At 72.4% G+C, this 56,266-nt stretch carries 53 protein-coding genes and 5 pseudogenes (1 of these 58 cut by a window edge); 33 read left to right on the top strand and 25 right to left on the bottom strand.

Translation table 11 applies throughout. The features are described 5' to 3' along the window. A protein-coding gene (locus tag IF20_RS23310) for an ROK family protein (protein WP_110944484.1) crosses the window boundary here: on the bottom strand, nt 1-334 show its 5' end (the start). 899 nt of this gene lie to the left of the window's left edge; only the first 334 of its 1,233 coding nucleotides appear in the window; it begins with the start codon at nt 332-334; its stop codon lies beyond the left edge, outside the window. Nucleotides 335-656: 322 nt separating this feature from the next. Between IF20_RS23310 and IF20_RS23305 the strand changes: the two genes are divergently transcribed. Continuing rightward, entirely contained in the window at nt 657-1,088 is a 432-nt protein-coding gene (locus IF20_RS23305; protein WP_234426785.1) for an SCO4225 family membrane protein, read from the top strand. Further along, nucleotides 1,075-1,896 (top strand): maleylpyruvate isomerase family mycothiol-dependent enzyme, encoded by an 822-nt coding sequence (locus IF20_RS23300; RefSeq protein WP_052867228.1) that lies wholly within the window; start codon nt 1,075-1,077, stop codon nt 1,894-1,896. Before IF20_RS23305 ends, IF20_RS23300 begins: the two co-directional genes overlap by 14 nt. Before the next feature lie 128 nt (nt 1,897-2,024). Here IF20_RS23300 and IF20_RS23295 read toward each other — a convergent pair whose 3' ends face one another. After that, nucleotides 2,025-2,885, bottom strand: coding sequence for an SMP-30/gluconolactonase/LRE family protein (locus tag IF20_RS23295; RefSeq protein WP_052867227.1), 861 nt, complete (start codon nt 2,883-2,885; stop codon nt 2,025-2,027). 169 nt (nt 2,886-3,054) lie between these two features. On the opposite strand from IF20_RS23295, the gene IF20_RS23290 reads away from it, so the two are divergent. Then, entirely contained in the window at nt 3,055-3,321 is a 267-nt protein-coding gene (locus IF20_RS23290) for a DUF6332 family protein (RefSeq protein WP_052867226.1), read from the top strand. Here IF20_RS23290 and IF20_RS23285 read toward each other — a convergent pair. The 3 genes and pseudogenes from IF20_RS23285 to IF20_RS23275 form a co-directional block, all read right to left on the bottom strand. Then, on the bottom strand, nt 3,282-3,947 hold the full coding sequence (locus tag IF20_RS23285) for a response regulator (RefSeq protein WP_052867225.1): 666 nt from the start codon (nt 3,945-3,947) through the stop codon (nt 3,282-3,284). The two genes, IF20_RS23290 and IF20_RS23285, sit on opposite strands and share 40 nt — an antisense overlap. Next, nucleotides 3,944-5,319, bottom strand: a pseudogene (locus tag IF20_RS23280) (sensor histidine kinase). The gene IF20_RS23285 and the pseudogene IF20_RS23280 overlap by 4 nt, the downstream one beginning before the upstream one ends. A 194-nt stretch (nt 5,320-5,513) precedes the next feature. Next, a complete protein-coding gene (locus IF20_RS23275) occupies nt 5,514-6,287 on the bottom strand; it encodes a TetR/AcrR family transcriptional regulator (RefSeq protein ID WP_052867224.1) in 774 nt (257 codons plus the stop codon). Nucleotides 6,288-6,479: 192 nt separating this feature from the next. Here IF20_RS23275 and IF20_RS23270 point away from each other — a divergent pair, with 192 nt between their 5' ends. Then, a complete protein-coding gene (locus tag IF20_RS23270) occupies nt 6,480-7,034 on the top strand; it encodes a nitroreductase family deazaflavin-dependent oxidoreductase (protein WP_110944465.1) in 555 nt (184 codons plus the stop codon). A gap of 364 nt (nt 7,035-7,398) precedes the next feature. Here the strand turns inward: IF20_RS23270 and IF20_RS23265 are convergent, their stop codons facing one another. Beyond that, on the bottom strand, nt 7,399-8,601 hold the full coding sequence (locus IF20_RS23265; RefSeq protein ID WP_052867223.1) for a geranylgeranyl reductase family protein: 1,203 nt from the start codon (nt 8,599-8,601) through the stop codon (nt 7,399-7,401). Between the two features lie 454 nt (nt 8,602-9,055). Between IF20_RS23265 and IF20_RS23260 the strand changes: the two genes are divergently transcribed. Then, nucleotides 9,056-10,423, top strand: a complete 1,368-nt coding sequence (locus IF20_RS23260) for a dipeptidase (protein WP_052867222.1) — start codon at nt 9,056-9,058, stop codon at nt 10,421-10,423. Between the two features lie 119 nt (nt 10,424-10,542). On the opposite strand, the gene IF20_RS23255 is transcribed toward IF20_RS23260, so the two are convergent. Together IF20_RS23255 and IF20_RS23250 are read right to left on the bottom strand one after the other, a co-directional pair. After that, nucleotides 10,543-11,820, bottom strand: a complete 1,278-nt coding sequence (locus tag IF20_RS23255) for an NUDIX hydrolase (protein WP_052867221.1) — start codon at nt 11,818-11,820, stop codon at nt 10,543-10,545. Between the two features lie 251 nt (nt 11,821-12,071). Further along, the gene (locus IF20_RS23250) at nt 12,072-12,365 is read right to left on the bottom strand and encodes a hypothetical protein (RefSeq protein ID WP_199896714.1); all 294 of its coding nucleotides are present in this window, start codon (nt 12,363-12,365) and stop codon (nt 12,072-12,074) included. Between the two features lie 323 nt (nt 12,366-12,688). Here IF20_RS23250 and IF20_RS23245 point away from each other — a divergent pair, with 323 nt between their 5' ends. Beyond that, complete coding sequence (locus IF20_RS23245; RefSeq protein WP_110944483.1) at nt 12,689-14,686, top strand: NPCBM/NEW2 domain-containing protein; 1,998 nt, start codon at nt 12,689-12,691, stop codon at nt 14,684-14,686. 82 nt (nt 14,687-14,768) lie between these two features. Here the strand turns inward: IF20_RS23245 and IF20_RS23240 are convergent, their stop codons facing one another. Both IF20_RS23240 and IF20_RS23235 read right to left on the bottom strand, forming a co-directional pair. Next, entirely contained in the window at nt 14,769-16,223 is a 1,455-nt protein-coding gene (locus IF20_RS23240; RefSeq protein WP_052867218.1) for a serine/threonine-protein kinase, read from the bottom strand. A gap of 236 nt (nt 16,224-16,459) precedes the next feature. Then, the gene (locus tag IF20_RS23235; RefSeq protein ID WP_052867217.1) at nt 16,460-17,416 is read right to left on the bottom strand and encodes an ROK family protein; all 957 of its coding nucleotides are present in this window, start codon (nt 17,414-17,416) and stop codon (nt 16,460-16,462) included. A gap of 160 nt (nt 17,417-17,576) precedes the next feature. Here IF20_RS23235 and IF20_RS23230 point away from each other — a divergent pair, with 160 nt between their 5' ends. From IF20_RS23230 to IF20_RS23215, 4 genes are all read left to right on the top strand, one after another. After that, on the top strand, nt 17,577-18,608 hold the full coding sequence (locus IF20_RS23230; protein WP_052867216.1) for a LacI family DNA-binding transcriptional regulator: 1,032 nt from the start codon (nt 17,577-17,579) through the stop codon (nt 18,606-18,608). Between the two features lie 159 nt (nt 18,609-18,767). Next, nucleotides 18,768-20,180, top strand: a complete 1,413-nt coding sequence (locus IF20_RS23225; RefSeq protein WP_052867215.1) for an MBL fold metallo-hydrolase — start codon at nt 18,768-18,770, stop codon at nt 20,178-20,180. Next, nucleotides 20,177-20,932, top strand: coding sequence for a sulfite exporter TauE/SafE family protein (locus tag IF20_RS23220; RefSeq protein WP_052867214.1), 756 nt, complete (start codon nt 20,177-20,179; stop codon nt 20,930-20,932). The genes IF20_RS23225 and IF20_RS23220 overlap by 4 nt, the downstream gene beginning before the upstream one ends. A gap of 133 nt (nt 20,933-21,065) precedes the next feature. Beyond that, a complete protein-coding gene (locus IF20_RS23215; protein ID WP_052867213.1) occupies nt 21,066-21,635 on the top strand; it encodes a rhodanese-like domain-containing protein in 570 nt (189 codons plus the stop codon). Between the two features lie 21 nt (nt 21,636-21,656). On the opposite strand, the gene IF20_RS23210 is transcribed toward IF20_RS23215, so the two are convergent. From IF20_RS23210 to IF20_RS23190, 6 genes are all read right to left on the bottom strand, one after another. Next, entirely contained in the window at nt 21,657-22,940 is a 1,284-nt protein-coding gene (locus tag IF20_RS23210) for a DUF6986 family protein (RefSeq protein ID WP_052867212.1), read from the bottom strand. Nucleotides 22,941-23,161: 221 nt separating this feature from the next. Continuing rightward, nucleotides 23,162-24,136 carry an electron transfer flavoprotein subunit alpha/FixB family protein gene (locus IF20_RS23205; protein WP_052867211.1) on the bottom strand — a complete coding sequence of 325 codons (975 nt, stop codon included), beginning with the start codon at nt 24,134-24,136 and terminating at the stop codon, nt 23,162-23,164. 72 nt (nt 24,137-24,208) lie between these two features. Continuing rightward, nucleotides 24,209-25,003: an electron transfer flavoprotein subunit beta/FixA family protein gene (locus IF20_RS23200; RefSeq protein ID WP_052867210.1), complete on the bottom strand. Its 795-nt coding sequence runs from the start codon at nt 25,001-25,003 to the stop codon at nt 24,209-24,211. A gap of 211 nt (nt 25,004-25,214) precedes the next feature. Further along, nucleotides 25,215-25,724: a flavin reductase family protein gene (locus IF20_RS23195; RefSeq protein WP_052867209.1), complete on the bottom strand. Its 510-nt coding sequence runs from the start codon at nt 25,722-25,724 to the stop codon at nt 25,215-25,217. 53 nt (nt 25,725-25,777) lie between these two features. After that, entirely contained in the window at nt 25,778-25,858 is an 81-nt protein-coding gene (locus IF20_RS40930; protein ID WP_361562527.1) for a putative leader peptide, read from the bottom strand. A gap of 99 nt (nt 25,859-25,957) precedes the next feature. Further along, nucleotides 25,958-26,377, bottom strand: a complete 420-nt coding sequence (locus tag IF20_RS23190) for a thioredoxin family protein (protein ID WP_110944464.1) — start codon at nt 26,375-26,377, stop codon at nt 25,958-25,960. 238 nt (nt 26,378-26,615) lie between these two features. Here IF20_RS23190 and IF20_RS23185 point away from each other — a divergent pair, with 238 nt between their 5' ends. Beyond that, nucleotides 26,616-27,329 carry a lysophospholipid acyltransferase family protein gene (locus tag IF20_RS23185; RefSeq protein WP_052867207.1) on the top strand — a complete coding sequence of 238 codons (714 nt, stop codon included), beginning with the start codon at nt 26,616-26,618 and terminating at the stop codon, nt 27,327-27,329. Nucleotides 27,330-27,353: 24 nt separating this feature from the next. Here IF20_RS23185 and IF20_RS23180 read toward each other — a convergent pair whose 3' ends face one another. From IF20_RS23180 to IF20_RS23165, 4 genes are all read right to left on the bottom strand, one after another. Then, entirely contained in the window at nt 27,354-28,049 is a 696-nt protein-coding gene (locus IF20_RS23180; protein WP_052867206.1) for a B3/B4 domain-containing protein, read from the bottom strand. A 97-nt stretch (nt 28,050-28,146) separates the two neighbouring features. Continuing rightward, on the bottom strand, nt 28,147-29,232 hold the full coding sequence (locus tag IF20_RS23175; protein WP_052867393.1) for a threonine aldolase family protein: 1,086 nt from the start codon (nt 29,230-29,232) through the stop codon (nt 28,147-28,149). Between the two features lie 80 nt (nt 29,233-29,312). Then, nucleotides 29,313-30,077 carry an SDR family NAD(P)-dependent oxidoreductase gene (locus IF20_RS23170; RefSeq protein WP_052867392.1) on the bottom strand — a complete coding sequence of 255 codons (765 nt, stop codon included), beginning with the start codon at nt 30,075-30,077 and terminating at the stop codon, nt 29,313-29,315. 29 nt (nt 30,078-30,106) lie between these two features. Further along, a complete protein-coding gene (locus tag IF20_RS23165; protein WP_052867205.1) occupies nt 30,107-31,504 on the bottom strand; it encodes a DUF6421 family protein in 1,398 nt (465 codons plus the stop codon). A gap of 404 nt (nt 31,505-31,908) precedes the next feature. Between IF20_RS23165 and IF20_RS23160 the strand changes: the two genes are divergently transcribed. From IF20_RS23160 to IF20_RS23155, 3 genes are all read left to right on the top strand, one after another. After that, nucleotides 31,909-32,529 carry a PadR family transcriptional regulator gene (locus IF20_RS23160; protein ID WP_110944463.1) on the top strand — a complete coding sequence of 207 codons (621 nt, stop codon included), beginning with the start codon at nt 31,909-31,911 and terminating at the stop codon, nt 32,527-32,529. Between the two features lie 77 nt (nt 32,530-32,606). After that, entirely contained in the window at nt 32,607-32,732 is a 126-nt protein-coding gene (locus IF20_RS40565; protein ID WP_267881142.1) for a hypothetical protein, read from the top strand. Between the two features lie 85 nt (nt 32,733-32,817). Beyond that, nucleotides 32,818-33,501, top strand: coding sequence for a glycerophosphodiester phosphodiesterase (locus IF20_RS23155; protein ID WP_110944462.1), 684 nt, complete (start codon nt 32,818-32,820; stop codon nt 33,499-33,501). Between the two features lie 119 nt (nt 33,502-33,620). Here IF20_RS23155 and IF20_RS23150 read toward each other — a convergent pair whose 3' ends face one another. Beyond that, entirely contained in the window at nt 33,621-34,163 is a 543-nt protein-coding gene (locus IF20_RS23150) for a GNAT family N-acetyltransferase (protein WP_052867203.1), read from the bottom strand. Between the two features lie 170 nt (nt 34,164-34,333). On the opposite strand from IF20_RS23150, the gene IF20_RS23145 reads away from it, so the two are divergent. The 8 genes from IF20_RS23145 (at nt 34,334) to IF20_RS23110 (ending at nt 42,898) form a co-directional block, all read left to right on the top strand. Beyond that, nucleotides 34,334-34,726 carry a VOC family protein gene (locus IF20_RS23145; protein ID WP_052867202.1) on the top strand — a complete coding sequence of 131 codons (393 nt, stop codon included), beginning with the start codon at nt 34,334-34,336 and terminating at the stop codon, nt 34,724-34,726. A 314-nt stretch (nt 34,727-35,040) separates the two neighbouring features. Beyond that, nucleotides 35,041-35,604 (top strand): DUF5134 domain-containing protein, encoded by a 564-nt coding sequence (locus IF20_RS23140; RefSeq protein ID WP_052867201.1) that lies wholly within the window; start codon nt 35,041-35,043, stop codon nt 35,602-35,604. Nucleotides 35,605-35,808: 204 nt separating this feature from the next. Continuing rightward, a complete protein-coding gene (locus IF20_RS23135) occupies nt 35,809-36,744 on the top strand; it encodes a M56 family metallopeptidase (protein WP_052867391.1) in 936 nt (311 codons plus the stop codon). Nucleotides 36,745-36,874: 130 nt separating this feature from the next. Then, a complete protein-coding gene (locus tag IF20_RS23130) occupies nt 36,875-37,603 on the top strand; it encodes a phosphatase PAP2 family protein (RefSeq protein WP_052867200.1) in 729 nt (242 codons plus the stop codon). 56 nt (nt 37,604-37,659) lie between these two features. Further along, nucleotides 37,660-38,355, top strand: a complete 696-nt coding sequence (locus tag IF20_RS23125) for an HAD family hydrolase (RefSeq protein ID WP_052867199.1) — start codon at nt 37,660-37,662, stop codon at nt 38,353-38,355. Between the two features lie 303 nt (nt 38,356-38,658). Beyond that, a complete protein-coding gene (locus IF20_RS23120) occupies nt 38,659-40,212 on the top strand; it encodes a flavin-containing monooxygenase (protein ID WP_052867198.1) in 1,554 nt (517 codons plus the stop codon). Between the two features lie 42 nt (nt 40,213-40,254). Beyond that, nucleotides 40,255-41,223, top strand: a complete 969-nt coding sequence (locus IF20_RS23115) for an AurF N-oxygenase family protein (RefSeq protein WP_052867197.1) — start codon at nt 40,255-40,257, stop codon at nt 41,221-41,223. Nucleotides 41,224-41,278: 55 nt separating this feature from the next. Beyond that, nucleotides 41,279-42,898 carry an FAD-dependent oxidoreductase gene (locus IF20_RS23110; RefSeq protein WP_052867196.1) on the top strand — a complete coding sequence of 540 codons (1,620 nt, stop codon included), beginning with the start codon at nt 41,279-41,281 and terminating at the stop codon, nt 42,896-42,898. 29 nt (nt 42,899-42,927) lie between these two features. Here IF20_RS23110 and IF20_RS23105 read toward each other — a convergent pair whose 3' ends face one another. Further along, complete coding sequence (locus tag IF20_RS23105) at nt 42,928-43,617, bottom strand: TetR/AcrR family transcriptional regulator (RefSeq protein WP_052867195.1); 690 nt, start codon at nt 43,615-43,617, stop codon at nt 42,928-42,930. A gap of 515 nt (nt 43,618-44,132) precedes the next feature. Here IF20_RS23105 and IF20_RS23095 point away from each other — a divergent pair. Together IF20_RS23095 and IF20_RS23090 are read left to right on the top strand one after the other, a co-directional pair. Then, nucleotides 44,133-44,834 (top strand): hypothetical protein, encoded by a 702-nt coding sequence (locus tag IF20_RS23095; protein WP_199896712.1) that lies wholly within the window; start codon nt 44,133-44,135, stop codon nt 44,832-44,834. A 460-nt stretch (nt 44,835-45,294) separates the two neighbouring features. Further along, nucleotides 45,295-45,498 carry a hypothetical protein gene (locus IF20_RS23090; protein WP_052867192.1) on the top strand — a complete coding sequence of 68 codons (204 nt, stop codon included), beginning with the start codon at nt 45,295-45,297 and terminating at the stop codon, nt 45,496-45,498. A 132-nt stretch (nt 45,499-45,630) separates the two neighbouring features. Here the strand turns inward: IF20_RS23090 and IF20_RS23085 are convergent, their stop codons facing one another. Beyond that, complete coding sequence (locus IF20_RS23085; RefSeq protein ID WP_052867191.1) at nt 45,631-46,320, bottom strand: esterase/lipase family protein; 690 nt, start codon at nt 46,318-46,320, stop codon at nt 45,631-45,633. A 563-nt stretch (nt 46,321-46,883) separates the two neighbouring features. On the opposite strand from IF20_RS23085, the pseudogene IF20_RS40060 reads away from it, so the two are divergent. After that, a pseudogene (locus IF20_RS40060) lies at nt 46,884-47,018 on the top strand (IS5 family transposase); the annotation flags it as partial. 98 nt (nt 47,019-47,116) lie between these two features. Beyond that, a pseudogene (locus IF20_RS23080) lies at nt 47,117-47,645 on the top strand (IS630 family transposase); the annotation flags it as partial. A 26-nt stretch (nt 47,646-47,671) separates the two neighbouring features. Here IF20_RS23080 and IF20_RS39310 read toward each other — a convergent pair. After that, a pseudogene (locus IF20_RS39310) lies at nt 47,672-47,875 on the bottom strand (inositol monophosphatase family protein); the annotation flags it as partial. A 643-nt stretch (nt 47,876-48,518) separates the two neighbouring features. Between IF20_RS39310 and IF20_RS23070 the strand changes: the two are divergent. From IF20_RS23070 to IF20_RS23040, 7 genes are all read left to right on the top strand, one after another. Further along, a complete protein-coding gene (locus tag IF20_RS23070; RefSeq protein WP_052867189.1) occupies nt 48,519-49,535 on the top strand; it encodes an NAD(P)H-dependent flavin oxidoreductase in 1,017 nt (338 codons plus the stop codon). 628 nt (nt 49,536-50,163) lie between these two features. Beyond that, nucleotides 50,164-50,334, top strand: coding sequence for a hypothetical protein (locus IF20_RS39305; protein WP_199896711.1), 171 nt, complete (start codon nt 50,164-50,166; stop codon nt 50,332-50,334). 114 nt (nt 50,335-50,448) lie between these two features. Next, the gene (locus IF20_RS23060; RefSeq protein ID WP_052867187.1) at nt 50,449-50,826 is read left to right on the top strand and encodes a hypothetical protein; all 378 of its coding nucleotides are present in this window, start codon (nt 50,449-50,451) and stop codon (nt 50,824-50,826) included. A gap of 342 nt (nt 50,827-51,168) precedes the next feature. Further along, a complete protein-coding gene (gene arfA / locus IF20_RS23055; protein ID WP_052867186.1) occupies nt 51,169-52,728 on the top strand; it encodes an arabinosylfuranosidase ArfA in 1,560 nt (519 codons plus the stop codon). A gap of 54 nt (nt 52,729-52,782) precedes the next feature. Further along, on the top strand, nt 52,783-54,144 hold the full coding sequence (locus IF20_RS23050) for an extracellular solute-binding protein (RefSeq protein WP_052867185.1): 1,362 nt from the start codon (nt 52,783-52,785) through the stop codon (nt 54,142-54,144). Beyond that, nucleotides 54,141-55,112 (top strand): carbohydrate ABC transporter permease, encoded by a 972-nt coding sequence (locus IF20_RS23045; RefSeq protein WP_052867184.1) that lies wholly within the window; start codon nt 54,141-54,143, stop codon nt 55,110-55,112. Before IF20_RS23050 ends, IF20_RS23045 begins: the two co-directional genes overlap by 4 nt. Then, nucleotides 55,109-55,981 (top strand): carbohydrate ABC transporter permease, encoded by an 873-nt coding sequence (locus tag IF20_RS23040; protein ID WP_052867183.1) that lies wholly within the window; start codon nt 55,109-55,111, stop codon nt 55,979-55,981. Before IF20_RS23045 ends, IF20_RS23040 begins: the two co-directional genes overlap by 4 nt. A gap of 73 nt (nt 55,982-56,054) precedes the next feature. Here IF20_RS23040 and IF20_RS23035 read toward each other — a convergent pair. Then, nucleotides 56,055-56,264: pseudogene (locus IF20_RS23035) on the bottom strand (transposase); the annotation flags it as partial. Nucleotides 56,265-56,266 lie beyond the last annotated feature (2 nt).

Below are 56,266 nucleotides of genomic sequence, written 5' to 3'. Positions count from 1 at the left end.
TGGTGGCCACGATCCGGCCACCGAGCCCCACCAGTGCGACCCGGTAGCCGTCCGCGTGGATCTGGACGGCCAGCACGACGGGCCCCTGCTCCGCGATGAACAGCCGGTGCGAGGGGCGCCCCTGGGTGCCGGCGGCGGCGGTCGGGTGCGCGTCGACGGTGATGAAGCCGAGCGCTTCGAGTTCGGCGGCCACCGCACCGGCCGTCGCGCGCGTCACACCGAGTTCCGAGGTCAGGACGGCACGCGTGGGCGCGCGTCCGGTGTGTACGAGCTCCAGCGCGGGTCCGAGCGCGCCGCGGCCCCGCTCCAGCCTGGTCGTCCGAGTGTGGGTCACGCCGTCCATTCTGGCTTTGTATCCGACATGAACAAAACACGGCCCGCCGCCTCACGGAAACCGCCCCGTCGCGCACCGCACACCGAGACGCTACCTGCCCTCGCCCCGTACGGACGCACGCGTCCCTCGGTCCGTATGCGGGCTGTCGACCGGCCGGCGCGCACGCGGCCGGAACCGAGCACTGACATCCGCCGGCGCCGCCTCGATACTTGAGTACGGACACCGCCGCGTGAGTACGAGAGCGGATGTCCGTCCCGCCCGGAGCACGTACGACTGGACGCGTACCGCTGTATCCGCACTCGGCCCGCCCCTGGGGGGACACATGAACGCGACGCCCCGGCTCCGCGATCCCGAAACGCTCCGCCTGCACACGCACCCGAAACCCTGGTTGCGCGACGTGGGGCGGCTGACCTTCGGCAACCCCGTTTCGCGTGTCTATCTGGCGCTGTTCGCCGCGGCGGTGGTCTTCGCCGTCGTCGACTCGCTCTTCGTCGGCCGGCCGGACGCCTCCATGTCCGGCGTCTGGGCCGCGCTGCTCACTTCCCCGACCCTCTTCCCGCTGTGGTTCGCGGGGGACGCGCTGTGGCCCGACGCGGGCGCGCCCGCGTGGTACACGATCACGACCCTCGGCATCGCGGCACTGCTCAACGCGCTGCTGCTCGGCCTGGTCCACCGCGGTCTGCGTCGCCGGCCCGCCGCGACCGAGGCCGTTGTCAGTGGCGGCTGGCACACTCAGCGACATGGAGATCACTGACTTCGTCGAAATCCTCCGCGCGGAAGGCCAGTTGCTGGCCGATGCCGCGGACAAGGCAGGCCCGGACGCCTCCGTCCCGGCCTGCCCCGACTGGCAGGTACGCGACCTGCTCACGCACATCGGATGCGTCCACCGCTGGGCGGCGGGGTACGTCACGGGCGGCGCGCCGGAAGGCCGTATGCCGTGGCCCGAGGCGCCCGGCCTGGACGGCCCGGAGCTGGTGCAGTGGATGCGGGACGGCCATCGCGCGCTGGTCGAGGCGCTGGAGTCGGCGCCCGCCGACCTGGCCTGCTGGACCTTCCTGTCCGCCCCGTCGCCGCTCGCGTTCTGGGCGCGGCGGCAGGCGCACGAGACCGCGATGCACCGCATCGACGCCGAGGCGTCCCTGGGCTCGGGATTCTCCGCGCTGGACCCCGCGTTCGCCGCGGACGGCATCGACGAGCTGCTGACCGGCTTCCTCGCGCGCGACCACGGCCGCGCGCGCACGGCTCGCGCGAAGGAGTTGTATATACGCACCTCGGACGCGCCCGGCCCGGACGGCTCGGGCAACGCCGCCTGGCGCGTGCGGCTTTCGGACGCGCCGCCGCACGCGGAGCGGGTGACGGCGACCGGAGGGGACGCCGGCGCGGCGGAAGGGGCGAAGGAGACCGGTGGCCCGGCCCCGGACTGCGTACTGGAAGGCCCCGCTGCGGATCTCTACGCGATGCTGTGGAACCGCCTGCCGTGGGAGAGTTCGGCCGCCGTGACCGTGACGCCGGACGACGACGGCTCGTTCCCCCGGCTCTGGCAGGAGCTCTTCGCGATCTGACCGCCACCGCCGTCGATACGACCGCCACCGCCGTCGAGCGGACCGCGTTCGCCGTCGAACGGCTCCGTGCCGACGCCCCGCTCCACGCTGTCGAGCGGCTGCTCCGTGCTGTCGACCGGCTCCGGTCCTCAGCCCGCGAAGGCGGGCTGTTCCAGTCCCCGGCCGGCGCCGGGGACGACGAGCACCGAGCCCTCCAGCGGGTGCCGCGGGGTGCCCTCCTGCGCCGTGGTGATGAAGAGATCCGTCAGGTCGCTGCCGCCGAAAGCGCAGGCGGTGGGGCGGCCTACGGGAAGCTCGATCGTGCGGTCGAGAGCGCCGTCGGGCGTGTAGCGGCGCACCTGCCCGCCGTCCCACAGCGCCACCCAGACGGCGCCCTCCGCGTCCACGCACAGCCCGTCCGGGAAGCCCGCGCCCTCCTCGATCTCCACGAAGGCCCGCCGGGTGGGTACGACCTTCGCGGCCGTGCCGACCGCGTCCCCCGCGTCGAAGACGTCGATCCGCCGGGTCGGGGTGTCGATGTAGTACATCAGCCGGCCGTCCGGGCTCCAGCCGATGCCGTTGCTGACCGTGACGTCCGACAGCGCCGGCTCCGCGCTGCCGTCCGGCGCGATCCGCGCCAGCGTGCCGCCGCCCGCCGCCTCGTCGTACCGCATGGTCCCGGCCCACAGCGCCCCGTCGGGGGCCACGGCCGCGTCGTTGCCCCGCCGTCCCGGCACGACCTCGTGCGCCAGCCAGGAGAAGGCCCCGCCGGCGTCGTAAGCGCCCACCCCGTCCCGGAGATTGACGACCAGGCCACCGCCGGCGCGCGGCTTCGCGGCGCCGACGTGCTGTTCGGTGACCATCACGGTCCGGCGGCCGGTGGCGGGGTCGTAGGTGTGCACCCGGCAGGTGAGGATGTCGACCCAGATCAGCCGCGCCTCCGCGGCGTCCCACGTCGGTCCCTCCCCGAGCCGCGCACCCGACCGTACGGCAACGTCCCAATGCCTCATGACCGCTCGCCTTCCTCCGGCGCCGGTTCGTCCGGCGCGCGTACCCGCGGCACGAGGCGTGCGCCACTGCCGTGCATGCGCTGGTCCCGGCCGGTGACCGGCCGGGCACGCTCAGCCTATGAGCGGCCGGAGGGCAGCGGCAATCCCGATCGCATGACAGACTCCTACCGTGTCTCCGACCCGCTCACAGGCCCAACGGGACGCCGTCACGGTCGAGATCGCATTCGCCGTGGTGACCGGCGCGCTCCTGAGCGGCCTCGTCTTCCTGCTCTGCGCCGCGCCCGCCCTGTGGGGCCCGGTGCCCGCTTCATGGCACGGCTCCTGGGTCATGGTGGCCGCCGTACTGGCTGGTGCCGTCGGCGCCCTCCGGGTGGTACGCATCCTGTGGCGCCGGGGTCAGCCCAGCCATCCGGGGCGCACCAGCCCGCACTCGTAGGCCAGCACGACCAGTTGCGCCCGGTCGCGGGCGCCGAGCTTCACCATCGTGCGGCTGACGTGCGTCTTCGCCGTGAGCGGGCTGACGACGAGCCGGCGCGCGATCTCCTCGTTGGAGAGCCCGATGCCGACCAGCGCCATCACCTCCCGTTCCCGTTCCGTCAGCCGCTCCAGCCCCTCCGCAGCGGCCGGCTCCTTCGACCGGGCGGCGAACTCCGCGATCAGGCGCCGGGTCACCCCCGGGGACAGCAGCGCGTCACCGGCCACCACCGCGCGTACGGCGCGCAGCAGTTCGTCGGGCTCGGTGTCCTTGACGAGGAAGCCGGAGGCCCCCGAGCGGATCGCCTCGAAAACGTACTCGTCCAGCTCGAAGGTGGTCAGCATGACCACCTTCACCGCAGCCAGCCGTTCGTCCCCGGTGATCCGCCGGGTGGCGGCGAGCCCGTCCACGACCGGCATCCGGATGTCCATGAGCACGACGTCCGGCCGCAGTTCCCGCACGGCCGCCAGCGCCTCGGCACCGTCGGCGGCCTCGCCTACCACCTCGATGTCGGGCTGCGCGGCCAGCAGCGCCCGGAAGCCGGCCCGTACGAGCACCTGGTCGTCGGCGAGCAGTACCCGGATCACGCGCTCTCCTCCTCGTTCCCGGCGGCCGTCCGGCCGCCGCCCGCACCGTCGTCGCCCCGCAGGGGGAGGGTGGCACGCACGGTGAATCCACCGTCGTCGCGCGGCCCCGCCCGGACCTCGCCACCGAGCGCGGCGGCCCGCTCCCGCATGCCGACCAGGCCGTTCCCGCCCACGGTCGGGCCCTTCGCGCCCCCGGCCGGGCCCTTCCCGCCGCGGGCCGGGCCGCTCCCGGTGGCCGGGCCGTCGTCGTCGACACGGAGGCGCAGGGCGTCGGACGTACGCGCCACATGGACACGTGCCGTACGCGCACCGGAGTGCCGCACGATGTTCGTCAGCGCCTCCTGGAGATACGGAATGCGGCGAGGTCGGCGCCCGGCGGCAGCCCGGACACCCGGCCCTCGGTCGTCACCGCCACATCCAGCCCGGCGCTCCGCGCCTGCTCGGTCAGTTCGGACAGCCGGGCGAGTCCGGGCGCCGGTGACCTGGGCGCCCGCCCCGGCGCCCGCAGCGTGTCGAGCACCTGTCGCACCTCGCCGAGCGCCTCCTTGCTGGCCCCCTTGATCGTCGTCAAGGCCGTACGTGCCTGCTCGGGGTCGTCGTCGAGCAGGGCGAGCCCGACGCCGGCCTGGACGTTGATGACGGAGAGGCTGTGCGCGAGGACGTCGTGCAGCTCGCGCGCGATCCGCAGCCGCTCCTCGTCGGCCCGCCGCCGCTCCGCCGCGGCCCGCTCGGCCCGCGCGTGGGCGAGCTGTTCGCGGCGTACGCGGCCCAGTTCGGACGCGGCGACGATCGCCACCACCCAGGCGGTGACGATCAGCTCCTGCCCCCACGGCGCCGCGCCGTCGGTACCGGGCGGCAGCCACCGGTACAGCCAGTGCGCAATGACGAGGTGCCCGGCCCAGACCAGCCCCACGGCGCTCCACGCGGCGATGCGCCGCCCCGCCACGACGGCGGCGAAGCAGCCGACCGCCACGGGCAGGAAGACCGGACCGTACGGATAGCCGCCCCCGAGGTAGAGCACCGCCGCGACCGCCGTACCGAACGCGACGGCGCCCGGGAATCGGTGCCGTGCGAGCAACAGGAGGGAGCCCGCGAGCAACAGCACTACGGCTGTGCCGTCCAGCGCCGCCCGCTCCTGCTGACCGTGCGCGGCGAACCGCGTACCGACCTGCACGAAGACGGCGACGATCAGCGTCGAACGCCAGGGAAGCCGGCGGGGCGGCACACCGGAGACGGGGCGCCGGGGCGGCGTACCGGTAGCCGGATCCCGGAACTTCGAGACCGGCGGCGCGCCCTGGGGCCCGGGCGCGGGGAGGTGTCCGCGCACGAGAGCGAGGCAGTGCCGCACCCACGCCGGCCGTCCCTTGTCCATACGGCCACGCTAGCCCGCTGCCGCCTCCCACGACGTCCGCCGAACGCGGTGTGCGGCGGTACTCCCGTGGGAGTACGGCGCGCCTCGGGCCCCAACGTGTTGCGGGAGTCGGCGCGCGGTTGAACGTGTTGCGGGAGTCGGCGCGCGGTTCAGCGTGTTGCGGGAGTCGGCGCGCGGTTCAACGTGTTGACGGTTCAACGTGTCGTGGGTACGGGCAGTCCTACCGAGCGGGCGAGTTGCAGGGCGGACTGCTCGAAGAACTCCTCACGGGCGTCGATCACCCGGTTGAACTGCCCGAAGGTCTCGAAGCCCACCAGCCCGAACAGCTGCGCCCAAGCACTGACCAGCCGCGTCGTCACCGCGGCGGGCAGCTCGACGTCCAGTTCCGCGGCCAGCGCGAGCATGTTGCCGACCACGGCGTCCGGCAGCGGATCGGCCGGCTCGCGCAGCGTCCCCGCCGCGTACGCGTCCCGTACGACCTCGAGCAGCGCGCGGGCCACCCGGCCGGCGGGCTCGGCGGTGGCGTCGGGTGCGTGGTAGCCGGGCACGGGAGACCCGTAGAGCAGCGCGTACTCGTGCGGGTGCGCCAGCGCCCACTCCCGCACGGCGTGGCAGACGGCGCTCCACCGGGCGGCGGGCGGCGCGCCGGCGGCCGCGCTGCCACCACCTCCCCTTCCACCACTCCCCCTTTCCCTTCCCGTTCCGGCCTGTGTGTCCACTGCGGCGAGCGCGGTTTCCGCGGCCTGCCCCAAGGCGTTGTACGCATCGAGGATCAGGGCCGTGAGCAGGTCGTCGCGGCTGGGGAAGTAGCGGTAGAGGGCTGAGGAGACCATGCCGAGTTCGCGGGCCACGGCGCGCAACGACAGCTTCGCGGCGCCCTCGGCCGCGAGCTGCTGCCGGGCCTCGTCCTTGATCGCGGCGGTGATTTCCCCGCGTGCCCGCTCCCTGGCTCCCTTGATCGCAGTCATGCGGAACAGTGTGTCACGTTCCGGAGCGCCGCCCAACGACGAGAGCGCCGATCCATGATTGAGAGCACTGCTCTTGCTTTGGCGCACCGATGCTTGCACACTGCTCTTACGTGAAACGAGAGCACCGCTCTCGAAAAGCATCGCTGCTCCAGCCACCGCCCTCCCCGTTCCATCACGAGGAAAGGACGCTCCATGATCGACAACCAGTCGCCGCAGCCCGAATCCCACCAGCCCGCACAGGCCGATCAGGCCGGGCAAGCCGGGCAGGACGGGCAGGCCCATCAGTCCGGGCAGGCCCGCCAGTCTCAGCGGTATCTCAAGCCCGGTCGGTTCGGTGCTCGGCTCAATGCGTTGGTCGGCTGGTTGGCGCGGCGCGGTATCAGCCTGGCCGGCAGTGCGGATCTCGCCGTACGGGGCCGGAAGAGCGGCGAGTGGCGGCGGGTGCCGGTGAACCCGTTGACGTTCGAGGGTGCCCAGTACCTCGTCTCGGCGCGCGGGCACTCCGAGTGGGTACGCAACATGCGGGCGGCCGGCGGCGGGCAGTTGCGGGTGGGGCGCAGGACCCGCGCGTTCACGGCCGTGGAGGTACCACCGGCCGAGACGCCCGCGATCCTGCGGACGTATCTGGAGCGCTGGGGCTGGGAGGTGAAGCAGTACTTCGGCGAGGTGATGGCCCGTTCGACCGACGACGACCTGCTCGCAGCCGCCCCGAACCACCCGGTCTTCCGGATCGCCCTGGCCGAGTGAGCAGCTCGGCGGAACCGCTACCTCGGCCGAGCAGCCACCTCAGCCGACCCGACGACCGAACTGACAACCAACCCCTCAACCAACCCGACGACGAACCCGACACCGAACTCGACGACAAACCCGACGACCGGGCCACCAGCCACCAGCCGCCGACCACCGGCCACCGATCACCAGCCGCCGGCCACGCCCCCGCGGCGAAGCCCCACACGAGCCCGGACCGCACAGATCCACCACACACAGACCCAGGCCACACACGGACCCGGACCACACACGGACCCGGACCGCACACGGGCCCGACCCCGCGCGGGACCGCTGAGCCCGCCCCGTCCAGCCCCGTCCCGCCCAGCTCTGCCCCGCCCAGTTCCTACCGATCCAGCGCCGACAGGGCTCGGTGGGCCAGCGGGTGGGTGCGGACGATCTCGGCGAGGGTGGTGGTGCCTCGGGTGATCTTCGCGAAGGCGTTCCACGCCGGGCGGAAGCCGGTGATCGCGGCGTGCAGGACGCCCGGCCGACGCGAGAAGACGGCCAGCATCCGGCGGCCCACGCTCATCTCGACGCCCAGCCCGGCCTTGATCGCGAAGGCGTAGTTGAGCGCCTGGCGCCGCGCGTCGACCGCGTCGTGCGCCTCGGCGACCCGTACCGCCCACTCCCCCGCCAGCCGGCCCGACCGCAGCGCGAAGGAGATGCCCTCGCGGGTCCACGGCTCCAGCAGCCCGGCCGCGTCCCCGCAGACCAGCACCCGGCCCCGGGACAGCGGCGAGTCCTCGTCGCGGCACCGTGTCAGGTGCCCCGACGAGATGCTCGGCTCGAAGCCGGCGAGGCCGAGCCGCGCGATGAAGTCTTCCAAGTACCGCTTGGTGGCGGCGCCCTCGCCCCGCGCGGAGATGACGCCGACGGTCAGCGTGTCGCCCTTGGGGAAGACCCAGCCGTAGCTGCCCGGGATCGGTCCCCAGTCGATGAGCACCCGCCCCGCCCAGTCCTCGGCGACGGTCGGCGGCACCGGGATCTCCGCTTCCAGCCCCAGATCGACCTGGTCGAGCTTGACCCCGACGTGCGCGCCTATCCGGCTCGCGCTGCCGTCGGCGCCGACCACCGCCCGCGCGAGCACCGTCTCGCCGCCGCTCAGTACGACGGCGACCGTACGGCGGTCGGGGACGGCGTTCCCGTGCTGCTCGACGCGGCTGACCGTGACGCCCGTACGCAGCTCGGCGCCCGCCTTCTGTGCGGCCTCGACGAGCTGGGCGTCGAACTCGGGGCGGTTGATGAGACCGAAGAGCATCTGCCGGGAGCGCCGCGTGCGCGTCAGCCGGCCGTTCAGGGAGAACGTCACGGCGTGCACGCGGTCCCGCAGCGGCAGCTCGAAGCCGGGCGGGAGCGCGTCGCGCGAGGGGCCGATGATGCCTCCGCCGCAGGTCTTGTAGCGGGGAAGTTCGGCCTTCTCCAGGATGAGGACGCTGCGTCCCGTACAGGCCGCGGCGTAGGCCGCCGAGGCGCCCGCTGGCCCCGCGCCGACCACCACCACGTCCCACACCGTCCGGCCGTCCCGGTCTGCGCTCTCGCTGCTCACCTGTGCTGCTACTCCCGATCGATCCCTGGCACGGTTACCTGGCACTCACCCACGGCACGAGTCCGGCTCGGGCACGAGTCCGGCCCGGGCACGAGACCGGCCCGGCACGAGTCCGACCCGGCACGAGACCGGCCCCCGAACGAGCCCAGCCGGCCCGGTCCCGACGGGAGCCCGGCGGCCGCGCGTACCGCCCGCATCCTACGGCTCGCTGATCGCGGAGGTGCCTGTGGGAAGATCGGAGGCACCATCCCCTACGTACGGACGCGTAACGTACGGACACACGGACGCGTGCCATGACACATGCCCTGGCGCATTGCCGTGACGCACGCCGTACGACACTCACGGACGGCATCCGCGCCGCTCCGGACGCCTGGCTCCACCCTTCGACCACGGCCCGGGCGGGCCGCGCGGACACCGTCCACCAGGACAACGTCGCGCCCAGAAGGAGCGTTCCATGCCTGACAGCCCGCTCGCCACCACCGTCGCCGCACTGCAGTCCCGCGCCAGGGCCGAACTGACCGAGCTGGTGGCCTTCAGGTCGGTCGCCGACCCCGCGCAGTTCCCGAAGAGCGAGTGCGAGGCCGCGGCCCGGTGGATAGCGGACGCGCTGCGGGCGGAGGGCTTCGAGGACATCGCGATCCTGGAGACGCCGGACGGCACCGAGTCCGTCTACGGCTTCCTGCCCGGCCCGGCCGGCGCCCCCACCGTCCTGCTCTACGCGCACTACGACGTGCAGCCGCCGCTGGACGAGAGCGCCTGGCTCAGCCCGCCGTTCGAGCTGACCGAGCGCGACGGCCGGTGGTACGGGCGCGGCACCGCCGACTGCAAGGGCGGCCTGATCATGCACCTGACGGCGCTGCGCGCGCTCAAGGAGCACGGCGGGGTGCCGGTCAACGTCAAGGTGATCGCCGAGGGCTCGGAGGAGCAGGGCACCGGTGGCCTGGAGCGGTACGCCGAGGCCCACCCCGACCTGCTCACCGCCGACGCCATCGTCATCGGCGACACCGGCAACTTCCGCGTCGGCCTGCCGACCGTCACCGCCTCGCTGCGCGGCATGGCGATGCTCCGCGTCCAGGTGGACACGCTGGCGGGCAACCTGCACTCGGGACAGTTCGGCGGTGCCGCGCCGGACGCGCTCGCCGCGCTGATCCGCATCCTGGACTCGCTGCGCGCCGAGGACGGCTCGACGACGATCGAGGGGCTGGCGGCGGAGGGCACCTGGGACGGCCTCCAGTACGACGAGGCGGAGTTCCGCGAGGACGCCAAGGTGCTGGACGGCGTGGAGCTGATCGGTTCCGGCACCGTCGCGGACCGCATCTGGGCCCGGCCCGCCGTCACCGTCATCGGCATCGACTGCCCGCCGGTCGTCGGCGCCACCCCGTCCGTACAGGCGAGCGCGCGGGCGAAGGTGAGCCTCCGGGTCCCCCCGGGCCAGGACGCCGCCGAGGCCGCCAAGCTGCTCACCGCGCACCTGGAGTCGGCCGCGCCGTGGGGCGCCCGGGTGACGGTCGAGCAGATCGGCCAGGGCCAGCCGTTCAGCGCGGACCTCGGCAGCCCGGCGTACGAGTCGATGGCTGCGGCGCTCCGTGAGGCGTACGACGGCACGGAGATGCAGTCCGCCGGCATGGGCGGCTCGATCCCGCTGTGCAACACGCTCGGCGGGCTCTACCCGGAGGCGGAGATCCTGCTGATCGGCCTCAGCGAGCCGGAGGCGCAGATCCACGCGGTGAACGAGAGCGTGTCCCCGGAGGAGCTGGAGCGGCTGTCGCTCGCGGAGGCGCTGTTCCTCCAGAAGTACGCGGGAAGCAAGGCGGAGGCGTAACGGCGCGTAGGCCGGGAGCGTAGGGGGGCGCGGGGACGTAGGGGGCGGAGGCGGAGTGCAGCGGTTTCACCCCGCCTCCGCCCCCACCCCCGGCCCCGTCCGGCCGTCCCCTCTGCCCCTCACCCCACCGGAACGCCTGCCTCCAGGTTGAGCGTCCGGTTCTGTGCGCGGGCGCGCAAGGCCCACCGGAGGCGGTTCCAGCGCACCGGTGGCAGCATCGACTCGGCCTCCTCCTCCGTGACGAAGCGCCAGGCGCGGAGCTCCGACCCCGGCAGCTGCAGGTCCCGTATCTGCTCGTCGGGCAAACGACCGCCGTCGAACAGCAGCCGCAGGCCGCCGAACCCGGGCGGCACCGGTGCCTCCCAGTCCAGCACCAGCAGACGCGGCATGGTGGGGAGCAGGATGCCCAGTTCCTCGGTCACCTCCCGTACGCCGGCCCGGGCCGGCGGCTCGCCCGGTTCCACCACGCCGCCGGGAAACTCCCAGCCGGGTTTGTACGTCGGGTCCACCAGCAGGACCCGGTCCTCCTCGTCGAAGAGCAGTACGCCGGCGGCCAGGGTCTCCGCGGTCGGCTCCGGCGTCTGCACGATGTCGCAGGCGCCGCTGCCGTTCCGCACGGCCTCGGCGATGCGCTCGGCCGTCTGCCGCGGCCCGATCGCGGAGGTGTCGATGACGTGCGCGTCCGTACGGAGCCAGGCCAGCGCCTCCCGGTACGGCGCCAGGTGCGCCAGGCTCCACGTCCGCGTACGAGCGGCCGCGGCCCTCCCGGTATCGGACCCGGTATCGGACCCGGGATCGGCCACCGCTCCGGAACCCGCTCCCGGAGGCCCGAAAGCGGAGGAATCCTCCCGCCCGCTCGGCCCGCTCCGCCCGCTCGACCCGTCCGGAGTGACCGGAGCGACCGGTCCGCTCGCCACGACCGCCCCGTTCACCGCGGTCCCTTCCCGGTCTTCCCGGTCTTCCCGCTCTGCCCCCTCTTCCTGCCGGTCCCGCGTTTCCCGGTCTTCCCACTCCTCCCGCTCCTCCCGGAGGGCGATCCGGTCCCGAAGGATCGTTTCCTCCGCATGCAGCAGGACATGGCGTACCGGTATGCGACGAGCGGCCAGGCCGCCGAAGATCTCGTCGCGGTACTCCTGGCGGAGCAGGGTCATCGGCGTGATCAGCGGACCCGGTACCTCCGTGAGCAGCGCGGCGGCCGCGTCGACGACGAGTCTGCGCCAGGACGACAGGTCCTGGAGGTCGTCGACGTCGTCCAGCCGCTTGGCCGGCAGCATCTCCTTCAGCCCACGGCCGACCAGCTCGGGATCGAAGAGCGTGCTCCCGGGGAGCAGGTCCAAGAGTTCCTGTGCCGCGGTGGTCTTGCCCGCACCGAACGCGCCGTTCAGCCAGACGATCACGGTTCCCCCTCATCCCTAGACCCCTGTGAGTTGCCCGCAACACCCTGCCACGGAAACGCGCCACATACGGGCGCTCCCGCCCGCTCGCCTCCGCCCGCCGTCAACCCCTCGCGCCCGCGCCCACCGCCTGGTACCGGCTTTCCGCCGCCGTTCAGCACCTCACCTCGGGCGTACGGCGGTCAGGAAAGCCGGGCGGTGCGGCGCTCGTCGGCCGTAGCTCGCACCGGGGCACTGTTCGGCCCTGTTGCTGGTCAGGCGCGTGGGGCGGGTGAGGTCATGCGTTCCACGGCGGGGGACATTCCGGTGGGCTTGAAGATGCCTTTGTAAGCGCTGATGGCGGATACGGAGGCGATGAGGATGCTGGTGACGATGTCTTTTCCCGCGAAGTCGCCCGCGAAGTAGGCCGTGCCGAGGCCGACGAGGACCGAGACGGCCACTTGTACGGAGGCGCGGATGGCGCTGGACCAGTGGGGTCGGTTGACGACGGAGATCAGGAGGGGGGAGAGGAACCCGACGATCAGGGCCCACATTTGCGCGTTCGTCATGGGGGCAGCGTCGGGGCGGGTGAGGGAAGCAGCAAGAGGGGTGGAGGAAAGCAACAGAAACGAACGTGGAGGTGAACCCGGTGCGAGGCGTGTGGCGTGGGTGCGCGTCGGCGCGGAACGATTGCGCACCTCTTCCAACAGAGTTCAACACGCCCTATCGTGAGCGGCCGTCAATGACCGGTACATGACTCCCAGCACCCCTCAAGGGGACGGAGGCGCGTCTCATGCAGCGACGTGATGTCTTGCGCGGTGGGCGGTTCGGACGGCGGCACAGGGGACGTCTGGCAGGAGTGGCGGCGGGGGTGGTGGCCGCCGGACTGGTGATGACAGGAGGACCAGGACCGTCGACGCCGGCCGCGGCGGCAGCGAGAGCGACGGCCACCACAACGACGGCAACAGCGGCGGGAGCGACGGCAGCGGCAGGACGAGACGGCCGGGGGCTCGTCGATACTCCGCCCATGGGGTTCAACAACTGGAACTCCACCCACTGCCGGGCCGAATTCAACGAGGAGATGGTGCGGGGGATCGCCGATCTGTTCGTCGAGAAGGGGCTGAAAGAGGCCGGGTACGAGTACGTCAATCTCGATGACTGCTGGGCGTTGCCGGAGCGGGACACGAACGGAAAGCTGGCGCCGGATCCGAAGCGGTTTCCGCACGGGATCAAGGCGTTGGCCGATTACGTCCACGCCAAAGGGCTGAAGCTCGGGATCTATACGAGCGCGGGCACCAAAACCTGCAGTGACATCGGCTTTCCCGGTGCGCTGGGGCACGAGGAGTCCGATGCACGGCAATTCGCCGACTGGGGCGTGGACTACCTGAAGTACGACAACTGCAACAACCAAGGGGTGGACGCGAAGAAGCGGTACCGGGCGATGCGGGACGCGCTCACGGCGACCGGGCGGCCCATCGTCTACAGCATCTGCGAATGGGGCGAGAACAAGCCGTGGGAATGGGCGGCGGACGTTGGGCAATTGTGGCGCACGACGGGTGACATCAGCGACAACTGGTCCAGCATGCTCTCGATCATGAAGAAGAACCTGCCGCTGGCGCCCTACGCGGGACCGGGGCACTGGAACGACCCGGACATGCTGGAGGTCGGCAACGGCGGCATGACCGCCACCGAGTACCGCACCCACTTCTCGATGTGGTCGATGATGGCCGCGCCCCTGCTGATCGGCAGCGACCTGCGCAAGGCCACGCCGGAGACGCTGGACATCCTCGGCAACCGCGAGGTCATCGCGCTCGACCAGGACCGGCTGGGCAAGCAGGGCACGGTGCTGGCCTCGGAGGACGGGCGCTGGACGGTGGTCAAGGAACTGGCCGGCGGCGACCGGGCGGTGGCCCTGTTCAACGAGACCGGCGCGCCGCAGCGCATCAGTACGACGGCGAAGGCGGTCGGGCTGCCCGCGGCGGAGGGGTACCGGATGCGGGACCTGTGGCAGCACAGGGACGCCCACACCGCGGGCACGATCGCGGCGACCGTCCCGGCGCACGGCACGGCGCTCTTCCGGGTGTCGGCGGACGACGGGTGGGCCCACTACCCGCCTGCCGTCGAGGCCGGCTGGGCGGGGACACCGCTGGCCGAGGCCGGCCGGCCCACCGAACTGACCACGACCGTCGGCAATCTGGGCCGCACTCCCGCCCGTGACGTCCGGGCCGCCCTCCGCGTTCCGGAGGGCTGGCGGGTCGAGGCCACCTCCCCCAGCCGGGCCGCGGCGTTGGCCACCGGCAAGCGGCTGACCACCTCGTGGCGGCTCACCCCGCCGGCCGACGCCGAGCCCGGCGGATACGACCTGCGCCTGACCGCCACCTATCGCGCGCCGGGCGGCGCACGCACGACGGCGGAGGCTACGGGCACCGCCCAGGTCGTCGTCGCACCGCCCGGCGGCGCCTCGTACGCGAGCGATCTGCCGTGGATGGACGCGACCAACGGCTGGGGGCCGGTCGAGAAGGACACCAGCGTCGGCGAGAGCGCCGCGGGCGACGGGCGGCCGCTCACCCTCGGAGGCCGGGCGTACGCGAAGGGGCTCGGGACGCATGCGGCGAGTGCGGTGACGTTCTACGCCGGGGAGCGCTGCACCGCGTTCAGCGCCCAGGTGGGCGTGGACGACGAGGCCGGGGAGAGGGGCTCGGTGGGCTTCGAGGTGTGGGCGGACGGGCGACGCGTGGCCGGTACGGGGACGCTGACGGGCGGCGACGCGCCGCAGGCCGTCACCGCGGACATCGGCGGCGCGCGCACGGTACGGCTCGTGGTGACCGATGCCGGGGACGGGGTCGATCACGACCACGCGGACTGGGCCGACGCGGCGTTCAGCTGCTGACGCCGGACGGGCACAGCCCTACCGACAGCACGCAGGCAGGCACGCCCCGCCCGTCAGCACGTCCGCGGACCCGGTACGCCCGTCAGCACGTCCGCAGGCCCGGTACGGGCTGGTCGTTGGCGCCGCCCTTGAGGTAGACGACGCTGACGTAGACGCCCTTGTTGCCGCTGTCGTCGTCCGTCTTGGCCCACCAGACGTTGGTCCACCGGCCGTACGTCTCGCGGCGGTCCAGGTCGGCCTGGCAGTAGAAGTAGTTGGTGCCGGCCTTGAGGGTGCCGACCCGCTCGTAGTTCGCGGTGTAGGAGTCGGCGGCGCGCCACACCTCGCAGTGGTACCTGCCGCCGCCCGAGGAGGTGCAGGAGGGCTCGGCGGAGGGGCCTGAGGGGGTGGCGGAGGCGGACGGGGGCGCCGCCGAGGCGTCCGGCGGCTGCGCCGAGGAGGCGGGCGCGTCCGCCGCCGGCGTCCGGTGGTCCCGGTCCCCCGGCGCGAGCAGCGCGTACGCCGCTCCGCCGGCGGCCAGTACCGCCGCGGCCGCGGCAGCGGCGAGCCATGCGCGCCGCCCCCTGCGGCCGTCGGCCGGACCGGGTGCGGGAACAGGGGGCGGTGGCGGACCGAAGCCCGGCGGCGGGGGGTTGCCGGCCGCAAGGAAATCGCGCTCCGTGGGGGAGCGGAGCACCACCGTGCCTTCGGGGGCGCGTCCCTCGGCGACCGCCCGGAGCATGTCGCGCGCCTGCGCGGCCGAGGGGCGGGCGGCCGGGTCCTTGGCCATCAGGGCCAGGAGCACCGGCGTGAGGGGGCCGGCGCGGCGCGGTTCCGGGAGCGGTTCGGAGACGATCGCGGTGAGCGTGGACCACACCGACGTACGGCGGAAGGGAGCGGCGCCCTCCACCGCGGCGTACAGGGTCATCCCGAGGGACCAGATGTCGGAGGCGGGGCCAGGCGCCCGGCCCTGGGCGCGTTCGGGCGGCAGGTAGTCGAGCGAGCCGACGAGTTCACCACTTCGAGTGAGGTGGGTACGGGCGCCGTCGTCCGGCGCCTGGATGCTGGCGATGCCGAAGTCGGTGATCACGACGCGGCCGTCGTGGTCGAGCAGGACGTTGCCGGGCTTGACGTCGCGGTGCAGGACGCCGGCCCGGTGGGCCGCGTCGAGGGCGTCCATGACCCGCGCGCCGAGGGCGGCGGTCTCCCTCGGGTCCAGCGGGCCGCGGTGCTCCATCTCGTCGTCCAGGGACGTGCCCTCGACGAGCTCCATGACGATGACGGGCCGGCCGGCCTCGTCGATCACGTCGTGGACGGTGACCACGCCGGCGTGCCGGATCCGGGCGGCGGCGCGCGCCTCGCGCCGCATCCGCGTGCGCAGGTCGGCCAGTTCGGCGGCGGAGGCGTCCGTGAAGGCGCGCAGCACCTTGACGGCGACCTCGCGGCCCAGCACTTCGTCGACGGCGCGGCAGACCACGCCCATGCCGCCGCGGCCGAGCGTGCCGGTGACGCGGTACCGGCCGCCCAGCAGCCGCCCGGTCAGATCGGTGCCGGACACCCCGCCGCGGCGGTGCTCGGCGGCTTCCTCGTCCCGTCCCGTGGGCGCCCCGCCCGCGGGCTCGTGCGCTCCCGGTGACCCGTACTCCCCCGTAGACACGTCGTCCGTTCCCCTCGTCCGTCCCGCGCGAGCGTGGTGACGGGAGACAGACTAGGGGTGGAGCGGCACCGGAGGGAGCACGCCGTTCAGGCCCCGGAGCCGCGCTGACGGGGTGTGCGGAGCCCCTCCCGGGTCCTTCAGGCGGTGGTGCCCGCCAGCACGTCCTCCCGGTACTGCTGCGCCGCGGCGGCCGCGCCCACCACGCCCGCGTCGGTGCCCATCTGGGCCGGTACGACGGTGATGTCGCGGGCGAAGGAGAGGGTGGCGTACTCGCGCAGGGCGCGGCGGAGCGGGGCGAAGAGGATGTCGCCGGCGTTCGCCACTCCCCCGCCGATCACCGCGATCTCGATCTCGACCAGGGTGGCGGTGGCGGCGATGCCGGCGGCCAGGGCCTGCGCCGCGCGTGCGAAGGAGCGGAGCGCGACGGCGTCCCCGGCGCGGGCCGCGGCGGCCACCGCGGCGGCGGTGGCGTCCCCGTCCGGGCCCGGCCGCCAGCCCTCGGCGAGCGCGCGGCGGGCGATGTTGGGGCCGCTGGCGATGCGTTCGACGCAGCCGCGTCCGCCGCAGGGACAGGGGTCCCCGTCGAGGTCGACGCTGATGTGACCGATGTGGCCCGCATTGCCGGTGGGGCCCGGGTGCGGGCGGCCGTTCAGGACGAGGCCGCCGCCGACGCCGGTGGAGACCACCATGCACAGGGCGTTGCGGTGGCCGCGGGCCGCGCCCTGCCAGTGTTCGGCTGCGGTCATCGCCACACCGTCGCCGACCAGTACGACCGGGAGGCCGCCGGTCCGCTCGCGTACGCCGGCGACCAGCGGGAAGTCGCGCCAGCCGGGGATGTTGACGGGGCTCACGGTGCCTGCCTGGGCATCCACGGGGCCCGCGCTGCCGATGCCGACGACGGACGTGCGGGACCACTCGGGCGCCGCGGTCAGCTCGTCGAGGACCGCGGCCACCGCGCGCATCACGGCCGCGCCGTCCTCCTGCGCGGGCGTGGGACGGGTGGCGCGGACGAGCAGCCGGCCCCGGTCGTCCACCAGCGCCCCGGCGATCTTCGTACCGCCGATGTCCAGGGCTGCGTTGAGGTCGGTCTGCATCGGCGTGGAATCTCCTGGTCGGCGGGGTGTCCGGGGCGGGCTGCCCCGGCGGGCAGGAGGCCAGTGTCGTCACTCTTGACAACGTTGTCCAGACGGCGTTGTGCAGACGTTATGCTCTTGGCCACACCGCCGCACCCGACAGGACGAGGATCTCCGCACCGTGACCGACACCGCCCGGAGCACCACCCGCTACGGCACCCGGCCCACGATGAAGGACGTCGCGGCCCGCGCCGGCGTCGGCCTCAAGACGGTCTCCCGTGTGGTCAACGGCGAGCCGGGCGTCACCCCGGACACCGAGCGGCGCGTGCAGGAGGCCATCACCGCGCTGGGCTTCCGCCGCAACGACTCGGCGCGCGTGCTGCGCAAGGGCCGTACGGCCAGCATCGGGCTGGTACTGGAGGACCTCGCCGACCCCTTCTACGGCCCGCTGAACCGCGCCGTGGAGGAAGTGGCGCGGGACCACGGGGCGCTGCTGATCAACGGCTCCAGCGCCGAGGACCCGGAGCGCGAGCAGGAGCTGGTGCTGGCGCTGTGCGCCCGCCGGGTGGACGGGCTGGTGATCATTCCGGCCGGCGACGACCACCGCTACCTCCAGCCGGAGATAGCGGCCGGGGTCGCCACGGTCTTCGTGGACCGGCCGGCCGGGGAGATCGACGCGGACGTGGTGCTCTCCGACAGCTTCGGGGGCGCGCGGGACGCGGTGGCCCATCTGATCGCGCACGGCCACCGCCGGATCGGCTTCATCGGCGACCAGCCGCGCATCCACACCGCCATAGAGCGGCTGCGCGGCTACCGTACGGCGATGGCGGAGGCGGGTCTGCCGGTCGACGAGTCGTGGGTGGCGCTGGGCCCGACCGCGCCGGAGCGGGTGCGGACCGCCGCCGAGGCGATGCTCTCCGCGCCGGAGCCGGTCACCGCGCTCTTCTCGGGCAACAACCGCGTCACGGTCACCGTTGTCCGCGTACTGGCGGGCCACCCGCGCCCGGTGGCCCTCGTCGGCTTCGACGACTTCGAGCTGGCCGACCTGATCACGCCCGGCATCACCGTCGTCGCGCAGGACGCCGCCCTCCTGGGCCGCACCGCCGCGACCCTGCTCTTCCGCCGCCTGGAGGGCACCGACGAGCCGCCCCAGCAGCGCGTCATCCCGACCCGGCTGATCCCTCGCGGCTCGGGCGAACTGCCGCCCGCCTGACCCCGCTCCCCTCCCCCGCAGGCCTTCCGGCCGCCCCCTCCACACAGCAGAAGATTGCCCGTTGAAATACCCCCGGGGGTACCTTTGTTATGGTGGTACCAATACCCCCGGGGGTACAGAACATGGGGTACCGGTTCATCGAAGGGAAGGGGCGCTGTCGTGTTCTTCGTCGACACCCTTGAGTTCGAAGGTCTGGGCAACCGCAGTTACCTGGCCGGCGGCCGGACGGCCGCGGTCGCGATCGACCCGCCGCGCGACGTCGACCGGGTCGTGACCGCCGCCGCGCGGCGCGGCGTGCGGATCGCGTACGTGGTGGAGACCCACGTGCACAACGACTACGTCACCGGCGGGCTGGAACTGGCCCGGATATCCGGCGCCCGCTACCTGGTCCCGGCCGACGCGGCGGTCTCGTTCGCGCGCACGCCGGTCGCCGACGGCGACACGGTGACGGTCGACGAGGACCTGGTCCTGCGGGCCGTGGCGACCCCGGGGCACACCCCGCACCACACCTCGTACGTCCTGGCCGAGTCGGGCCGCGACGTCGCCGCCTTCACCGGCGGCTCGCTGCTGATCGGGACAGTCGGCCGGCCGGACCTCGTCGAGCCGCGGCTGACCGAGCGGCTGGCCCGCGCCCAGCACGCCTCGGCGCGCCGGCTCGCCGACGAGCTGGCCGACGAGGTGCCCGTACTGCCGACGCACGGCTTCGGCAGCTTCTGTTCGTCCGCGCAGGCCGAGGGCGACGCCACCACGATCGGCGCGGAGCGCCGTACCAACGCCGCGCTGACCAAGGACGTGGACGCCTTCGTCGCGGAGCTGCTGGCCGGCCTGGAGGACGTGCCGGCGTACTACGCGCACATGGCGCCGGCCAACGCGGCGGGGCCCGCCCCGGTGGACCTCACCCCGCCGCGGCCCGCCGACGCCGAGGAGCTCGCGCGGCGGCTGGCGGCCGGCGAGTGGGTGGTGGACCTGCGCAACCGGGTCGCGTTCGCCGCGGGCCACCTCGCCGGATCGTTCAACTTCGAGGGCGCGGGCAAGCTCGCGACGTACCTGGCCTGGCTGATCCCCTGGGGCAAGCCGGTCACGCTGCTGGCGGAGACGCCCGAGCAGGTCGCCGACGCGCAGCGGGAGCTGGTCCGGGTGGGCATCGACCGCCCCGCGGCCGCGGCGACCGGGACACCGGAGCAGTGGGTGCGTGCCGGCGAGGAGCTGCGCTCCTTCCCGCGCGCCACCTTCGCCGACCTCGCGGCCGTCCCCGAGAAGGAGCGGCAGGACCTGGTCGTCCTGGACGTACGCCGGGGCTCCGAGCGCGCCGGGGCGTACATCAAGGGCTCCGTGCACGTGCCGATACACGAGCTGCACGGCCGCGTCGGGGAGGTGCCGCCGGGCGTGGTGTGGGTGCACTGCGCGGGCGGGATGCGGGCGGCGATCGCGGCGTCCCTGCTGGACGCGGCCGGGCGGCAGGTCGTCGCCGTCGACGACGGTTTCGACGCCGCCGCGCCGGCCGGCCTTCCCCTGGTCCGTCCGGAGCCGGCCGACCGGGATCGGCAGGACGGCGATGACCCCGCCCGATGAGCGCACTGATACTCGCCCTGGTCGCCGGGGCCGTGGTCGGCCTGGCGCTGGGCGCGCTGGGCGGCGGGGGCAGTGTGCTCGCCGTTCCGGCGCTGATCTACCTGCTCGGCTTCACGCCGGCCGCGGCGACCACCGCGAGCTTGCTGATCGTCACCGCCACCTCGCTCACCGCCCTGTACGCGCACGCCCGGGAGGGCCATGTCCGGTGGCGGGCCGGCGCGCTGTTCGCGGCCGCCGGACTGGTGCCGGCGGCGCTGGCGGGCGCGGTGGCGGACCGGCTGCCGCACTGGCTGCTGACGCTGGCCTTCGCCGCCGTTGCGGGGCTGGCGGCCGTCCGGATGCTGCGCGGCGCCCGGCCGGACACCGACGGGCGGCGGACGCCCTCGGTGCGGCCTGCGAAGGCGGCGGCCTGCGGCGCCGGGCTGGGCGCGCTGACCGGCCTGCTGGGCGTGGGCGGCGGCTTCCTGGCCGTGCCCGCGCTGGTCACCGTGCTGGCCTTCGAGATGCGCGCCGCCGTCGGCACCAGTCTGCTGGTCATCTCGGCCAACTCGCTGGCTTCACTGGCCACCCGGGGCGCGACCATGGGCGGCCTCGACTGGGGCGTCATCGCGCCCTTCACCGCCACCGCGGTCCTGGGCGCGTGGGACGGCAAGCGGCTGGCCGCCAAGGCCTCGGGGCCGCTGCTGCAACGCGCTTTCGCCCTCGCGCTCCTGGCCGTGGCGGCGTTCATGGCCGTGGACGCGGTGACCTGACCCGGGGGCGGTCGTCCGTACCGCCCCGATGCGTCATACGGGCGCGGCGCGGAACCCGCCGCGTGACGGGCCGGACGGGGAATCCCGCACGTCCCGTACCCGGCAAGTAACAGCACTACGAAAGGCACTTCTCATGAGCTCCACCCCCACCGCCCTCACCGTCGAGCAGGCCAGCGCGCGGCTCGACGAACTGACCGTCGTCGACGTGCGGACGCCCGGGGAGTACGCCGCCGGCCATCTGCCCGGCGCGTACAACGTCCCGCTGGACCGGCTCGACGAGGCCGTGCCCGCGCTGCGGAGCGCGGCGTCGCGGACCGGCCTGCTGATGGTGTGCGCCTCCGGCAACCGGTCGGCGCGGGCCTGCGCCGACCTCGCCGCACAGGACATACCGGCCGCCACCCTGACCGGCGGCACCGAGGACTGGCTGCGGCACGGCCTGGAGGTGCGGCACCCCGAGGGCGCGCGCACCGTCTGGGCCATGGAGCGCCAGGTCCGGCTGGCCGCCGGCGGCCTGGTGCTGGGCGGCCTGCTCGCCGGGCGACGGTGGCCCGCCGCCCGGCTGCTGTCGGCCGGTGTCGCCGGCGGGCTGGTCTTCTCGGCCCTCACCGACACCTGCGGCATGGCCCGGCTGCTGGCGAAGCTGCCGCACAACCGGGCGCCGCGGGCCGAACTCTCCGCCACCCTGGCCGAGCTGGGCGGCTGACGCCCCGTACGGGGGCCGGGGTCACCCGGCCTGCGCCGGCCGCCCCGCGAGTCCGTCCAGGTCCGCACGGGTGAGGCCGGTCAGCCGGGCGACCTCGGCGATGTCGACCGCGCCGCAGTCCAGGCCGCGCAGCAGGTAGCCGCTGAGCGCCTTGGCCGTGGCGGGCTCGTCCATCACGGCGCCGCCGGTCTTGGCGACGTACGCGGCGAGGCGCGCCGCGGCCTGCTCCAGGCCCTCGCGGTAGAAGGCGTAGACGGCGGCGTACCGGGTCGGCAGGTGCGCCGGGTGCATGTCCCAGCCCTGGTAGTAGGCGCGGGCCAGCGAGCGGCGGACCAGGCCGTGGTGGAGCCGCCAGGCGTCGTGGACCTGCGCGGTGCCGCCCACGGGCAGGACGTTCGTCGAACCGTCGGACAGCCGGACCCCCGTACCGGCCGCCGCGACCTGCATGACCGCCTTCGCGTGGTCGGCCACGGGGTGGTCCAGCGACTGGTACGCCGCGCTGACGCCGCAGGAGGCGCTGTAGTCGAAGGTGCCGTAGTGCAGCGAGGTGGCGCGGCCCTCGGCGGCCTCGATCATGCGGGCGACGGTGGCGCGGCCGTCGGCGCCCAGGATCGACTGGGTGGTCTCGATCTGGATCTCGAAGCCGATCCGGCCGGCCGCCAGGCCGTGCGTCTTCTCGAAGGACTCCAGGAGCCGCACCATGGCGGTGACCTGCTCGGCGTAGGTCACCTTGGGCAGGGTCAGCACGAGGCCGTCGGGGAGGCCGCCGGCCTTCATGAGGCCGGTGAGGAAGATGTCCAGGGTGCGGATGCCGCGGTCGCGTACGGCGGCCTCCATGCACTTCATGCGGATGCCCATGTACGGGGCTGCCGTGCCGTCCTGGTACGCGGCGGCGACGGTGGCGGCGGCGCGCGCCGCGGCCTCGTCCTCCTCGGCGTCCGCGCGTGCGCCGTAGCCGTCCTCGAAGTCGACGCGCAGGTCCTCGATGGGCTCGCGCTCCAGCTTGGCCCGTACGCGGTCGTACACGGGCCCGGCGAGCTCGTCGGAGATGCCGAGGACGGCGGCCAGCGCGGCGGCGTCCGGGGCGTGTTCGTCCAGCGCGGTGCGCGCGGCCTCGCCCCAGGAGCGGATGGTGTCGGCGGCGAAGACGTCGCCGGGGACGTAGACGGTGTGGACGGGCTGGCGGGTGCCGGGGTCGCCCGGGTAGCGCCGCGCGAGGTCCGCGTCGACCTCTGCCAGGGCGGCTCCGATCTCCTCGCGTACGGTGCTCGCAAGGCTCGTGGCCACGGGCTCCTGCTGCGGCATTCGACACCCTCCCGATAGGGGGACGTTTCCGTCCCGAGGTTCGCTAAAGAGTCGCGTAAGTTCCGCTTCACGGAAGCGAAACTCCGCATAGCGAAGCTATCTGTGCCGTCTGTCCAGGTCAACACCCATCTTGCGGTCGCGCACGGTCCGCACCCCTCTCACACACCGGGCCCCGTACGCGGCGTACGCGTACGGGGCCCGGTGACGTGCCGTGGGACGGGTCAGCCCTTGCGGGTCTTGACCTCGTCGGTCAGCGCGGGGACGACGTTGAACAGGTCACCGACGACGCCGTAGTCGACCAGCTCGAAGATCGGGGCCTCTTCGTCCTTGTTGATGGCCACGATGGTCTTCGAGGTCTGCATGCCGGCGCGGTGCTGGATCGCGCCGGAGATACCGGCCGCGATGTACAGCTGCGGCGAGACCGACTTACCGGTCTGGCCGACCTGGTTGGTGTGCGGGTACCAGCCCGCGTCCACCGCGGCGCGCGAGGCGCCCACGGCCGCGCCGAGGGAGTCGGCCAGCGCCTCGATGACGGGGAAGTTCTCCGCGCCGTTGACGCCACGGCCACCGGAGACCACGATCGCGGCCTCGGTCAGGTCCGGACGGCCGGTCGACTCACGCGGGGTGCGGGAGACGACCTTGGTGCCCTTGGAGGAGTCGGCCACCGTCACGGCCAGCTCCTCGACCGCACCGGCGGCCGCGGCGGGCTCGACCGGGGCGGAGTTGGGCTTGACGGTGATGACGGGGGTGCCCTTGGTGATGCGGGACTTGGTGGTGTACGAGGCGGCGAACACCGACTGGGTGGCCACCGGGCCCTCGTCGCCGGCCTCCAGGTCGACGGCGTCGGTGATGATGCCGGAGCCGATGCGGATGGCCAGGCGGGCGCCGATCTCCTTGCCCTCGGCGGAGGAGGGCAGCAGCACGGCGGCCAGGGAGCCTGCGGCGGACACCGACTCGACGGCGGCCTGCAGCGCGTCCACCTTCGGCGCGACCAGGTAGTCGGCGAACTCGGCGGCGTCGGCGGTCAGCACCTTGACCGCACCGTGCTCGGCGAGCGTGGCGGCGGTGTCGGCGGCACCGTTGCCGAGGGAGACGGCCACGGGGTCGCCGATGCGGCGGGCGAGGGTGAGCAGTTCGAGGGTCGGCTTGCGGACGGAGCCGTCCACGTGGTCGACGTAGACAAGGACTTCAGCCATGGGATTGCACTCCTGCGAAAAGAATGAGGCGGTTGAGGGCGACCGGCCGGGGCGACACCCGGCTCCAGGGCCTTAGATGAACTTCTGGCCCGCGAGGAACTCGGCGAGCTGCTTGGCGCCCTCGCCCTCGTCCTTGACGATCGTGCCGGCGGTGCGCGCCGGGCGCTCGGTGGCGTCCTCGACCTTGGTCCAGGCGCCCTCCAGGCCGACCTCGTCCGCGTCGATGTCCAGGTCGTCCAGCTCCAGCTCCTCGACCGGCTTCTTCTTCGCGGCCATGATGCCCTTGAAGGAGGGGTAACGCGCCTCGCCCGACTGGTCGGTCACCGACACGACGGCCGGGAGGGACGCCTCCAGCTGCTCGGTGGCGGTGTCGCCGTCCCGGCGGCCCTTGACGGTGCCGTTGGGGCCTCCCTCGACGGAGACCTCGGAGAGCTGGGTGACCTGCGGGACACCCAGGCGCTCGGCCAGCATCGCCGGCAGCACGCCCATGGTGCCGTCGGTGGAGGCCATGCCGCACACGACCAGGTCGTAGCCGGTCTTCTCGATGGCCTTGGCCAGCACCAGCGACGTGCCCACCGCGTCGGTGCCGTGCAGGTCCTCGTCCTCGACGTGCACGCCCTTGTCGGCACCCATCGACAGCGCCTTGCGGATCGCGTCGTTGGCGTCCTCGGGACCGACGGTGAGCACGGTGATCTCCGCGTCGTCGGCCGCTTCCTTGATCTGGAGAGCCTGCTCGACGGCGTACTCATCCAGCTCCGAGAGCAGACCGTCCACGTCGTCGCGGTCGACGGTCAGGTCCTCGGCGAAGTGCCGGTCGCCGGTGGCGTCGGGCACGTACTTCACACAGACAACGATCCTCAGGCTCACGCCGGCTCTCCTACCTGCTTCGTCGCTTCACAACTGCCTTGTGCTGGCAGCATAGGCGCCTGTTGGGGCGGCTCCCGGTCGGGTGCGCTTCCCCGCGCCGACCAAAATATTACTCGCCAGTACACCTATGCGTATCCCCGATATCAAGCTCGCTGAACTGTGACCTTGCCAACGGCCCCGACCTGGCGTGTCGGGGCCGCCGGACGGGGCGTCAATCGCGTAGGGCGGTGAACCGGCCCTGGTGGTACAGCAGGGGCCTGCCCTGGCCCGCCGGGTCCCCCACGACGACCTCGGCCAGCACGATCCGGTGGTCCCCCGCCGGCACCCGCGCCACGACCCGGCCGACCAGCCAGGCGAGCACGCCGTCGAGGACCGGCACGCCCTGGGGGCCGGTGCGCCAGGAGGTGGGCGCGGCGAAGCGGTCGGCGCCGCTGCGCGCGAAGGTGGCGGCCAGCTCGTGCTGGTCCTCGGTGAGTATGTGGACGCCGACGTACTCCGCCTCCGCGAGGACGGGCCAGCTGGAGCTGCCGGTACCCACCCCGAAGGAGATCAGGGGTGGTTCGGCGGCGACGGAGGTGAGGGAGGTGGCGGTGAAGCCGACGGGGGCGCTGCTCCCCTGTGCGGTGATGACGGCGACTCCCGCCGCGTGCTGCCGGAAGACCGAGCGCAGCAGTTCGGGAGAGGCCAGCTGAGGTGCGGCGAGGTCGGGCGAGACGGTCATGGACGTGTCCTTCTGCCGTGGCGTACGAGCCGGAGCGGTGCTGTCGTCGTTGCTCACTCGCCCGGACAGCACGCGCTCGCAGTGCGCAGGAGGTCCACGTGGGCGCGTCCGTACAGAAGGGGGTCTGGCCGCATGACGTCAGACTGACGATGCGTGCTCGATGCAGTCAAGTGCTCACCGGCAGGTGCGACAACAATCACGCAGCGTGCAAAGGTGCACGTCGTCGCGGGGCGTCAGGCGGCCACGGCGGCGCCCAGCGCCGCGATGACGTCCACCTTGCGCGGCTGCCCGGCGGCCCGCCGGACGACCGTGCCGGCCGCGTCCAGGACGAGCACGGTCGGGGTGCTCACGATGCGCAGCTCGCGCACGAGGTCCAGGTGGGCCTCGGCGTCGATCTCCACGTGGGCCACGCCGGGCACCATCGCGGCGACGTCCTCCAGGGTGCGGCGGGTGGCCCGGCACGGCTGGCAGAACGCGCTGGAGAACTGCACCAGCGTCGCCCGTTCCCCCAGCCCGGCGCCGATCCGCTCCGCGGTCAGCCGCTCCGGCCCCTGCTCCCCTGCTGCCTGCGCTGCCACCTTCGGCCTTCCGTCGCCACACCGGTGCGCGTCCGTCGCGCCCCTGTGCACCAGCGTAGGCAGACCGGCGGTCATTCCCGCCCGGCGCAGCGCGCTCCGAAGGCGCCGGGTGCCGTGGTGCGGGGCCTGCCGGGGTACGCGTGCGAGGGACTTCCGCTCCACGACGTGACGAGGATCTCCCGTCCCGAAGCGGCGCGGCGGTGGCCCCTGCGGGCTTCTTCGGGCACGATCTCCCGAAAGCCGCCAGGCTACGGCTGCGTAACTTCTCGCCGGGAGAACCCCTCCCCAGGCACACAGAAGGGGAACCCCCGACATGGCAGAGCTCGTCTATCCGCCCGTCATCGGCTTCGCCCGGACGGCGTTCAAGGCGCTCGACCTCAAGTTCGACATCGCGGGTACGGAGAACATCCCGCGGCGCGGTGGCGCGGTGCTCGTCAGCAACCACATCGGCTACCTGGACTTCATCTTCTGCGGCCTGGCGGCCCGGCCCGCCAAGCGGCTGGTGCGCTTCATGGCGAAGGACTCCGTCTTCCGGCACAAGGTGTCGGGCCCGCTGATGCGCGCCATGAAGCACATACCGGTCGACCGCTCCCAGGGCGTGCACGCCTACCGGCACGCGCTCAGCGCACTGCGCGGTGGCGAGATCATCGGAGTCTTCCCCGAGGCCACCATCTCGGAGTCCTTCACCCTGAAGACCTTCAAGTCCGGCGCGGCCCGGCTGGCCCAGGAGGCCGGCGTGCCGCTGCTTCCGATGGCGCTGTGGGGCACCCAGCGGCTGTGGACCAAGGGCCACAAGCGCGACCTGGGCCGGAACCACTTCCCGGTGACCATCCGGGTCGGTGAGCCGCTCGAAGCGCCCGCCGACGAGCAGCCCGAGAAGATCACCGACCGGCTGCGCACCCGGGTGCAGGACCTGCTGGAGGCCGCTCAGCGCGCCTACCCCGTACGCCCCAAGGGCCCGGACGACACCTGGTGGGTACCGGCCCACCTGGGCGGTACGGCGCCGGCGCCGGGCGCGGTGAGCTGACGCCCCCTTACGGGCCGGGCGGGTTCAGCGCCGGATCTCGCCGAGCTGGATGCGCGCTCCCGGGGAGAACTTCTCCAGTGTCTCGGCGAGTTCGGCGCCCGCCTCCTCCAGTGCGTCGAGGGACATCGGCGCCATGCGCTCCAGAAGGAACAGCGCGCTGGTGGAGTCCTCGGTGAGGCGGGTGCGGACGCCCTGCCGCCAGTTCCAGCGGCGGCAGGTGACGCCGGCGGCGTCCCGCCAGACGATCTCGCCCGGCTCGGGGTGCTCGACGACCCGTTCGCCGCCCGCGGCCGTCTCGAAGGGCTCGTCCCCGGTGGCGCGTACGAGGTGCATGTCGCCCTCGATGCGGTCCAGATCCTCGCCGCCCACCGGGATGACGTGCGCGACGCTGATCGCGTTGTAGACGTCCACGAGGCGGTTGACGCGCGGCAGGCCGCCGTCGGCGAGCGCGCGCCGGGCCAGCGCCTCGGCGGAGTTGCGGGTGCGCGAGGGCTTGGCGCCGAAGGCGGTGTACGCGGCGCGCCAGGCGGCGATGTGCGGCTCGTCCTGCGGGGGCATGCCGCCCAGCCGCACGGCGAGCCGGGCCGCGGCCTCGTCGAGGAGCGCCGAACTGGCCTCGTCGCTGGGCCCGTTGACCAGGTCGCGGGCCTCGACGACGAGGTGCGCGAAGCCGGGGGTCAGCGCCCGGACGTCGTCGGAGACGGTGACGGAGATGCTCATGCCAGGCATTCCAGCACGCACGGACGCGGTTCAGCAAACTGACCTTTACGGTGCAGTCCACTGAACCGCGCGTCGGGCGTTCCTCACGCCGTGCCGGTCACGGCTTGCCGATCTCCTCGCGAAGGGCGGCCACAAAGCCGTCCACGTCCTCCTCCGTGGTGTCGAAGGAGCACATCCACCGGACGTCGCCGGCCGCCTCGTCCCAGAAGTAGAAGCGGTAGCGCTTCATCAGGCGCTCGCTCACGTCGTGCGGGAGCCGCGCGAAGACGGCGTTGGCCTGCACCGGGTGGAGGATCTCCACGCCGTCGACCGAGCGCACCCCCTCGGCCAGCCGCTGCGCCATCGTGTTGGCGTGCCGGGCGTTGCGCAGCCACAGATCCTTGGCGAGCAGCGCCTCCAGCTGCACCGACACGAAGCGCATCTTGGAGGCCAGCTGCATCGACAGCTTGCGCAGGTGCTTCATGGCGCGCACGGCGTCGGGGTTGATGACGACCACGGCCTCGCCGAAGATCGCCCCGTTCTTCGTGCCGCCGAGCGAGAGGATGTCCACGCCCACGGCGTTGGTGAACGCCCGCATGGGAACGTCCAGCGACGCCGCGGCGTTGGCTATCCGGGAGCCGTCGAGATGGACGACCATGCCGCGCTCGTGGGCGTGCTCGCAGATGGCCCGGATCTCGTCGGGGGTGTAGAGCGTGCCCAGTTCGGTGTTCTGCGTGATCGAGACGGCCTGCGGCATGGCCCGGTGCTCGTCGTCCCAGCCGTACGCCTCGCGGTCGATCAGCTCGGGGGTGAGCTTGCCGTCCGGGGTGGGCACGGTCAGCAGCTTCAGGCCGCCGACCCGCTCCGGGGCGCCGCACTCGTCGACGTTGATGTGCGCCGACTCCGCGCAGATCACCGCGCCCCAGCGGTCGGTGATCGCCTGCAGGGCCACGACGTTGGCGCCGGTGCCGTTGAAGACCGGGAAGGCCTCGGCGGTCGGCCCGAAGTGGCTGCGGATGACGCGCTGGAGATTCTCGGTGTACTCGTCCCCGCCGTAGGCGATCTGGTGACCGCCGTTGGCGAGGGCGAGCGCTTCGAGGATCTCGGGGTGCGTGCCGGCGTAGTTGTCGCTGGCGAAGCCGCGTACCGAGGGGTCGTGGTGGCGCCGTGCGTCGGTCCTGCCGGCAGCCGCGGCGGGGCCCACGGCCCGGTCCACGGCTTCCCGCACGGCGGGGCCCACGGCCTGGCTCACGGCCTTGGCTACGGCCTCGGTCACTGCCTCGGTCACGGCTTGGGGGTCAGCCACAGGCGCTGTCCATTCACTTCCCGGGCGGGCCGGTCCCAGACGCCGACGACGGCTTCGGCCAGCTCCGTCACGTCCGTGAAGCCCGCGAACTTGGCGTTCGGTCGCTCGGCGCGCATCTGGTCGTTGACGAGCGCCTTGACCACCAGGATCGCAGCCGCGGCGGACGGCCCGCTCTCGCCCCCGGCCTTGCGAAAGCCATCGGCCAGTGCGAGCGTCCACGCCTCGGCGGCGGCCTTGGAGGCGGCGTAGGCCGCGTTCCCCGCCGTCGGCTTGCTCGCCCCCGCCGCGCTGATCAGCAGGAAACGGCCGTTCCCGCTGCGCCGCAGCGCGCCCTCGAAGGCGAGCGAGGTGTGCTGGACGGTGCGGATCAGCAGCTTCTCCAGCAGGTCCCAGTCACCGAGGTCGGTCTCGGCGAAGGAAGCGGAGCCGCGCCAGCCGCCCACGAGGTGCACCAGCCCGTCGATCCGGCCGAACTCCTTCTCCGTACGCCCCGCCCACTCCCGGGTGGCGTCCAGGTCCAGCAGGTCGACGGTGTCACCGGTGACGGTCGCGCCGCCGTGTGCGTACCGCGCCGCGTCCACCGCCTCGGCCAGCCGTGCGGCGTCCGCGTCCGCCGCGACGACCGTGGCGCCCGCCTCGGCCAGCCGCAGCAGCGCGGCCCGGCCCGCCGGTCCCGCCGCGCCGGCCACCGCGACGACCGCGCCGTCCAGTGCGCCCCGCCGACCGGTCGAAGTAGTAGTCATCTCCGCCTCCCGCTGCTTCTCGTCCGCGCTCACGCCGCCGCCCCTGCCGTGCTCCCGGCCGTGATGCCCTTCGTGGAGGCGATCACCTCGCGGAGCTTCTTGCGCAGGGCCTCATAGAACATGCTCAGCGGGAATTCGTCCGGAAGCACCTCGTCGACGAGTTTGCGCGGCGGCAGGCTCAGGTCCAGCGCGTCGGGGCCCTTGGCCCAGACCGAGCCGGGGTGCGGCGCGAGATAGCTGGAGACCAGGTCGTACGCGGCGAACCAGTGGACCAGCTTGGGCCGGTCGATGCCGTCCCGGTAGAGCTTCTCGATCTCGCCGCACAGCTCCTGCGTGACCTGCGGGATCCGCTCCCAGTCGATGTGCAGGGTGTTGTCCGTCCAGCGCACGGCGTCGTGCTGGTGCAGGTACGCGAAGAGCAGCTGGCCGCCGAGGCCATCGTAGTTCTTCACGCGGTCGCCGGTGACCGGGAAGCGGAACATCCGGTCGAAGATCACCGCGTACTGCACGTCCCTGGCCTGCGACAGGCCCTCCGCCTCCAGCTTCACGGCCTCCTTGAAGGCCGTGAGGTCGCAGCGCAGCTCCTCCAGGCCGTACATCCAGAACGGCTGCCGCTGCTTGATCATGAAGGGGTCGAAGGGCAGGTCACCGTGGCTGTGCGTACGGTCGTGCACCATGTCCCACAGGACGAACGCCTCCTGGCACCGCTCCTGGTCCGCCAGCATCGCGCGGACGTCGTCCGGGAGGTCGATGCCGAGGACGTCCACGGCGGCCTCGCTGACCCGGCGGAACCGGGCCGCCTCGCGGTCGCAGAAGATGCCGCCCCAGGTGAAGCGCTCGGGGGCCTCCCGCACGGCGATGGTCTCGGGGAAGAGCACCGCGGAGTTCGTGTCGTACCCGGCGGTGAAGTCCTCGAAGGCGATGCCGCAGAACAGCGGGTTGTCGTAGCGCGTGCGCTCCAGGTCCGCGAGCCACTCGGGCCAGACCATGCGCAGCACGACGGCCTCGAAGTTGCGGTCCGGGTTGCCGTTCTGGGTGTACATCGGGAAGACGACCAGGTGCTGCAGGCCGTCCGCGCGGCCGCGCGCCGGCTGGAAGGCGAGCAGCGAGTCCAGGAAGTCCGGCACGCCGAAGCCGCCGTCGGCCCAGCTGCGCAGGTCGGCGACCAGCGCGCGGTGGTACGCGGCGTCGTGCGGCAGCAGCGGGGACAGCGCCTCGATCGCGGCCACGGCGCGCTCCACCTCGCGGCGGACGTCCTCGGCGGCGGGCGCGCCCTCGGCGTGGAGGTCGATGGAGCCGTCGGCGGACTGCCAGGGCCGCAGGGCCTCGACCGCGTCCTTCAGGACCGGCCAGGCCGCGTGCTCGACGACGCGCTCAGCGGTCGTCGTACCCGCCTGGACACCCACAGGCGAAAGAATTTCCGTCATGACTGCCCTCCGGCAGGAGATCGTGTGGTGGGGACACCGTAACCAGGGAGGCTTTGGACTCTCAAGGGGGTTCGAAGGAAATCATCCTGCCTTACCCCCGTTGTCGGAGACGTTTTTCCTGCGAGTGGGCCGCGAGTCGGCGTTTTCTGTCATGCCCGGCCGTTCGAGTGACGGCCGTACGGGGACCGGGCAGGGCCCGGGCGAGGACCGGACGGAATCGGGCGGAACCGGTCGTCGTCCGCTCATCGCACGATCGGCGACCGCTCAGGACCGTACGGAAAGCCGCGATCTTCGGGCTCCGCGGCCGGGCCGCCCCAGCGCGCCTCCAAGATGGCCGGGCCAGTACGCCGTATCGCCACCAGGGGGCCACCACGTACCCGCGCCTTCCCGTCACCGCCTGGGCGGTGCTCGGACTGCTCTCCTTCCGTGACGGCCGCACCGGCTACGACCTCAAGAAGTGGGCCGACGCCTCGCTCCGCTTCTTCTACTGGTCGCCGGCCATCAGCCAGATCTACGCCGAACTGCGCCGCCTGGAGGAGCTGGGGCTGGTCACCTCCCGGCGGTCGGGCCCCGAGGAGCCGCGCGCCAAGCGGCGTTACACGATCACCGCGGACGGCCGGGACGCGCTCGCCGCCTGGGCGGAGGGCACGCACGACTGCGGACCGCCGGTCCTCAAGCACCCCCTGGTCCTCCGCGTCTGGCTGGGCCACCTCGCCGTGCCCGGGACGCTGCGCACCCTGGTGGAGCGGCACCGCGACCGCACCAGGGCAGCGCTGCGGGACGTACGGGAGGCACTGGCCGGCGTCGGAGCGGCGCCCGAGGGGGACTTCCCGCGGGTCGCGCTGGGCTGGAGCGAGCGGCAGCACCTGGCCGAGCTGGAGCTGGCCGAGGCCATGCTCGCCGACCTGGAACGGCTGCGGTGCGGGCCGCCGGACGGAAACCGGCGGGCGCTCGACGGCCGGGCCGGAGCCGGGCCACCGGCGCCCCGGCGTCAGCACCCACAGGACGCGCCCACGCACGGGTGACCGGATGCGCGGCCCGCGCGCCCCCCGGACCGGACGGCGACCGTCCGCACCGCCCGCCGACGAAGGAGACACCCTGCGTGAGTACCCGTGCCGTACTGGTCGCCGCCGTCCTGACCGGCCTCGTGCTCGGCGTCGCGAGTGCCCGTACGGGGCACGCCGCGACGACATCCGACGTTCTCTCAGGTGTCAGTGTGGCCCGTTAGGCTGGCCGCCGTTTCCGGCAGCCGTACCCCAGCCGGTTGCCGGTTACCGCCAGCCACAGCCGACAGCCACAGAAGCGAGGCAGCCTTGTCCTTTCTGACCATCGGACACCGCGGGGTCATGGGCGTGGAGCCGGAGAACACCCTGCGTTCCTTCCGCCGCGCCGAACACGAGGGGCTCGACGTCATCGAGCTGGACCTGCACCTCAGCAAGGACGGTGCGCTCGTCGTCATGCACGACGCGGAGGTGGACCGTACGACGGACGGGCACGGGCCGATCGCCGACCACACCCTCGCCGCTCTGCGGGAGATGGATGCGGGCGAGAAGGAGCGGATCCCCGTCTTCGAGGAGGTCGTCGAGGCGGTGCGGTCGCCGCTGCAGGCCGAGATCAAGGACGTGGCGGCCGCCCGGGCGCTGGCCGACGTGCTGCGCGAGCGGGACCTCGTCGACCGGGTCGACGTGATCTCCTTCCACGACGAGGCGCTGGCGGAGGTCAGCGCGCTGCTGCCGGGCGTCCGCACCGGCCTGGTGGCCAGCCGGTACGGCAAGGACGTGGTGGACCGGGCGCAGGCGGTGGGCGCGGGCTACCTTTCGCTGAACATCCGGCGGCTCACCTTGGAGCTGACCGAACGCGCCCACGCGGCGGGTCTGCGGGTGCTCGCCTGGACCGTGAACACCCACGACCAGCTGCGGATCGCCCGCGGGCTCGGCCTGGACGGCGTGGTCACCGACTTCCCCGAGATCCGCCGGGCGACGCGCTTCACGGCGTAGCCGCGCTGCACGACGGAGCCGCGCTGCACGGCGTAACCGCGCTGACGGAGCCGCGCTGCACGACGGAACGCGGCGCGGGCCCGGCCTCCCGCGGTGGCCGGGCCCGCGCCGACGCGCGTTCAGACCAGCTTCTTGACCAGCAGCTCGAACTCCAGGTCCGCGCGCTGCGGGATGCCGAACCGCTCGTCGCCGTACGGGAAGGGGGTCATCCGGCCGGTGCGGACGTAGCCGCGGCGTTCGTACCAGGCGATCAGCTCGGCGCGCTGCCGGATGACCGTCATGTGCATCTCGCGGGCGTCCCACTCCTCGCGTACGGTGCGCTCGGCCTCGGCGATGATCACCTTGCCCAGGCCGCCGCCCTGGCGGGTGGGGCGCACCGCGAACATGCCGAAGTAGGCGTGGTCCCCGCGGTGTTCGAGCTGGCAGCAGGCGACGAGCTCGCCGTCCTGTTCGGCGACCAGGAGCCGGCTGTCCTCGGCCTCGACCACCGCGGCGACGCCCTCGGGGTCGGTGCGCTGGCCCGACAGCAGGTCCGCCTCCGTGGTCCAGCCCGCGCGGCTGGCGTCCCCTCGGTACGCCGATTCGATCAGCTCGACGAGCGCCTGAACGTCGGACGCGGTGGCGGGGCGGAAGGTCAGCTCGGGCGCTGGCGTGGTGGCCATGGCGGACGGGGATCCTCTCGGGCGGGCGGGGCCGGTGGGTGTGTCGTGGGCGCGGACGGCCCGGCGGCGCGCCGTACAGGAGTGGCGCCCGGCCGGTGTCGAGGCTAACAAGGGGCCGGTGCCGCACGTCGCCGTGTCCCGGATGCCGGAAACCCCCTAAAGTCCGTGCCATGGTGCAGGTACTGAGCAGCAGAGTGCTGGTGCGGCCGGCCGACCCCGAGCGGTCGCGGGAGTTCTACGGCAAGGCGCTGGGCCTTCCCGTGTACCGGGAGTTCGGTACGGGGCCCGAGCGCGGGGTCGTGTACTTCCTCGGCGGCGGCTTCCTGGAGGTCTCGGGCCGGTCGGCGGAACCGCCCACTCCGACGCTCCAGCTCTGGCTCCAGGTCGCGGACGCGGCCGCGGCGCACGAGGAGCTGGCGGCGAACGGCGTGGAGATCCTGCGGCCGCCGGTCAAGGAGCCGTGGGGGCTGATCGAGATGTGGATCGCCGACCCCGACGGCCACCGGGTCGTCCTCACCGAGGTCCCGGCGGACCACCCGATGCGGTACCGGCCCGGAATCTGACGCCCACCGGCGGCCGGTGGGAGACCGGCATCCGGCGGTGGACCGGCATCCGGCGGGAAACCGGCATCCGGCCGGAAATCCGTACGCGGCCGGCAGCCGGCGGGAGACCGTCGACCCGCGCGGAACCGGTGGTCGACCGGGTACCGGCGACCTGTGCGGACCCGGCGGTCGGCGGCGATTCGTACACGCGCTCCCCAGTGCGCCTGTGCGCTCCCGTGAAGCGGGGCCACGGCGGGCATCCTGCGAGCGGAAGAGATCGTTCGCGCCCGGAGTCCGGCGCGTGCGGTCCGCAGTGCTCCAGGGGGAGGTGCGCCGTGCACGGACCGGCGATGACCGGCTGGCTGCTGGTCGCACTGTGCGCAGCGGCGGGTGCGTACTGCCTCGTCCGCTCGCGCGGAGGTACGGAGCGGGATCCGCGGCTGCGGGGACAGGCGCGCGGCGAGGCGCTGATGGCGCTGGGCATGGGGACGATGGCGCTGCCCGCCTCGGCCGTGCCGGTGCCGGGCTGGTCGGCGTGGGTGTGGGTAGCGGTCTTCGGCGCGGCGGGCCTGTGGGCGGCCCTCGCCCGCCACCAGCACCACGCAGTGGGTTCGTTCGCCATGGTCTACATGGCGCTGGTGATGACGGCCCTGCCGGCCGGTGCCGGGCACGGCGGCCACGGCGGGGCGGGCGGCGTGCCCGTGCTGACCGGCCTGCTGCTCGCCTACTACGCCGTGCACGCCGTCGCCTCCGGACTCCGTCTCATACCGGCCCCCGCCGTGCTGGCCGCGGGGAGCGCGCCGGGCGGCGCGGTGGCGGCCGTGCCGAGGCCCGAGCTGCTGAGCGCGTGCCGGACGGCCATGAGCATGGGCATGTTCACGATGCTGCTGACCGTGTGAGCAGCGGCGGCACCGGACGCGCCGGGGGCCGGGACGGCTCTGCGGAACCGTACGCGCCGGAAGCCGTGACGACTCCGCGGAACCGGCCGCGCCGGGGCCGTGGCGGCTCTCCTGAGCAACTCAGACCCCACCTGCCGGTGGTATGCGTCACTTCCTCGGCGAGACCGTACCTACCGGTAGCGGTCCGCTCATAAAGTGACCGCCATGATGGTCCCCTTCGCGCTGATCGTCCTCGGCGCGCTGGCGGCGGCAGTGGCGCCGCGCCTGATGGCCCGTGCGAGCTGGCCCGACCGCGAGCCGGTGCTCGCCCTCTGGGTCTGGCAGTGCGTGGTCGCCGGTGTGCTGCTGTGCTGTGTGCTGGCCATGTCGCTGAGCGCCGCGGCGGCCTGGGAGGCCGTCCGGGGCAACGTCTTCGCGCTCGCCCCGCACGGCGTCATCGAGGCGTACGCGCTCGGTGCGTACGGCTCCTGGGCCGCGCCGCTGGCCGTCCTCCTCGCCTGCGGCGGGGCGTGGACCGCCGTCGTACTGACCCGGGAGGTGCGGGCCGCGCGGGCGCGCCGCAAACGGCGCCGCGCCGATGTCGCGCTGCGCTCCCCGCTGCTGCCCGGCGAGGAGCGCACCGGCGATCCCCTCGTGGTGCTGGAGGGCGACCGCGCCGAAGCGTGGTGGCTGCCCGGATTGTCGCCCCAACTGGTGGTCACCACCGCCGCGTTGCGCCGGCTGAAGGGGCAGCAGCTGGACGCGGTGATCGCCCACGAGAAGGGTCACGCCCGCGCCCGCCACCACCTGCTGCTGCACTGCGCGGCGGCGCTGGCCGTCGGTTTCCCGCAGGTGCCGGTCTTCGCCGCGTTCCAGGACCAGGTGCACCGGCTCGTGGAACTGTCCGCCGACGACATCGCCTCCCGGCGCTTCGGCCGGCTGACGACGGCCCTCGCGCTGGTCGAACTGAACGAGGACCGCGGGGTCTTCGGCCCCCACCCGGCCCAGTGCGCTCAGGTACCGGCCCGCGTCGACCGGCTGCTCTCCCCGGCGCCCCGGCTCACCCCGGGCCGCCGCCTGGGCATGACCGCCATGGCCGCCCTGGTACCGGTCGTCCCGCTGCTGATCACCTTCGTGCCGGGGCTGAGCGCGCTCACGTGACGACGCGCCGGCCGGCGCCCGCGAGAGACACGCACACGCCGGCCGCACGTCCCGCACGAAACGCACCCCGGCGCGAAACGCGCACCGCGACGAGTGGCCCGTGGCAGGGTCCGTCGGCGAGGATCGGGGCATGGGATCTCCGTCGTCTTCCGGGATCGACAGCACGTCCGGGACGGGCGCCCCGGCCGGGCCGGCGGCCGGCAGCCGGGCGCTCCACGCCGCGGGGTGGCTCGCCGCGGCGGCCGTGGCGCTGGCCGTCCTCGTACTCGTCCACTGGGCGCCGCTGAGCCACGCGGACCGGACCGTCGCCGGCGAACTGCACCGGGTGGCGCGCACCTCGCCGGACCTGACCGCGGCGAACCGCGTCCTCAGCGACTGGGTGTGGGACCCGTGGACCATGCGCGTGGCGCTGACGCTGCTGGTGGGATGGCTGGTGTGGCGCGGGGTGCGGGTCCTCGCGGCCTGGGTCGCGGCCACGTCCGTCGCCGGGACACTGCTCCAGCAGGGCGTCAAGGCCGCGGTGGACCGACCGCGCCCGGTCTGGCCGGACCCGGTCGACTCGGCGCACTACGCCGCGTTCCCCTCGGGGCACGCGCTGACCGCCGTGGTCGCGGCCGGGCTGGTGCTGTGGGTGCTGCGCGAGCGCGGCGTCCCCGTGGCATGGCTGCGGGTGGTGGGCGCCGTCGGTGCGGTGTCCGTGCTCGGCGTCGGCCTCACGCGGCTCTACCTGGGCGTGCACTGGCTGTCCGACGTGCTGGCCGGTTGGCTGGTGGGGGCCGCGCTGGTGGCCGCGGCGGCGGGCCTCTACACGCGGCTCGCGTCGGCAGCCGCGGCGACCGAACCACCCGAGCAGGGCTGACCACCTCACCGCGGTCCTCCTTGGCCCGGGGCGTCACACGGGTCAGGATGGTGGCCATGGCGTACAAGGGTGTGCTCTTCGACTTCTCCGGGACGCTGCTGCGGATCGAGCCGGTCGCCTCGTGGCTGCGCGGGGCGCTGGACGAGACCGGCATCTCCATGGCGGAGGAGACCTTCACGCTTACGGTGCGGGAGTTGGACCGCGCCGGCGCGCTGCCCGGCGGTTCGACCCCGGAGCGGCTGCCCGACGGGCTGCGGGAGCTGTGGCGCAACCGGGACCGTACGGCGGAGCACCACCGCGAGCTGTACACCGCGCTCGCCCGCCAAGTGGCGCTGCCCGCCGAGGAGTTGTACGAGACGCTGTACGTCCGCCACAAGTCGCCGGCCGCCTGGGCGCCGTACCCGGACGCCGCCGGGGTGCTGCGCGCGCTGCGCGAGCGCGGCGTGGCGACCGGCGTGGTCAGCAACATCGGCTGGGACCTGCGTCCGGTGCTGCACGCGCACGGGCTGGACCCGCTGATCGATGCGTACGTCCTCTCCTACGAGCACGGCATCCAGAAGCCCGACCCGCAGATCTTCGAACTGGCCTGCCAGGAGCTGGGACTCGCCCCGCAGGACGTCCTGATGGTGGGCGACGACCGCACGGCGGACGGCGGCGCCCAGGCACTCGGCTGCGGCTACTTCCCCGTCGACCACCTCCCGGCCGCCGAACGCCCGGCCGGCCTGCGCCCGGTACTCGCCCTGGTCGACTGAGGCCGGCCGCCTGGACCCGCGCCCGCTCGTCATGCGGACCGGTTCGTCACCGGGGAAGTTTCACCGAGCCCGTGCGCTGGTCGGACACCTTGCCCCACTGAGTCACGCACCTTGCCTCATTGAAACGTGACCTACATCACGTTACCGGCGGTATCTGAAACAGCGTGTCGCAGGTAAATTGCGGGAACGCAACAGCTGTGGAACCACGCGTGAACACGTGAACAGTCGTCAGTGTCCCGAGCGGCGGCGGCCCCGCACCTGTCTCGACCAGGGCCCCGCGAGCGAGAGTTAGGACCTCCGCACATGGAGCAGCAGCACGTCGACGTCCTGGTCATCGGCGCCGGCATATCCGGTATCAGCGCCGCGTCCCACGTCCTGCGCGACGAGCCCGGCGCGTCGCTCGTCGTGCTCGAGCGTCGCGCCCGGGTCGGCGGCACCTGGGACCTCTTCCAGTACCCCGGGATCCGCTCCGACTCCGACATGCCCACCTTCGGCTTCGGCTTCCGCCCCTGGCGCGACGCGCGCATCCTCGCCGACGGCGCGCAGATCCGGCAGTACGTCGAGGACGCCGCGGCCGACCGCGGCGTGCTGGAACGCATCCGCTTCGGCCGCCGCGCGCTCAGCGCCGACTTCTCGCACGAGACCGGCCGATGGAACGTGGAGGTCGAGGACGAGGCCACCGGCGAGCGCGAGTCGTACAGTGCGGGCTATCTCACCGGCGCGACCGGCTACTACGACTACGACCGGCCCTACCGCCCGCGGTTCCCCGGCGAGGAGGACTTCCAGGGCACCCTGGTCCACCCGCAGCACTGGCCGAAGGACCTCGACCACAAGAACAAGCGCGTGGTCGTCATCGGCTCCGGCGCCACCGCCATCACGCTGCTGCCCGCGCTGGCCGACGAGGCCGCGCACGTCACCATGCTGCAGCGCTCGCCCACCTACGTCCTCACCCTGCCCAAGGTCGACCCGCTCACCTCCGTGCTGCAGAAGGTGCACGCCCCGGCCCGGCTCACGTACAAGGTCGTCCGGGCCCGCAACATCGCTCTGCAGCGCGGAAGCTACGCCTTCTGCCGCAGGTACCCGGGCCTGGCCCGCAAGGCGCTGCTCGGCCTCGTACGGGCGCAGGCCGGCAAGGGCGTCGACATGCGCCACTTCAGCCCGCACTACAAGCCCTGGGACCAGCGCCTTTGCGTGGTCCCCGGCGGCGACCTGTTCAAGGTGCTCAAGAGCGGCAAGGCGGCCGTCGCCACCGACCACATCGACACCTTCACCGCCGACGGCATCCGCCTGAAGTCCGGCGAGGAGCTGAAGGCCGACATCGTCGTCACCGCCACCGGCCTGAGCGTCCGCCTCATGGGCGGCATGGAGCTCTCCGTCGACGGCCGCCCCGTGGACGTCAAGAACCGCGTCCTCTACAAGGCCGTCATGCTCGAAGGTGTCCCCAATATGTCGCTCGTCATCGGCTACACCAACGCCTCCTGGACCCTCAAGGCGGACCTCGCGGCCGACTACACGGCCCGCCTGCTGGCCCATATGCGCCGCAACGGCCACGACATCGCCACCCCGGTGGCCTCCGACGGCGACCGCTCCGAGTTCTCCGTCATGGGCGAGGCGCTGACGTCCGGCTACATCGCCCGGGCCAACGAGGTCATGCCGCGCCAGGGCACCCGCGACCCGTGGCGGCTGTGGAACAACTACTACCGCGACCGCGCCATGCTCCAGGACGCCCCCATCAAGGACGGGCCGCTGCGCTTCGAGAAGGCGACCGGAACGGCCACCGGAACGACCGCGGCGAGCGGAACAGCCACCGGAGCGACCGCGGCGACCGGGACCCCGGAGACGACCCGCGCGGCCTGACGGCCGGACGTGCCCATCCCCTCCAGAAGATCGAGGACGAAGATGTCTGCGAACCTGACCCGGAAGGTGTACGACGAGCGCCTGCGGACCTTGTCCGAGGGCTCCGTCAACGTCAACTTCAACGCCTTCACCGACATCAAGTGGGACGACCCCGAGTTCGCCGTGGACACCGGCGACCCGCGCTGGGTGCTGACCTCGGCGGACGCCCTGGGTGCCCACCCCTGGTACCAGGAGCAGCCGCTGGAGACGCAGATCCGGATCGGGATCTGGCGCTGGGCGGTCATCGCCAAGGTGGGCATGCAGTTCGAGAACCTGCTGATGCGCGGAGCCCTGGACTACATCTACCAACTGGGCAACCAGAATGAGGAGTTCAGGTATCTCACCCACGAGATCACCGAAGAGACCCACCACACCCAGATGTTCCAGGAGCTGGTCAACCGCACCGGCGTGAACACCGCGGGCGGCAAGCGCTGGTTCCGTCAGCTCAGCCGCGTGCTGCCGCTGTTCGGCTCGCTCTACCCCGAGGCGTTCTTCACCGGCATCCTGGCCGGCGAGGAGCCCATCGACCACCTGCAGAAGGGGGCGCTGCGCAGCGGTGAGCCGGTGCACCCGCTCCCCCAGCGGATCATGCAGATCCACATCGCCGAAGAGGCCCGGCACATCTCCTTCGCCCACGAGTTCCTGCGGCTGCGCGTCCCGAAGTACGGCAAGGCCCGCCGCGGCGCCCTGTCCGTCCTCTTCCCGGTGATCATGCGGGTGCTGTGCGACGTCATCATGATCCCCGACCGGAAGTCCGCAGCGGAGGTCGGCATCCCGGCCTGGGTGATCAAGGAGGTCTTCTGGAAGTCCGAGGCCGGCGAGAAGATGCTCCGCAACCTCTTCTCCGACGTGCGGATGCTGGCCGAGGACATCGGTCTGATGAACAAGGCGTCCCGCCAGGTGTGGCGGGCCCTGCGCATCGACGGCCGCCCCGCGCGCTTCCGCGGCGAGCCCGCCGTGCACGCCGACTGAGCGCCCGCACGCCGCGTACCACCCTGCACTGAACCCGAACGGAGACCAGCCCGCCGTGCCGTACGTCGTCACCCGATCCTGCTGCGCCGACGCCTCCTGCGTGCTGGCCTGCCCGGTCAACTGCATCCACCCCGCACCGGGGGAGCCCGGCTTCGCGACCGCCGAGATGCTGTACGTCGATCCGCGCACCTGCGTGGACTGCGGGGCCTGCACGACCGCCTGCCCGGTGGACGCGCTCAAGCCCCACACGGCTCTCGGCGAGGGGGAGTTGCCCTTCCTCGAACTGAACGCCTCGTACTACAAGGAGAATCCGCACGACGATCGGGCGCCGATGTACGTGCTGCCCAAGCAACGCAGCCTCCCTGCAGGCGAGTTGAGCGTCGCCGTGGTCGGCGCCGGTCCGGCCGGTCTGTTCGCGGCCGACGAGTTGCTGCGCCACCCCGGCGTGCGTGTCACCGTCTACGACCGGCTCCCGACCCCGTACGGACTCGCGCGGGCCGGCGTCGCGCCGGACCACCAGGACACCAAGCAGGTCACCGAGCTGTTCCGGGCCATCGAGTCCCAGCCCGGTTTCCGTTACCGCCTGGGGGTCGAGGTGGGCGCCGACCTCACCCACGCCGACCTGCTGCGCGAGCACCACGCGGTGATCTACGCGGTCGGCGCGGCGACCGACAAGCGCCTCGGCATCGAGGGCGAGGACCTGCCCGGCAGCGTCTCCGCGACGGACTTCGTCGCCTGGTACAACGGCCACCCCGACCGCGCGCACGACACGTACTCCCTCGACACCGAGCGCGCCGTCGTCATCGGCAACGGCAACGTGGCCCTCGACGTCGCCCGCATCCTGACCGCCGACCCCGAAGCCCTGGCCCGTACCGACATCTCCGACCGCGCGCTCGCCGCACTCCGCGCGAGCAAGGTCCGCGAGGTCGTCCTGCTCGGCCGCCGCGGCCCCGCCCAGGCGGCGTTCACGGTGCCCGAGCTCCTGGCGCTCTCCGCGCTGAAGGACGTGGACGTCACGGTGGAGGGCTGGCCCGAGGGCCTGGACCCGGACGCCACCGAAAAGACCCGTCTGCTGTCCGGCCTGGCGGCCCGCGAACCGGTGGCGGGCCGGCGCCGCATCGTGCTGCGCTTCCTGACCAGCCCGGTCCGCCTCACGGGCGAAGGCTCGGTCGACGCCCTGGAGGTCACGCCCACCACCCTCCACACCGATGAGCACGGCACGGTCCGCGCACGGCCCACGGGCGACACCGAGACCCTGGAGACCGGCCTGGTCCTCCGCTCGGTCGGCTACCGGGCCCGCCCCGTCCCCGGCCTGCCCTTCGACGAGGCCACAGCGACCGTCCCGCACGAGAACGGCCGGGTCGAGCCCGGTGTCTACGTAGCAGGCTGGATCAAGCGCGGCCCGACCGGCTTCATCGGCACCAACAAGACGTGCGCCCACGAGACGGTCGAGTCCCTCCTGGACGACTTCGCCCGCGGCCGCCTCACCCAGCCGGCCGCCGGCACCGGCGCCGGCGCCGGCGTGGCAGTGGATGCGCCGGGTCTGGAAGCCTGGCGCGCGATCGACCGCGCGGAGCGGGCAGCGGGCGAGGCGACGGGCCGCCCGCGGGTGAAGCTCACGGACACGGAGTCCCTGCGCCGCGCGGCGAACGGCGCGGCGGTGGCGTGCGGTTGACGTCACACATCAAGCCACATCAAGACACATCAAGCCTCTTCCAGCTCCGGCACCTTCTGCTGCGGGGACAGCTCGACCCCCAGATCCCGCAGCGTCGCGTCCAGCACCGCCCACACCGAGCGGCACAGCATCGCCCGCAACTCGTCCTCCGACACCTCGCGTTGGGGATCGCGCACCCACTGGTTGACGGAGGTGTCCACGAATCCCACGATCCCGACCGCGACGGACCGGATCGGCGCGTCCGGCACCCCGAGCGCCTTCAGTACCTCCCCGAACCGCTCGCTCAACATCAGCGCGATGGCCGTCTTGGTGTCCGCCACCAACGAACCGTCACCCATCGCGTGCTCGCCGACCCCCATGTAGGCGTACAGCCGCGGGTGCTCGGCCACCCAGTCGAGGTGTGCGCCCACCACCCGCTGCACGGACTCCTCGATGGTGCCCTCGAAGCTGAGCGTGGGCTCCATCCGCCGCATGAACGACTGCACCACGCGCCGCCGGATCAGCTCGTCCAGACCCGCGCGGTCCTTGAAGTGCCGGTACAGCACCGACCGCGACAGCCCCACGCGCTCCGCCAGACGCTGCACCCGGAACGGCGCACCCTCCTCCTCGATGAGCGCGACCGCCGCGTCCACCAACTCCATCTGGCGCTGCGCCTTGTGCCCGTCCCAGCGGGTGGAGCGTCCGTCGATCTGCGGCTCACCGCCGGTTTTCTCAGCCATCACGCCAGGATATCGACCACATACGCACGTGAACGCACCCGGCGGCGGAGGGCTCGACCTCGGCCGGCCCCCCCGAACGTACCCGGGCTGCCCGCCCGTCAGGTCCGCCTCACGTCCGTTCCGCCCGAGCCAGGACACAAGGTCTGCGTGTGGACCGAGTTGCCGCCGAGGACAGCTCAGGCGCTGCGACGGGAAGCCACTGGAGCGTCGTGAAATTCGCGAGCAAGGAGGGGAAGGAAAGTACATCCCCACTCGTGAAGGAAACCGCACGTTCGGTTGGCGGGTGCTCGTCGGGTGTACGGCGGCGCACTGAGGAATCGTCTCGGGCAGCTCCTCGCTCGGATCAAGGTGATCGCTCAGTACAGTGACAAGACGAAAGATGGCAAGTACAAGCTCGCCGACACCAGCCAAAAGATCGGCACGATCACCGCATTCTGTGAGCGTGTCCCCCGCAACAGGTGCCCGGATGCAGTCAACAACACCTGAGCGCGGCCGAACTACGAGGATGCGGCGACATGCAGCACTGGAGTGAAGAAAGCCTCGCGGGCCTTCAGGCAGCCTTGGCCCACGAGACGTTGCAGTTCACCGCACCGGCACTCGGTGCGGCGGGCCCTCTGGTACGCGGGGTGCTGCCACCGCCTGAGGCACCAGGAGTGGGCAGGGTGGTCGTCTGGGACGGCGATGATCTCGCCAGTTCGGTTGCCTATGACCTCCCTTTGGTCGGCCGCGACGGCGACCACGTGCCGGCTGACGAGCTGTCAGTGCTGCTGCGCCGCATGGTGCGGCAAAGTGTGCACGGCCGGCCGACCGCACCGGCGCCCGCACTCCCCCGCGATACGCATGGCTTCCCCGTCGTGCCCGTCGAGGAAGCGACGCGCTTCCTCGAGGAAGGGACGGCCTTTCACGTCACCGATGCGCTCCGTGCCGCGGTAGCAGCCCTGTGCCCACCCGTCGATGAGGACGAAGAGGAGCTGCGACTGCGCGGCTTCCTCCTCCTCGACGAGCGGTCCGTACGCTTGTACGTGGATGGAGACGACCTACCCGGCGTGGTCGGTCTCGATGTCGCCCTGCGGGATGAGAACGGAGCGGTTACCGTCGGCATCACCGCGCTGGCCGCTGCCCTGCCCACGCTGGTCACCGGCGACCAGTTGAAGTACAACCCATCGGACGCGGTGGATCACTACTGCTCGGCCGTCTACGACCTCACGTGCTGGTAGAAACCCGGACCCGCGCTGTCGAAGCCGCGCTGTCCTGAGGGACGGTGCGGCTTCGGCGCGTCTGACGGCATCGCGTCACGGCGAGGCCGTGCACGCCGCTCCACGGCAACCATCACCGTCAGACTCTTCGCCCTCTCCCTCCTCGACGTTCCGTCCCACCGCAGAGGGCATCCGCCTCCATCCGTCGGTGCCCCTCCTGCTCGCCGCCGCCTCCGGCCCCTCTTGAGGCCGACGACAGGAAGCAGGCAGAGGCCAGGAAGGCAGCGTGGCGCACCCTCTCCTACCGCCTGGAGCGCATGCACCAGCTCGCCCACAATGGTCGGCAGCCCGAAGCGCTGCGCCAGGCGGCCGGGCCCCAGCGCCAGAGCGAGCAGGGTGCCTGTCTGGAGCAGGAGCACCAGCAGGACTTCGGAGCTCGTCCGCGACCGCCCTCCCGGACGACCGGTCCGGCCCGGCGGCGGTGGCCACCCGGGCAGGCGTGCTCGTCCTGGCGCTCGACGAACCGGCCCGCGAAGCCGGGCTCAACGCCTCCGCACTGGGCAGGCAATTCCTCGGCGGCCGGGGTGGCGGCACGCCGGAAACCGGCCAGGGCGGCGGAATCCCCGCCGACCGCATCAGCGGCGTACCGTCCGACCTCCCGGCCCTCCTGCACACCGCCGGCTGACTACGCGCCGCCGGGGCAGGAGGGGCGGGTGCCAACGCAACACGGCCTTCCCGACCCAGCCGCGCAGCTTCACCTCGGAACCCCCCAACAGTGGTGTTTGTCGCGGATGGGAAGCCGACTGGCCGAGGGGGATCAGCGGTTGATCATGTCTCGGGTCTGGGCGTAGACCGTTGCGTCCGCGAGCAGGTCCGTGTGGCTGAGGCAGGCGGTCTGGGTGTTGGCCGCGCCGGAGAGGGATACGGAGGTGTCCGGGTTGATCACCGTGTCGCAGGGCGACCACCAGGTGGCGTAACGAGGTGAGCCCGGTGTCTCGTCGCCGGAGTTGAGGGCGGCGAGGAAGTTGGAGCCGATACGCATCTCGGTGCAGGAGGTGTCGATGCAGGTGTTGGCGCTGTCGGTGCCGTGGTTCGGCCCTCCCAGTGACACCCAGGCGTCGACCTTGGAAGTTCCCTCGAGGTTCTTCAGGTAGTAGCGCGAGGAGAGCCCTCCCATGGAGTGGCTGACGATGTCGACCTTGGTGGCGCCGGTGGCTGCGAGGAGACGGTCGACCTCGGCGGACAGCTGCTGGGCGGTCGTGGCGTTCGACTGGTGCCAGTCGTAGGACCACTGGTCGAGGTACGAGGACGGCCAGCCGTCGGTTCTGAAGCGGCCCGCCATGGTGTTCCAGTTGCTCGCATCACCGGTGTAGCCGTGCACGAACAGGACGGGGTTGCTGGTCGAGTTGAAGGTCGAGCTGCTCGACGCCTGGGCGGGAAGGGACGCCTGCAAGGCGAGGAGGGCGCCGGCCGCAATCGCGGCTGCGCTCGCGAGGGTTTTGTTCATGAGGGACCTCGAATGGGTTCGGACGGCGCTCGACGGCGCGTTCTGACAAGGGACGGCGCGCTGAGGCGTTTCCCGGGTCACGGGACTGTGCCTACAGGCGTGCGGCGGCATGCCGAGGGGCCGGTCCGCCGTGGCCGCGCGGGGAGAGAACACCGGTGTCATCGAGGGGTGGCGTGAGAGTACTGACCGGTAGCCGTCGACGGTCAAGAGGCGTGCGCGGAATTGTTCGACCCGCTGCCGGAGCATGGCACGCCCAGCGAAGCGCTCGACGGAGCTGGCCGCCGCGACCATCCGGACGATCCTCGCCCAGGCCGCCGCCCAGCTCCGCACCCGGCTGAACGTGGCCGCCGATCTGCTCGGACGGCAGTTCCGCAGGTCACGACGGTGCTGCTGGACGCTGCCGTACCGAAGTCAGCACGGCCGAACTCCCCATCTCCCCATCGGCGAACGCGCTTTCCAACGGCAGCTCCCTGCTCAACCCCCAACCAAGCCGACACGAAGGTTTCCTGACCGCCCGCCAGGAAAGCCGCCTCACCGCACCAGGCCGAACCGGCGCTGACCGAAGGGGCCACCCGCACCGCTCCGAAGCCATGATTCACCTCGCCATGACCGACCTCATGGCCCGCCGCCTCACCGGCGAGAACACCATCTCCTCGCACGCCCCGACATCACCACGTCAAAGCTGCATCCAGGGATGAAACAACAGGAGAAAACGACCTCTCAGTTACGCATGGTGGTCACCTGCGCGCGCTGTTCCAGCCCGCCTGAGTACGGGCTCCGGAGGGATTCCCGGCCGGAATCGCCCGATCCGGAGCGCGATGCCAAGCTGGACCGCAACGAGGAGGCGCTGGAGCGTCTCCCGGACCGTGTGTTCGCGTTCGACGAGTTCGGGCCGCTCGGCGTCCGGCCCACCGCCGGGTTGTGCTGGGCCGAGCAAGGCCGGCCCGAGCGGCATCCCGCGACCTACCACCGTTACCCACAGGGTCCGCTGCTTCCACGGCTGCTACTCCATCGGCGCCCCCAAAGGCCCCGACATCCGTCGCTGGGCGAAGAAGAACAAGGCCAGCCTGTGCTTCACCCCGACCTGCGTGTGCTGGGCCAACCCGGTCGAGGCCCACTTCGGACCGCTGCGGCAGTTCACCGTCGCCAACTCCAATCACCGCAGCCACACCGTCCAGACGCGGGCCCTGCACGCCTACTTGCGCTGGCGCAACGCCAACGCCCACCACCCAGACGTCCTCGCAGCTCAACGCCGCGAACGTGCCCGGGTCGACAGCAAGAAGGGAATCCGCTGGGGCGGCAGGCTCCTCCAAGTCGCAGCCTGACCCGTCCCGGTGAAACCCATGCGATCTCAGCACTGGCCTCGGTTGCGCATCATCGACATCAGCAGCCCGTGGGTCTCCTCGTCGGCGGCGACCACAAGCCCACGACCTGCCTCGCCTATCGGGGCACCGTCGATGCCGGTGACAACGCAGCCGGCAGCCCGGCACACAGCGATATCGGCCGCGAAATGCACGCTCCCGGAGAGGTCGCCGCCATCGGTGACATACGCGGCGGCCGCCTCCGCATTTCGCATGCCACATCCGCTCATCAGGTCGGCGACCAGGAGGAACGCATCGTCGCCGGCCGCGCGTATGCCTTGCAGCTGCTGCGGCGAAGGGATCACCACGCGCTGGGTCGCACTGCGGAGGCTTGACCCCTGCCAAGGGGCTCTCATCGAATAGCCCCAGCCGATGGGCGTCGAGCGGGATCGCCTTGAGCTTGTCGTAGACATAGGACTGGGTGGCGAGACCAACACCGTTACGCTCCATCGTCTGGACGAAAGCATCCACGACCTTGTGGTCGAAGGTATTCATGCGGCGACTGGCGAAAGCCGGGTTTTCGCTCGACGGTACGCCGTTGCCGTACGGCCTCCAGTTCCACCACCGCCTCGTTGACCGCGGCGAGCACTGTCACAACGGCATCGTCGGCGACGGCCGGGGAGTCTTCGGCCGGCTTGTCGTGGATCCCGGCAGCGGCCGCGAGGGCGGCGAGGCCGTCCGTGTGCGTATCTGCGGCAGACTCTGGCCTCGCGCCGTCATCCGGTGGGAACCTCCAGGATGGGCGAGGACCCGCGCTCTGCCGTCGGTGGCGGACCTTCTCCGCGCCACCGGCCCATCGATGCCGGCAGGTACCGGAACTCCAGGAGGAACGCCGTCATGGGCGTGCTGTCCACCAGGCTCACCGAGAAGTTCGCCGTCCCGTACCCGTTCGCCTGCGCCGGAATGGCCTTTGCCGGCGGGACGTCCGATCTGGCGGTGGCCGTGACCCGGGCGGGCGGCATCGGCGCGGTGGGCGCCGCGCTCGTGCCCGCTGACCGGCTCCGGCGGATCATCCACGAGGTCCGGGCGGGCGTCGGGGAGGCCCCGTTCCACATCAATCTGATCACGTACTTCGACAACGCCGAACAGGTCCGCGTCTGCGCCGAGGAACGGGTACCGATCGTCTCCTACCACTGGGGGCACCCGCCGGCCGACGAGGTCGAGCGGCTGCGCGAGGCCGGGGTGTCGGTGTGGGAGCAGGTCGGCTCCGCCGACGCGGCCAGGCGCGCCGCCGACGAGGGGATCGAGGTCGTCGTCGCCCAGGGCTGGGAGGCCGGCGGGCACAACTACGGCGGCCTGCCCACCATGGTCGGGGTGCCCTCCGTCGTGGACGCCGTGGGCGACCGTGCGCTGGTCCTCGCCGCGGGCGGGATCACCGACGGACGCCAGGCGGCCGCGGCCCTGTGCCTGGGCGCCGACGGCGTGTGGGTGGGCACCCGGCTGGTCGCCTCCCGGGAGGCCCAGGTGCATCCCGAGCACCACCGCCGGCTGCTGTCCTCCGCGGGGGAGGACACGGTGCGCACGGCGATCTTCGGTCCCGAGTGGCCGGAGTTCAACCCGATGCGGGTGCAGCGCGACCGCGTGGTGTCCGAGTGGAACGACCGGCCGGCGCAGGTGCCGACCGCCCGCGACTCGCTCGACCAGGTCGGCACGACGGTCTTCCAGGGCGAGGTGACCGTGCTGCGCAAGTTCAACGTGCTGCTGCCGGTACCCGGGACCGAGGCCGACTGGGAGGAGATGCCATGGCCGATGGGGCAGGGCGTCGGCCTCGTGCGCGACATCAGGCCGGCCGGGGAAATCGTCCGGGAGATGATGGACGAGGCCGAGCGGGTACTGACCCGGTTCCGGGCCTGACAGCGGCCGTGAGGCCGGTACCGGCGGCCCGACCCGGGCCGGACACCGTGCGGGTACCCGCCATGGACGCTCGCCCTGATCGCCGTGTTTGCCGTGATTGCCTGAGAGTGGAAGGGAAGAGTGCCTTCGGGTTGCCATCGCCGGCCGTGGCGTACACGGCTTGGCAGTTCCACCGGTACCGCCGGCCGGCCGCCGCCCGCCGTGCGTGAAGCCCGGCTGCCTGCTCCCGACCCGGTAACTCAAAGGATGTAGCGGGCTTTCCCTCCTGAGCAGGAGGTCAGGGGGGACGGGGGCCGGCGGTGAGGATGCCAGCGGCACCAGGCCCCGGACGGACATGTGCCCGACGTTGAGCACCCAGGAAAAGACAGATGGCGGAACCTCGCCGCAGCACCACCACTTCGCGTATCGGGGCCCTGAGCCGGGCTCTGCTCGGCGGGCTCATCATGGCCTCGGCGCTGGGCACCGGTACCGTCCTGGGCTCGGCCATCGCCGATCGCGTCGGAGCTTCGGGACTGCCGGCGCGCCTGGTTCCGGCCGTACTCGTCAGTGCCGTTGCCGTTCCCCTCGTCATCGTCGCGCACCGGGCCGCACGTCGCCTCCGCTCGGATTCGGCAGCCCTCGTGCGAGCATGCGTGCGTTCCTGACGGGCGCGGGCGTGACAGCAGCGGCGGCGCTTCTCGTACTGGGGGCGACCACGATGGGCGGCATGCTGCGCTGGTCGAGCCCCGACCTCGGCGCCCTCGCCGGATTCCTCGTCTCCCACACGGCCGTCGCCCTCCTGCTCGAAGCGCTGCCGTAGGAGACCGCGCTGCGCGGCTACGCCTGGACCTCCCTGCGCGAGCGGTTCGGCGGTACGGTCGCCGCCCTGGGCACCACGGTGGTGTTCCTTCTGGTACCGGGGGCATCGACGGTCGTGGAAGCCGTCACCGCCCAGCTGATCGGCGAGGAGCCGCAGCCGATCGGCATCGCGCCCGGCGGGCAGCCCCCGGCCGACTACCTGATCCTGCTCGCGGTGTTCGGACTGGCCCTCGTCGCGGCCCGCACGGCCGTGCAACGGGCCCCGCCCTGGGCCGCCATCGGCGCCCACCTGACGTTCCTGACGGTGAATCGGATTCCGCTGGAGGGCGACGAGCGGGGTGCGGGCTGGTCGGCGGAACACATGACGGTGGACGTCGTGCTCCTCGTGTCGGCGTACCTGTTGGTCGCCGCCGGATTCGCGGTGCGCGGGTGGGCTGCGCGACGGCGCGTGGGCGGCGAGCCGGGCCATGGTGGTGTCGCCGGCGGCCGCTGAGCGCAGCCGCGGCAGCGGAACGTCGGCTTGCGGGGCCCATTCGCGGGATGCGGGGGGGGCGGGCGGATGCCGCTCGGTTCGGCTCGTTCGGTCGTGTCGAAGGGCGTCGAACGGCGTCGATATGAGAGCGCGCACCGATAAGTCCCGTCCGTGCCATTGACGTTGGGTTTCCGTCACGTCTACCTTCCGGTTCGAGTTAACGAGCAGTGTTCGGGATACCGAACAAGGGAATCGTGTTCTCCACCCGACCACCGGAGCCGCCCCTGTGCCCGCACGCCGCCGCACGTCGTGACGCGACGCGCACTCCGTGCCACCCACCACCCGCGCCACCGAGAGGACACCATGTCGCACTCCGCACCCCCGGCCCGGACCGCCCCGTCTGCCGCGGCTCGTCCGGCCCGGTTCGTCCTGGACCCGGCCTTCACCGTGGGCGAGGTCAGCCCGCGGCTCTTCGGTTCCTTCGTCGAGCACCTGGGCCGCTGCGTCTACACGGGCATCTTCGAACCGGACCACCCCACGGCGGACGAGGCGGGCCTGCGCGGCGACGTGCTCGCCCTGGTCCGCGAACTCGGTGTCACCGCACTGCGGTACCCGGGCGGCAATTACGTGTCCGGTTACCGGTGGGAGGACTCCGTCGGGCCGGTCGACGAGCGGCCGCGCCGGCTCGACCCGGCCTGGCGGTCCACGGAGACGAACCGTTTCGGGCTGAGCGAGTTCGTGGACTTCGTCAGGAAGGCCGGACCGCAGGCCGAGCCCATGATGGCCGTCAACCTCGGCACCAGGGGGGTGGCCGAGGCGCTGCAGCTCCAGGAGTACGCCAACCACCCCTCGGGCACGGCGCTTTCGGACCTGCGCGTCGCGCACGGCGACAAGGAGCCGTTCGGGATCCGGCTGTGGTGCCTGGGCAACGAGATGGACGGGCCCTGGCAGACCGGGCACAAGACGGCCGAGGAGTACGGGCGGCTGGCCGCCGAGACCGCTCGTGCCATGCGGCAGCTGGACCGGGACGTCGAACTGGTCGCCTGCGGCTCCTCCAGCCAGGCCATGGACACCTTCGCCGCGTGGGAGGCGACGGTGCTGGCCGAGACGTACGACCTGGTGGACTACGTCTCGCTGCACGCCTACTACGAGGAGCGCGACGGCGACCGCGACTCGTTCCTCGCGTCGGCCGTCGACATGGAGTCGTTCATCGAGAACGTGGTCGCCACCTGCGACCACGTCGGTGCCCGGCTGAAGTCGAAGAAGAAGATCAACCTGTCCTTCGACGAGTGGAACGTCTGGTACCAGAGCCGCTTCGAGGCGGAGGCCGCGGCAGGACCGCTCGACTGGCCCGAGGCGCCGCGCCTGCTGGAGGACAACTACTCCGTCACGGACGCCGTCGTCTTCGGCTCGCTGCTCATCGCGCTGCTGCGGCACGCGGACCGGGTGACCGTCGCGTGCCTCGCCCAGCTCGTCAACGTCATCGCCCCGATCATGACGGAGCCGGGCGGCCCGGCCTGGCGGCAGACCACGTTCTACCCCTTCGCGCAGGCGTCCCGGTACGGGCGCGGGCAGGTGCTCGACCTGCGCGTGGACTCGCCCACGTACGAGACGCGGAAGTACGGCGAGGTGCCGCTGCTGCACGCGACGGCGGTGCGTGACACCGAGACCGGGGCGGTCACCGTGTTCGCCGTCAACCGCAGCCAGAGTGATCCGCTGCCGCTCGAAGTCACCCTGCACGGCCTGCCGGTCTCGCGCGTCGCCGAGCACAGCGTGCTCAGCGACGCCGACCCGGAGGCCCGCAACACCCTCACCGACCCCGCGCGGGTCACGCCGCACCCCGGCGCGGGCGCCGTACTCAGGGACGGCGAGCTAGCCGTGACCCTGGAACCGCTCTCCTGGACCGTGATCCGGCTGTCCTGACCGGAGCCGCTGCCCGGGCCCCTGGTCCACCCACTCCCTCGAAGGTGAGCCGCCATGCAACCACTCGACACCTCCCGGACGGCCGGGGTGTCCCCGACGCCCCGGCGCCGGGCCGTTCTCGCCGGTGGCCTCGGGGCCCTGGCCGCTCTGGGCCCGTTGACCGCGGGGTGCACCGCCCCGTCGGCCAGTGCTTCCGGCAGGACCAGGCTGCGCTACTGGCACCTGTTCGGCGGCGGTGACGGTCTCACCATGCAGTCGCTGCTCCGGAAGTTCAGCAAGGCGCACCCGCAGATCGACGTGGAGGCCGCGACCCTCCAGTGGGGCGCCCCGTACTACACCAAGCTGGGCATGGCCGGCGCGGGCGGACGGGCGCCCGAGCTGGCCGTACTGCACCTCGCCCGGCTCGCCGGGTTCGGCCCCGGCCGCCTCCTCGACCCCTTCGACCTCGACCTGCTGGCCGAACTGGGCATACGGCCGCGGGACTTCCCCGAGAACATCTGGCGGCGCGGGCAGGCACACGGCCGGCAGTTCGCCGTGCCGCTCGACACCCATCCCACCGTCCTCTACTACCAGACCGAGGTGTGCGAGAAGGCCGGTCTGCTGGCGGGCGGGAAGCTCAGACCCATCCGCGGTGCCGCGGAGTTCGCGGACGCCCTGCGCGCGGCCAAGAAGGTCACCGGGCGGCCCGGCCTGGTCACCGAGACGCTCGGCCCGGACTGCATCACCCCATGGCGGCTGTTCGCCACCTTCTACTCGCAGACCGGCGCCAAGGTGCTCTCGGCGGACGGCAGGCGGCTGGCCCTGGACGACGCCAAGGCACTGAAGGTACTGGAATACATGGCGTCCCTCGTCGAGGAGGGACTGTGGCTGCGGCGCGCCGACTACACCGCCTCCATCGGCCTGTTCAACGAGGGCCGGACCGCCTTCCACCTCAACGGCGAGTGGGAGATCCCCTCCTTCCGCCCCACCGGCCTGAAGTTCTCCATGACCCGGGTGCCACCGCTCTTCGGCCGCCCCACCGCCCAGGCCGACTGCCACTCCTTCGTACTGCCGCACCAGGCGGACCGCGGCGGCGAGCCCAACCGGGCCGCGCACACCCTGGTCGCCTGGCTCCTGAAGCACTCGGTCGACTGGGCCGAGGGCGGCCATGTACCCGCGTACGCGCCCGTCCTCAAGGACCCCGCCTACCTGAAGCTGGAACCCCAGTCCGAGTACCGCGACGTCATCGACGACGTCGCCCTCGACGAGCCCGCCTGGTTCACCGGCTCCGCCTCCCGCATGTGGATCGAGCTCGGCGCGGTCTTCTCCGGTGTGCTCACCGGCTCCCGTACGCCACGCGGTGCGCTGGACGAGGCCAAGCAGCGGCTGCGTGCACTCCTCGCCACCCCGAACCCCCTCGCCGGAGCCGCGTCATGACCACGCTCAGCCCCACCTCGGCGCCCGCGCCCCGCGCGGGCCGGGCCACCCCCGCGAGCGGTACCCGCACCACGGGCCGGGCCCGGCGCAGCTGGACCGAGCACGGCCTGGTGTTCGTCGCGCCCTTCCTGGTCGTCTACGCCCTCTTCCTGATCTGGCCGCTCGTCTCGGGCCTCGGCATGAGCTTCACCGATGTCGACATCACCGGCGTGGGCGGTGAGTTCGTCGGCCTGGACAACTACGCGGAGGCGTTCGGCGACCCCGCCGTATGGGCGTCCCTGTGGAACACGGTGTGGTTCACCCTGCTGTCCACGGTCCCGCTCGTCGTCGTCGGCCTGGTGCTCGCCCTGCTGGCCAACGAGCTGCGCGTGGTGCAGTGGCTGTGGCGGATCGGCTGGTTCGCGCCGTTCCTGCTGCCGTCGGGCGTGGTCTGCATGCTGTTCCTCTACATGATCTACCCCTCCGGCTTCGGCCTGGCCGACCAGCTGCTGGCCTCCGTCGGCCTCGAACCGGGCATCGGCTGGCTCACCGACGAGCGCTACGCCATGCTCTCCATCGTCGTCACCACCGTCTGGTGGACCGTCGGCTTCAACTTCCTGCTCTACCTGTCGGCCCTCCAGGCCATTCCGCCGCACCTGTACGAGGCGGCGGAGCTGGACGGGGCGAGCGCCTGGCGGCGGCTGTGGCACATCACGCTGCCACTGCTGAACCGCACCACCGGGCTCCTGCTCGTCCTCCAGGTGCTCGCCTCGCTCAAGATCTTCGACCAGGTCTACCTGCTGACCGGCGGCGGCCCCGACGACTCGACCCGCCCCATCCTCCAGTACGTGTACCAGCAGGGCTTCACCGGTTACCGGATCGGTTACGCCTCGGCTGTCTCGTACATCTTCTTCGCCCTGATCCTGCTCGTCTCCTTGGTCCAGCCCGTGCTGGCCCGGCGACGCCGAGCTGAGGAGGCCGCCAAGTGAGCACCGCTACCACCACACATACGGGCGGCGCGTCGGGCAGACGTCCGCGCTTGACCCCCGGCCGGACCGCCCTGCTCGTCGTCGCCCTGCTCCTCGTCGCGGCCTGGCTGCTGCCACTGGTCTGGGCCGTCGCCACGTCCCTCAAGCCGGAGGGCGAGACGACGAAGACTCCCCTGGAGTGGATCGGCTCGAAGATCACTTTCGAGGCGTACGCGAAGGTGTGGGAATCCGGCGACCTGCTGCAGTGGACCGTCAACTCGCTGTTCGTGTCCGTGATCACGACCCTGCTGACGGTGGTGCTGTGCGCCATGGCCGCGTACGGGTTCATCCGTACCGACTTCCGCGGCCGCAGGCTGCTGTACGGCCTGGTGCTCGCCGGCATCATGGTCCCGCCGCAGGTGCTGATCGCTCCGCTGTTCACGGAGATGGTGCAGCTCGGCCTCGTCGACACCTACTGGGGAGTGATCCTGCCGCAAGTGGCCGCCCCCGCCATGGTGTTCATCCTGGTGAAGTTCTTCGACGGGGTACCGCGCGAGCTGGAGGAAGCGGCCTTCGTCGACGGGGCAGGACGTTGGCGGGTGTTCTGGACGATCGTGATGCCGCTGTCGCGGCCCGTGCTCGCCGCCGTCGCGATCTTCACCTTCATCTCCACGTGGAACAACTTCCTGTGGCCGTTCCTGGTGACCACCGATCCGAACGGCATGACCCTGCCCGTGGGCCTGGTCAACGTCCAGTCCTCGTTCGGCGTCCGGTACGCGCAGATCATGGCGTCCCTCGTGATCGCCGGGCTGCCGCTCCTCGTGGTGTTCATGCTGTTCCAGCGGCAGATCGTGCGCGGCATCGCCCACACCGGGCTCGCCGGCCAGTGAGGGTCCCGTCGGGCCCGGCCGCGGGCGTGCGGTTCGGCCGTGGCCCCAGCAGGACCTCATGCAGCCGGGGTTACACCCCGGCTTTGGTCCACTCCGCGAGCCGGCGCCAGCAAGTCGTGCCCGAGCCGAAGCCAAGCTCCTGCGGAAGGTGCTCCCAGGCAATCCCGGTGTGCAGCACGAACAGGCTGCCCTGGAACACCAGCCGGTCCGGATGCCGTTTGCGTCCCGGATGCAGGGCCCGACGCTCCACCTTCGGCAACAGCGGCTCGATGACCGCCCACAACT

This window comes from Streptomyces niger (assembly GCF_000718305.1).
GTDB classification, from domain to species: Bacteria; Actinomycetota; Actinomycetes; order Streptomycetales; family Streptomycetaceae; genus Streptomyces; species Streptomyces niger.
Note: the sequence above shows the minus strand (reverse complement) of the source record. Positions and strands in the feature narration are given on the sequence as shown.

Coding starts and splice junctions, on each gene's coding strand:
- IF20_RS23305 (WP_234426785.1), top strand. CDS start 657: ATGAACGCGACGCCCCGGCTCCGCGATCCCGAAACGCTCCGCCTGCAC.
- IF20_RS23300 (WP_052867228.1), top strand. CDS start 1,075: ATGGAGATCACTGACTTCGTCGAAATCCTCCGCGCGGAAGGCCAGTTG.
- IF20_RS23295 (WP_052867227.1), bottom strand. CDS start 2,885: ATGAGGCATTGGGACGTTGCCGTACGGTCGGGTGCGCGGCTCGGGGAG.
- IF20_RS23275 (WP_052867224.1), bottom strand. CDS start 6,287: ATGACTGCGATCAAGGGAGCCAGGGAGCGGGCACGCGGGGAAATCACC.
- IF20_RS23270 (WP_110944465.1), top strand. CDS start 6,480: ATGATCGACAACCAGTCGCCGCAGCCCGAATCCCACCAGCCCGCACAG.
- IF20_RS23260 (WP_052867222.1), top strand. CDS start 9,056: ATGCCTGACAGCCCGCTCGCCACCACCGTCGCCGCACTGCAGTCCCGC.
- IF20_RS23250 (WP_199896714.1), bottom strand. CDS start 12,365: ATGACGAACGCGCAAATGTGGGCCCTGATCGTCGGGTTCCTCTCCCCC.
- IF20_RS23245 (WP_110944483.1), top strand. CDS start 12,689: ATGACAGGAGGACCAGGACCGTCGACGCCGGCCGCGGCGGCAGCGAGA.
- IF20_RS23235 (WP_052867217.1), bottom strand. CDS start 17,416: ATGCAGACCGACCTCAACGCAGCCCTGGACATCGGCGGTACGAAGATC.
- IF20_RS23220 (WP_052867214.1), top strand. CDS start 20,177: ATGAGCGCACTGATACTCGCCCTGGTCGCCGGGGCCGTGGTCGGCCTG.
- IF20_RS23215 (WP_052867213.1), top strand. CDS start 21,066: ATGAGCTCCACCCCCACCGCCCTCACCGTCGAGCAGGCCAGCGCGCGG.
- IF20_RS23210 (WP_052867212.1), bottom strand. CDS start 22,940: ATGCCGCAGCAGGAGCCCGTGGCCACGAGCCTTGCGAGCACCGTACGC.
- IF20_RS23205 (WP_052867211.1), bottom strand. CDS start 24,136: ATGGCTGAAGTCCTTGTCTACGTCGACCACGTGGACGGCTCCGTCCGC.
- IF20_RS23195 (WP_052867209.1), bottom strand. CDS start 25,724: ATGACCGTCTCGCCCGACCTCGCCGCACCTCAGCTGGCCTCTCCCGAA.
- IF20_RS40930 (WP_361562527.1), bottom strand. CDS start 25,858: ATGCGGCCAGACCCCCTTCTGTACGGACGCGCCCACGTGGACCTCCTG.
- IF20_RS23190 (WP_110944464.1), bottom strand. CDS start 26,377: ATGACCGCCGGTCTGCCTACGCTGGTGCACAGGGGCGCGACGGACGCG.
- IF20_RS23185 (WP_052867207.1), top strand. CDS start 26,616: ATGGCAGAGCTCGTCTATCCGCCCGTCATCGGCTTCGCCCGGACGGCG.
- IF20_RS23180 (WP_052867206.1), bottom strand. CDS start 28,049: ATGAGCATCTCCGTCACCGTCTCCGACGACGTCCGGGCGCTGACCCCC.
- IF20_RS23170 (WP_052867392.1), bottom strand. CDS start 30,077: ATGACTACTACTTCGACCGGTCGGCGGGGCGCACTGGACGGCGCGGTC.
- IF20_RS23165 (WP_052867205.1), bottom strand. CDS start 31,504: ATGACGGAAATTCTTTCGCCTGTGGGTGTCCAGGCGGGTACGACGACC.
- IF20_RS23150 (WP_052867203.1), bottom strand. CDS start 34,163: ATGGCCACCACGCCAGCGCCCGAGCTGACCTTCCGCCCCGCCACCGCG.
- IF20_RS23145 (WP_052867202.1), top strand. CDS start 34,334: ATGGTGCAGGTACTGAGCAGCAGAGTGCTGGTGCGGCCGGCCGACCCC.
- IF20_RS23135 (WP_052867391.1), top strand. CDS start 35,809: ATGATGGTCCCCTTCGCGCTGATCGTCCTCGGCGCGCTGGCGGCGGCA.
- IF20_RS23130 (WP_052867200.1), top strand. CDS start 36,875: ATGGGATCTCCGTCGTCTTCCGGGATCGACAGCACGTCCGGGACGGGC.
- IF20_RS23125 (WP_052867199.1), top strand. CDS start 37,660: ATGGCGTACAAGGGTGTGCTCTTCGACTTCTCCGGGACGCTGCTGCGG.
- IF20_RS23120 (WP_052867198.1), top strand. CDS start 38,659: ATGGAGCAGCAGCACGTCGACGTCCTGGTCATCGGCGCCGGCATATCC.
- IF20_RS23115 (WP_052867197.1), top strand. CDS start 40,255: ATGTCTGCGAACCTGACCCGGAAGGTGTACGACGAGCGCCTGCGGACC.
- IF20_RS23105 (WP_052867195.1), bottom strand. CDS start 43,617: ATGGCTGAGAAAACCGGCGGTGAGCCGCAGATCGACGGACGCTCCACC.
- IF20_RS23095 (WP_199896712.1), top strand. CDS start 44,133: ATGCAGCACTGGAGTGAAGAAAGCCTCGCGGGCCTTCAGGCAGCCTTG.
- IF20_RS23085 (WP_052867191.1), bottom strand. CDS start 46,320: ATGAACAAAACCCTCGCGAGCGCAGCCGCGATTGCGGCCGGCGCCCTC.
- IF20_RS23070 (WP_052867189.1), top strand. CDS start 48,519: ATGGGCGTGCTGTCCACCAGGCTCACCGAGAAGTTCGCCGTCCCGTAC.
- IF20_RS39305 (WP_199896711.1), top strand. CDS start 50,164: ATGCGTGCGTTCCTGACGGGCGCGGGCGTGACAGCAGCGGCGGCGCTT.
- arfA (WP_052867186.1), top strand. CDS start 51,169: ATGTCGCACTCCGCACCCCCGGCCCGGACCGCCCCGTCTGCCGCGGCT.
- IF20_RS23050 (WP_052867185.1), top strand. CDS start 52,783: ATGCAACCACTCGACACCTCCCGGACGGCCGGGGTGTCCCCGACGCCC.
- IF20_RS23045 (WP_052867184.1), top strand. CDS start 54,141: ATGACCACGCTCAGCCCCACCTCGGCGCCCGCGCCCCGCGCGGGCCGG.